Origin of the sequence: Aeribacillus pallidus (assembly GCF_050478865.1) — a bacterium.
Classification (GTDB): domain Bacteria; phylum Bacillota; class Bacilli; order Bacillales; family JACDOC01; genus JACDOC01.
Map to the genome: position 1 here is coordinate 1 of NZ_JBCNBW010000027.1, position 42,392 is coordinate 42,392.

36 protein-coding genes, 3 pseudogenes and 3 riboswitches are annotated in these 42,392 nt (G+C 39.1%); of the genes and pseudogenes, 12 read left to right on the top strand and 27 right to left on the bottom strand.

Features of this window, described 5'->3' with window-relative positions; translation table 11 throughout:
* The 3 genes and pseudogenes from ABES52_RS16890 to ABES52_RS06495 form a co-directional block, all read right to left on the bottom strand.
* Positions 1 to 201: pseudogene (locus tag ABES52_RS16890) on the bottom strand (hypothetical protein); the annotation flags it as partial.
* 54 nt (positions 202 to 255) lie between these two features.
* The gene (locus ABES52_RS06490) at positions 256 to 852 is read right to left on the bottom strand and encodes a DedA family protein (RefSeq protein ID WP_429650110.1); all 597 of its coding nucleotides are present in this window, start codon (positions 850 to 852) and stop codon (positions 256 to 258) included.
* Positions 853 to 962: 110 nt separating this feature from the next.
* Positions 963 to 1,169 carry a DUF6501 family protein gene (locus tag ABES52_RS06495; protein WP_429650112.1) on the bottom strand — a complete coding sequence of 69 codons (207 nt, stop codon included), beginning with the start codon at positions 1,167 to 1,169 and terminating at the stop codon, positions 963 to 965.
* A 330-nt stretch (positions 1,170 to 1,499) separates the two neighbouring features.
* Between ABES52_RS06495 and ABES52_RS06500 the strand changes: the two genes are divergently transcribed.
* Together ABES52_RS06500 and ABES52_RS06505 are read left to right on the top strand one after the other, a co-directional pair.
* Complete coding sequence (locus tag ABES52_RS06500) at positions 1,500 to 2,987, top strand: aldehyde dehydrogenase family protein (RefSeq protein ID WP_429650114.1); 1,488 nt, start codon at positions 1,500 to 1,502, stop codon at positions 2,985 to 2,987.
* A gap of 210 nt (positions 2,988 to 3,197) precedes the next feature.
* On the top strand, positions 3,198 to 3,533 hold the full coding sequence (locus ABES52_RS06505; protein WP_429650116.1) for a hypothetical protein: 336 nt from the start codon (positions 3,198 to 3,200) through the stop codon (positions 3,531 to 3,533).
* A 59-nt stretch (positions 3,534 to 3,592) separates the two neighbouring features.
* Here ABES52_RS06505 and ABES52_RS06510 read toward each other — a convergent pair whose 3' ends face one another.
* From ABES52_RS06510 to ABES52_RS06520, 3 genes are all read right to left on the bottom strand, one after another.
* Positions 3,593 to 4,474: a gamma-glutamylcyclotransferase family protein gene (locus ABES52_RS06510; RefSeq protein WP_429650118.1), complete on the bottom strand. Its 882-nt coding sequence runs from the start codon at positions 4,472 to 4,474 to the stop codon at positions 3,593 to 3,595.
* Positions 4,475 to 4,607: 133 nt separating this feature from the next.
* Positions 4,608 to 6,251, bottom strand: coding sequence for an AMP-binding protein (locus ABES52_RS06515; protein ID WP_429650120.1), 1,644 nt, complete (start codon positions 6,249 to 6,251; stop codon positions 4,608 to 4,610).
* Positions 6,252 to 6,403: 152 nt separating this feature from the next.
* Positions 6,404 to 7,207 carry an AAC(3) family N-acetyltransferase gene (locus tag ABES52_RS06520; protein WP_429650122.1) on the bottom strand — a complete coding sequence of 268 codons (804 nt, stop codon included), beginning with the start codon at positions 7,205 to 7,207 and terminating at the stop codon, positions 6,404 to 6,406.
* A 164-nt stretch (positions 7,208 to 7,371) separates the two neighbouring features.
* Here ABES52_RS06520 and sda point away from each other — a divergent pair, with 164 nt between their 5' ends.
* The gene (gene sda / locus ABES52_RS06525; RefSeq protein WP_429650124.1) at positions 7,372 to 7,509 is read left to right on the top strand and encodes a sporulation histidine kinase inhibitor Sda; all 138 of its coding nucleotides are present in this window, start codon (positions 7,372 to 7,374) and stop codon (positions 7,507 to 7,509) included.
* A gap of 39 nt (positions 7,510 to 7,548) precedes the next feature.
* On the opposite strand, the gene ABES52_RS06530 is transcribed toward sda, so the two are convergent.
* From ABES52_RS06530 to ABES52_RS06540, 3 genes are all read right to left on the bottom strand, one after another.
* On the bottom strand, positions 7,549 to 7,671 hold the full coding sequence (locus tag ABES52_RS06530; protein WP_429650126.1) for a hypothetical protein: 123 nt from the start codon (positions 7,669 to 7,671) through the stop codon (positions 7,549 to 7,551).
* 209 nt (positions 7,672 to 7,880) lie between these two features.
* Entirely contained in the window at positions 7,881 to 9,122 is a 1,242-nt protein-coding gene (odhB, locus tag ABES52_RS06535; protein WP_429650128.1) for a 2-oxoglutarate dehydrogenase complex dihydrolipoyllysine-residue succinyltransferase, read from the bottom strand.
* Positions 9,123 to 9,141: 19 nt separating this feature from the next.
* Positions 9,142 to 11,973: a 2-oxoglutarate dehydrogenase E1 component gene (locus ABES52_RS06540; RefSeq protein ID WP_429650130.1), complete on the bottom strand. Its 2,832-nt coding sequence runs from the start codon at positions 11,971 to 11,973 to the stop codon at positions 9,142 to 9,144.
* Positions 11,974 to 12,452: 479 nt separating this feature from the next.
* On the opposite strand from ABES52_RS06540, the gene ABES52_RS06545 reads away from it, so the two are divergent.
* Positions 12,453 to 12,905 (top strand): Hsp20/alpha crystallin family protein, encoded by a 453-nt coding sequence (locus tag ABES52_RS06545; protein WP_429650132.1) that lies wholly within the window; start codon positions 12,453 to 12,455, stop codon positions 12,903 to 12,905.
* 98 nt (positions 12,906 to 13,003) lie between these two features.
* On the opposite strand, the pseudogene ABES52_RS06550 reads toward ABES52_RS06545, so the two are convergent.
* From ABES52_RS06550 to ABES52_RS06585, 8 genes and pseudogenes are all read right to left on the bottom strand, one after another.
* Positions 13,004 to 14,424, bottom strand: a pseudogene (locus ABES52_RS06550) (S8 family peptidase).
* 463 nt (positions 14,425 to 14,887) lie between these two features.
* Positions 14,888 to 15,667: an alpha/beta fold hydrolase gene (locus ABES52_RS06555; protein WP_429650134.1), complete on the bottom strand. Its 780-nt coding sequence runs from the start codon at positions 15,665 to 15,667 to the stop codon at positions 14,888 to 14,890.
* 193 nt (positions 15,668 to 15,860) lie between these two features.
* On the bottom strand, positions 15,861 to 16,589 hold the full coding sequence (gene queE / locus ABES52_RS06560) for a 7-carboxy-7-deazaguanine synthase QueE (protein WP_429650136.1): 729 nt from the start codon (positions 16,587 to 16,589) through the stop codon (positions 15,861 to 15,863).
* A complete protein-coding gene (gene queD / locus ABES52_RS06565; RefSeq protein WP_429650138.1) occupies positions 16,582 to 17,025 on the bottom strand; it encodes a 6-carboxytetrahydropterin synthase QueD in 444 nt (147 codons plus the stop codon). The genes queE and queD overlap by 8 nt, the downstream gene beginning before the upstream one ends.
* Entirely contained in the window at positions 17,022 to 17,687 is a 666-nt protein-coding gene (queC, locus tag ABES52_RS06570; RefSeq protein WP_429650140.1) for a 7-cyano-7-deazaguanine synthase QueC, read from the bottom strand. The genes queD and queC overlap by 4 nt, the downstream gene beginning before the upstream one ends.
* Positions 17,688 to 17,779: 92 nt before the next feature.
* Positions 17,780 to 17,823: riboswitch (PreQ1 riboswitch) on the bottom strand.
* Positions 17,824 to 18,026: 203 nt separating this feature from the next.
* Positions 18,027 to 18,950 carry a homoserine kinase gene (gene thrB, locus ABES52_RS06575; RefSeq protein ID WP_429650142.1) on the bottom strand — a complete coding sequence of 308 codons (924 nt, stop codon included), beginning with the start codon at positions 18,948 to 18,950 and terminating at the stop codon, positions 18,027 to 18,029.
* Positions 18,947 to 20,008, bottom strand: a complete 1,062-nt coding sequence (gene thrC, locus ABES52_RS06580) for a threonine synthase (protein ID WP_429650144.1) — start codon at positions 20,006 to 20,008, stop codon at positions 18,947 to 18,949. Before thrC ends, thrB begins: the two co-directional genes overlap by 4 nt.
* A 5-nt stretch (positions 20,009 to 20,013) precedes the next feature.
* Positions 20,014 to 21,306 (bottom strand): homoserine dehydrogenase, encoded by a 1,293-nt coding sequence (locus ABES52_RS06585; protein WP_429650146.1) that lies wholly within the window; start codon positions 21,304 to 21,306, stop codon positions 20,014 to 20,016.
* Between the two features lie 219 nt (positions 21,307 to 21,525).
* Here ABES52_RS06585 and ABES52_RS06590 point away from each other — a divergent pair, with 219 nt between their 5' ends.
* The 3 genes from ABES52_RS06590 (at position 21,526) to ABES52_RS06600 (ending at position 25,920) form a co-directional block, all read left to right on the top strand.
* Entirely contained in the window at positions 21,526 to 21,963 is a 438-nt protein-coding gene (locus tag ABES52_RS06590; RefSeq protein WP_429650148.1) for an Hsp20/alpha crystallin family protein, read from the top strand.
* 330 nt (positions 21,964 to 22,293) lie between these two features.
* Positions 22,294 to 22,491: riboswitch (cobalamin riboswitch) on the top strand.
* 128 nt (positions 22,492 to 22,619) lie between these two features.
* On the top strand, positions 22,620 to 24,863 hold the full coding sequence (locus ABES52_RS06595; RefSeq protein ID WP_429650150.1) for a ribonucleoside-diphosphate reductase subunit alpha: 2,244 nt from the start codon (positions 22,620 to 22,622) through the stop codon (positions 24,861 to 24,863).
* A 19-nt stretch (positions 24,864 to 24,882) separates the two neighbouring features.
* Positions 24,883 to 25,920, top strand: a complete 1,038-nt coding sequence (locus ABES52_RS06600; RefSeq protein WP_429650152.1) for a ribonucleotide-diphosphate reductase subunit beta — start codon at positions 24,883 to 24,885, stop codon at positions 25,918 to 25,920.
* A gap of 53 nt (positions 25,921 to 25,973) precedes the next feature.
* Here ABES52_RS06600 and ABES52_RS06605 read toward each other — a convergent pair whose 3' ends face one another.
* The 5 genes and pseudogenes from ABES52_RS06605 to ABES52_RS06625 all read right to left on the bottom strand — a co-directional run bounded on the left by ABES52_RS06605 (position 25,974) and on the right by ABES52_RS06625 (position 33,204).
* On the bottom strand, positions 25,974 to 27,032 hold the full coding sequence (locus ABES52_RS06605) for a class I SAM-dependent methyltransferase (protein ID WP_429650154.1): 1,059 nt from the start codon (positions 27,030 to 27,032) through the stop codon (positions 25,974 to 25,976).
* 166 nt (positions 27,033 to 27,198) lie between these two features.
* The gene (locus ABES52_RS06610) at positions 27,199 to 28,230 is read right to left on the bottom strand and encodes an ABC transporter permease (protein WP_429650156.1); all 1,032 of its coding nucleotides are present in this window, start codon (positions 28,228 to 28,230) and stop codon (positions 27,199 to 27,201) included.
* A gap of 2 nt (positions 28,231 to 28,232) precedes the next feature.
* Positions 28,233 to 29,708: a sugar ABC transporter ATP-binding protein gene (locus ABES52_RS06615; protein ID WP_429650158.1), complete on the bottom strand. Its 1,476-nt coding sequence runs from the start codon at positions 29,706 to 29,708 to the stop codon at positions 28,233 to 28,235.
* A pseudogene (locus ABES52_RS06620) lies at positions 29,701 to 30,827 on the bottom strand (sugar ABC transporter substrate-binding protein). The gene ABES52_RS06615 and the pseudogene ABES52_RS06620 overlap by 8 nt, the downstream one beginning before the upstream one ends.
* Before the next feature lie 134 nt (positions 30,828 to 30,961).
* Positions 30,962 to 31,126: riboswitch (SAM riboswitch) on the bottom strand.
* A gap of 56 nt (positions 31,127 to 31,182) precedes the next feature.
* Positions 31,183 to 33,204 (bottom strand): thioredoxin domain-containing protein, encoded by a 2,022-nt coding sequence (locus ABES52_RS06625; protein WP_429650160.1) that lies wholly within the window; start codon positions 33,202 to 33,204, stop codon positions 31,183 to 31,185.
* A 152-nt stretch (positions 33,205 to 33,356) separates the two neighbouring features.
* Here ABES52_RS06625 and ABES52_RS06630 point away from each other — a divergent pair, with 152 nt between their 5' ends.
* The 4 genes from ABES52_RS06630 to ABES52_RS06645 all read left to right on the top strand — a co-directional run bounded on the left by ABES52_RS06630 (position 33,357) and on the right by ABES52_RS06645 (position 36,308).
* A complete protein-coding gene (locus tag ABES52_RS06630; RefSeq protein ID WP_429650162.1) occupies positions 33,357 to 33,830 on the top strand; it encodes a ferritin-like domain-containing protein in 474 nt (157 codons plus the stop codon).
* 109 nt (positions 33,831 to 33,939) lie between these two features.
* On the top strand, positions 33,940 to 34,440 hold the full coding sequence (locus ABES52_RS06635) for a ferritin family protein (RefSeq protein WP_429650164.1): 501 nt from the start codon (positions 33,940 to 33,942) through the stop codon (positions 34,438 to 34,440).
* Positions 34,441 to 34,723: 283 nt separating this feature from the next.
* Positions 34,724 to 35,302: a class I SAM-dependent methyltransferase gene (locus tag ABES52_RS06640; RefSeq protein WP_429650166.1), complete on the top strand. Its 579-nt coding sequence runs from the start codon at positions 34,724 to 34,726 to the stop codon at positions 35,300 to 35,302.
* Positions 35,303 to 35,447: 145 nt separating this feature from the next.
* Positions 35,448 to 36,308, top strand: a complete 861-nt coding sequence (locus ABES52_RS06645; RefSeq protein WP_429650168.1) for a metallophosphoesterase — start codon at positions 35,448 to 35,450, stop codon at positions 36,306 to 36,308.
* Positions 36,309 to 36,482: 174 nt separating this feature from the next.
* Here ABES52_RS06645 and ABES52_RS06650 read toward each other — a convergent pair whose 3' ends face one another.
* The 4 genes from ABES52_RS06650 to ku form a co-directional block, all read right to left on the bottom strand.
* Entirely contained in the window at positions 36,483 to 36,878 is a 396-nt protein-coding gene (locus tag ABES52_RS06650) for a cytochrome-c oxidase (protein WP_429650180.1), read from the bottom strand.
* Positions 36,879 to 37,056: 178 nt separating this feature from the next.
* Entirely contained in the window at positions 37,057 to 37,590 is a 534-nt protein-coding gene (locus ABES52_RS06655) for a ferritin-like domain-containing protein (RefSeq protein ID WP_429650170.1), read from the bottom strand.
* A 96-nt stretch (positions 37,591 to 37,686) separates the two neighbouring features.
* Positions 37,687 to 38,220 carry a D-glycero-alpha-D-manno-heptose-1,7-bisphosphate 7-phosphatase gene (locus ABES52_RS06660; RefSeq protein WP_429650172.1) on the bottom strand — a complete coding sequence of 178 codons (534 nt, stop codon included), beginning with the start codon at positions 38,218 to 38,220 and terminating at the stop codon, positions 37,687 to 37,689.
* Between the two features lie 113 nt (positions 38,221 to 38,333).
* Positions 38,334 to 39,167 carry a non-homologous end joining protein Ku gene (gene ku, locus ABES52_RS06665; RefSeq protein ID WP_429650174.1) on the bottom strand — a complete coding sequence of 278 codons (834 nt, stop codon included), beginning with the start codon at positions 39,165 to 39,167 and terminating at the stop codon, positions 38,334 to 38,336.
* Positions 39,168 to 39,281: 114 nt separating this feature from the next.
* Between ku and ligD the strand changes: the two genes are divergently transcribed.
* Positions 39,282 to 41,120: a DNA ligase D gene (ligD, locus tag ABES52_RS06670; protein ID WP_429650176.1), complete on the top strand. Its 1,839-nt coding sequence runs from the start codon at positions 39,282 to 39,284 to the stop codon at positions 41,118 to 41,120.
* 7 nt (positions 41,121 to 41,127) lie between these two features.
* Here ligD and dapF read toward each other — a convergent pair whose 3' ends face one another.
* The gene (gene dapF / locus ABES52_RS06675) at positions 41,128 to 42,105 is read right to left on the bottom strand and encodes a diaminopimelate epimerase (RefSeq protein WP_429650178.1); all 978 of its coding nucleotides are present in this window, start codon (positions 42,103 to 42,105) and stop codon (positions 41,128 to 41,130) included.
* Between the last annotated feature and the right edge of the window lie 287 nt (positions 42,106 to 42,392).

Consider the following 42,392-nt stretch of genomic DNA (forward strand, 5'->3'; position numbering starts at 1 on the left):
GTAGGTTAACCTACATTCCTTCCAAAGAGAGAGTATTGGAAATATTTGCACCACCACAATTGACAGAGAGCCAAAAATCATTTCTCGTTCTTGACGGAATTCCCGTAATATACGTTCTTCCGAATCCGCCAATTGTTCTAGTCGAATTTTGAGTGCCATTCTTTCATCAAACATACGTCCACATCCTCCGTTAATTCCCATCAATTAGTCTTATTATACGTGCATCTTCACAAAAATAAAAGAGCAAGTGGCGAGTTACTTTGAAACGAATGTTTTTTTCCCTTTTTGAATAGTTTTTCGTCTAATAAACAGAATCACGATAATACCAACGATACAAATCGTCCAAACCAAGTAATCGATGATTTCATTAAATGCTGTCGGAAAGACTCTTCCGACTTGAAAATAGATGTTGCTCCACAAAAATAAAGCAACCGTTGTGACCATAAAAAATTGAATAAACGAGACGTTCATGGCGCCAGCTAAATATGGCATAAGAAACCGAACCCCCGGAACAAAGTAACTCAATCCAATACCAAGACCATACCTTTTTTGTAACCATATTTTCGCACGATAGAAGTACCGCTCGGATGTTCGCTGTTGGATTCGATCAACCACCCGAGTTCCGAGTAATCGGCCGACCATATACCCAAAGATGGAGCATGATAACACCCCTGCATAAAGACTTAAAAAAGCATATACCGGTTTAAAATCATAGACCGTAGTCAACATTCCCGTAAAAGCCGCTCCAACTTCATTTGGTATTGGAAAACCGAAAAAAATGAACCAACTGATAAGAAACATGCTTAAATAACCATATTCACCGACAAGTTCCCATAAAAAAGATTCCCCCATCGGTAATGATTCCCCCATCATTTATTCTTTGTTCCTATACTTTAATAGGGAGGTGAAGATGTTGTCAAATAAAAAACTGAAAAAATTTAAAAAAGCTTGGTTTCCCAAGCTTACCGAATTTCTTCAAAATAATCTTTGTAATAGCCCCCTACTTTTCCACTATTGTCTACAATAAAATAAAATTCGTCCGTTTCATTTTTTACTTCGTACTCTTTTCCAACCGTCAGCATGTTGTTCACAATAAATTTTTTCGCATCTGTATGTACACATTTTACTTTTTTCAACGTTGGTGCCTGTTGCCATAATAAATGAATCATTTCGATCACTCCTTTTCTATCGTTGCCTATAAATAGTATATGGATTATTCATTCTCGAATCAATAAGGAGCCAGTTGTAGATGAACAATCTCGACATCATCTAACAGTATTAGTCAAAAAATATCCTAAAAACACGTGAATGTTTTTTCTTTTTGTAAAATAAGCGATTTATTTGTCATAATTTTTCGGTTTTTTATTCTTGATAGAAAATTATACAGTTGTTACCATTAGATACGGAAGCGGTTTCAACAAGATTTTCGACTTTGCACCTCATCACGATTTACTAGTTGCAAACCTTCTATTCTATTAACCTTAAAAAGGAGGATTTTGATGAGTCAATTAATGATTAATGTGAATGAAAAGGTGCAAAAATTTTTACAAGGGACGAAAAAACTGTATATTAACGGGGAGTGGGTCGAAAGTAAAACAGGAAAAACGTTTGACACTCCAAACCCGGCGACTGGGGAAACGTTAGCAACGGTTTACGAAGCTGGTCCAGAAGACATTGATCTTGCGGTAAAAGCCGCTCGTAAAGCGTTTGATGAAGGTCCTTGGTCCAAAATGAGCGCAGCTCAGCGAAGCCGCTTAATGTACAAGCTAGCTGATTTAATGGAAGAACATAAAGAAGCATTAGCTCAGCTCGAAACATTAGATAATGGTAAACCTATTCGCGAAACGTTAAACGCTGATTTACCACTTGCGATTGAACATATGCGCTATTATGCGGGATGGGCAACGAAAATTGTTGGACAAACGATTCCAGTGCATCCAACATATTTTAACTATACTCGCCACGAACCAGTCGGTGTGGTTGGACAGATTATTCCATGGAACTTCCCACTCCTAATGGCCATGTGGAAATTAGGGGCAGCATTAGCAACGGGATGTACAGTGGTGTTAAAACCAGCAGAGCAAACTCCACTATCAGCACTCTATTTAGCAGAACTAATTGAGGAAGCAGGCTTCCCTAAAGGTGTGGTCAATATTGTTCCAGGCTTTGGGGAAACGGCAGGACAACCATTAGTTGATCACCCTCTAGTGGATAAAATTGCCTTTACAGGTTCGACCGAAGTCGGAAAAATCATTATGGAGCGAGCAGCAAAAACATTGAAGAGAGTCACGCTTGAACTAGGTGGAAAATCACCAAACATTATTTTACCGGATGCCGACCTATCAAAGGCAATTCCAGGTGCCTTTAATGGTGTCATGTTTAACCAAGGGCAAGTTTGCTGTGCCGGTTCTCGTGTCTTTATCCCGAAAGACCAATTTGATAACGTTGTGGCTGATATGGTCTCCCACGCGAAATCGATGAAACAAGGAGCAGGCATTCATCCGGATACAGAAATTGGGCCACTTGTTTCAGCAGAGCAACAATCTCGTGTCTTAAACTATATCCAAAAAGGAATTGAAGAAGGAGCTGAGTTACTCGTTGGTGGTGATAAACCAAGTGACCAAGGGTACTTCGTCTCCCCTACCGTATTTGCTGACGTCCGAGATGATATGACCATTGCTCGTGAGGAGATTTTTGGTCCTGTTATTGCGGCCTTGCCTTATGAAGATCTTGACGAGCTAATCACTCGGGCAAATGATTCGCAATACGGCTTAGCAGCTGGGGTATGGACCAAAGATGTAGCAAAAGCTCATTATATTGCCAGCAAACTGCGTGCCGGTACCGTTTGGGTGAACTGTTATAATGTATTTGATGCTGCGAGCCCATTCGGTGGATATAAACAGTCAGGTATCGGAAGAGAAATGGGGTCCTATGCACTAGACAACTATACAGAAGTAAAGAGCGTTTGGGTAAGTTTAAAACATTAATTTGACATTGCTGAGAAGAACCGTTCGGACATGGTGCCGAACGGTTTTTTTGCGAAACAAATTTCTTACTTTTGCGAAACTTTTTTCACTATCGATCGTCAATTAATATAGGACCAATAGGATAGCTCGAACACCCCCTAAAAATGTCGATATTTTTCGAATTGGTGTAATAGATACCGGATACATACATCAAATGCAGTAGGTGATGGAATGAGAAAGTTCGCTCCATTCATGTATGTCCTATTCATTAGTGTACTGGTTTTTTTAACCGTACAACGCCCATCGGTTCATCAATATGAGGAGTGGCGCTACAACCGCTATTCTATCGAATGTCAAGGAAGTGTCATGTGTTCATATACGAACACAAATGAACAAAAGTTTCCTTTATTAGAAATTGGAAAAAATATAAATGAAGACTATTTAATTTTTTCTACGATTGAACAACGGTTTGAAACGATGGACGGAAAAGAAATGCTGATTAAAGCGATTGGGATTATGGGACGATTTTTTCCAATTATTGAGAAAAACGTTCCAACAAAGGGCTAACAGTCAGCTTACTTAAAAGTTAGCCCTTTGTTCATTTTTTTATGACTAAAGTTATCACTTTATATAAGCTGTTCGATCTGATCCATTGACATACCTAATGAATGTAACCTTTGTTTTAACTGTTTCATATAAGCTGCACTAACGTATCCATAAGCACCTCTCAAAATCTCTCGTGCATAATGTACCGGTGGACATGTCTCGTTCTGTTTGTTATTTACGATAAATGTTAACACATCTACATGTTGTTCCCCATTGATGGTTACATCGACAAAAGCTGGCCGATACCATCCAAGTTCGACCCCTTCTCGTTCAAATAAATACTCAACTCCTTCATATGGAACGTGATAAACAATTCCTTCTGTTATTCCCCCATCTTCGACAATATCAGCACGTCCACCGTCTTCGACAGGAAACGTATATTTCATAGAATAATTATGTAAACGTCCAGTGCCAATCACGTGTTGAAAAAAATGATCGACATTCGCTTTTTGAAATCGTTCGTGATCCATACACGACCCATAAGCAAAGTAGGAAACAAAGTCCGGTTTTTTTAATAAAAATTGATGAACTTTCCAATCACCACTTGGAATACGTTCTTTCATTATCGACTTATTTGTCGTTACATAAACACCCCCTTCAACGGGACCATCATCTGTCCAAATTTGCTCCGTTACCCTCGTATATAATGAATCGGTTCTAGCAGGATGGTAATCTTCTAACTGATCAATGAATGGTAGATCATCAATAGAAAGTTCAAATAGTTCTCCAAACACTCGATCATTCCCGTTTAACGACAATGCTGGATAACCGAATCCTGTATCATATAGGGTACCATAAACCCAAGCCTGGTCATAAAGCTTTTTCGCTTTATTTAGGTAATGATGATTCCTTTCGTGTTTACGAAGCGTTCCGTATACAAATAAATAGACGGACCTTTTCATTGCTTATTCTTCCTTTCATCATTTTGTTTACATAACATTATTATTGTTAATTTATTTTTCAAAAAATTCTTAAAGAATACTATAAAGTAAAAAGGAAGCTTTCTCAATATAAAGCTTCCTTTTAAATAATGAGTTAATTGGATTTTCTAAATAGTTGTACCGCTTTTTCTCGCAATTTATATTTTTGGATTTTCCCAGAAGCTGTCATTGGATATTGGTCGGTAAACTCAATATATCGTGGAATTTTATGTCGAGAAATTTTTCCTCGACAATATTCTTTTATTTCTTCTGGAGTTGCTTCTTCCCCTTCTTTTAATATAATCCATGCCATCACTTCTTCTCCATATACCTCATCTGGTACTCCAACTACTTGGACATCTAAAATTTTTGGATGGGTATATAAAAACTCTTCAATTTCACGTGGATAAATGTTTTCACCTCCACGGATAATCATATCTTTTAAACGACCAGTAATGCGGCAATATCCTTGCTCATCCATCACAGCTAAGTCACCTGTATGCAGCCAGCCCTCTTCGTCGATTACTTCCTTTGTTGCTTCTGGATTTTTATAATATCCTTTCATCACATGGTATCCTCTTGTGCATAATTCCCCTTGCACCCCACGTGGAACCTCTTTGTTCGTACCTGGTTCCACAATTTTCACTTCCACATTTGGTAACGCTCGACCAACGGTTTCTACTCGAATTTGAATCGGGTCGTCTGTCCGTGTTTGAGTAATGACTGGTGAGGATTCCGTTTGTCCATATGCAATCGTAATCTCGGTTGCGCCCATTTTTTCCATGACTGCTTTCATCACTTCGATTGGACAGTTAGAACCTGCCATAATGCCTGTTCGAAGTGAGGATAAATCAAACTGGTCAAAATCAGGGTGATTTAATTCGCTGATAAACATCGTTGGTACTCCATGAAGGCCGGTACATTTTTCGTCTTGTACCGTTTGCAAAACTTCTTTCGGATGAAACTCTTGTACTGGAACCATCGTTGCTCCAACTGTTACACAAGCTAACGTACCGAGCACACAACCGAAGCAGTGGAAAAATGGAACCGGTATGCATAATCGATCTTGTTCGGTTAGCTTCATACATTGGGCAATGTTATAGGCATTGTTAATAATATTCGAATGACTGAGCATGACTCCTTTTGGAAAACCGGTCGTACCAGAAGTATATTGCATATTAATGACATCATCTGGATAAAGGGTGTCCATTCGTTGGTCGAGCGCTTCATCCGCTACATCCTCTCCTAGCGCTAAAACGTCCCCCCACTGATATGTACCTGGATATTTATTGTCACCAAGGACGATGACATTTTTCAAATGAGGAAGTCGCTTTGAGTGAAGTTGACCTGGCGTTGCGGTTTTTAACTCAGGTACAATTGAATATAGCATATCAATATAGGAAGAATCACGATACTGTTCTAGAAGGATAATCGTGGTGGAATCAGACTGGGAGAGTAAATATTCTAATTCTGCCGTTTGATAGTTCGTATTGACCGTAACGAGAACGGCTCCCATTTTTCCTGTGGCAAATTGGCAAATCAGCCACTCCGGTACATTACTTGCCCAAATGGCTACATGTTCGCCTTTTTCAATTCCTAATTTCATCAATCCTTTTGCAGCTTGGCGACAAAGCAAATCAAATTCACGATAGCTCCACCTTAAGCCACGGTCACGATACACGACCGCCTCGTGATTCGGGTGAGCTTCCGCTTTTTGAGCTAACAGTTGACCGATCGTTACATTCCATTCTTTTGACAACCTGTTCTTCCCCCTTTGTCCGAAATTTTTGGAGCATCATTTCCCTAATTAAATATTATCATACTTTTCCGAATTTTTGTACATTATAAACAAGCACGCTAAAAACCTTTACATACGTGCCTGTAGACCATTCTCCAAAATAAATATTGTTATTATGTATGTTTGTTCATTAGATATTCAAAAGTAAAATCGACAAGCGGGCGTAACGGAACGAGTTTTGCTTTCGCACATCCAACTTTACCTACGGAAATAGACGCCTTTTTTTCAAATGCTTCTCCTATGGCTGGGAACTGTTCATCATCCATTTCAATAAGTTGATACGTTTTCCACACGCGATGACCATTTTCCAATATAGCTGACGTTTGTGTTTCAATCTTCCGATTCGGAAGCTTGTGCTCAGCCAAATGCATCGCCGTACAAGAATCGTACCCAACACCTAACAATAAAATATAACTATCTCGCTCATACAAACGGCCAAGTGGAGATTCGTCACCAAGCGAAAAGTCAAGTGGATGGCTTGCTAATACGGCACTCGCTTCCTTTCCCCAACCGCTAAACGAATGAATGGGATGCGCACTTCGAAGAACACTTGGATAAGTACGGAATGCTTCGGCAATCCGGCCGATTCCCCATGTCGGAGTTGTCGCTGGATCAAAAGGTGGAATCGAATTTCGTATAGTTTCCCACCAATCCCGTGGAACAGGAGGATTTTGCCAATATTGAGGATCGGAATTGTCCGCCGATTGAGCAGGCATGATAATCGTCCCCTCTTCGGTAACCACTTCCATTATCGCGTCGATGACGGCTTTTTCTCGCCCACACACCCAGCCAAGGGAACTAAGGGAAGAATGGACAATGATTGTCATACCTTTTTTTAATCCTAGTTGTTTTAAATCTTGCACTATACGTTCTTTCGTAACAATTGCTCCTTGTAGGATCCCCTTTTTTATTGTCATGTTCTACACCCTTTCTTGTAATATCTTAAATTTACTAAATTAGTTTTAAAATGTTAAGATTTCTAGATTTTTAACAAAAAATTTTGCGTAATGCCTTTCACAAAACTGCATAATTATATAAAATATATAGAAAATACAGAATATTTTACTTAGGAGGTTCTTCCATGAAAATTATGAGCAATGAGCAACTTGTCGCAGCTTACCGAGACGCACAAAAAAATGGTGAGGACCGGATGTGGATCAAGCTTTTGAAAGGTGAAATAAAAAAACGAGGATTAAATCCTTTTAAAAAACGCCGCTAAGATCATTGGAGCACATATAGTGACCACTATATGTGCTTTTTATTTATTTGAAGACATTCCCCACTTGTTCATCAAATCCTTCACATCTTCCTCTTTTAACATTCCTAGCTGTTGAAGTAATGTACTATACAACATAACTTTTTTCTGAATACGTTTACTCATGGTTCATTCTCCTTTACTTTTTATTAAAGTATTCAACTTTTACCAAAATGTTTCCTTTAGTCAACTTTTTTAACTTTATAAAAATTTTAAAAGTGTTAACTTTGACACTTATACTCTAACAACTGACTTTTTGTCCCCTGTAATAGACTATGACTTCAATAAAAACGCCTATTCCCACTAGTAGGAAATAGGCGTTTTTTTTGTTTATTTTAGCCTTCAAGCAAGAGTTGTTCAGGGTTTTCTAATAGCTCTTTTACTTTCGCCAAGAATCCAACTGCTTCTTTTCCATCGATGATTCGATGGTCATAAGATAGGGCCACATACATCATTGGACGGTTTTCGATACGTTCTTCATCAATGGCTACAGGACGTAGTTGAATTTTATGCATTCCTAAAATTCCGACTTGTGGGCCGTTTAAGATTGGAGTCGACAGTAAGGAGCCGAATACTCCACCATTTGTAATGGTAAATGTGCCACCTTGTAAATCACTTAAGGCGAGTTTGTTGTTACGAGCTTTTTGAGCAAGTTCAGCGATATCACGTTCGATTTCAGCAAAGTTCTTACGATCGCAGTCACGGACTACCGGTACTACTAATCCTTCGTCTGTAGATACGGCTACACCAATATCATAGTATTTTTCCAATACGATTTCATCGCCTTGAATTTCAGCGTTTACATACGGATACTTTTTCAATGCAGCAACAACCGCTTTTGTAAAGAAGGACATAAATCCTAAACGTACATCATATTCTTCTAATATTTTGTTTTTGTAACGTTTACGAAGTTCCATGACATTCGTCATATCAATTTCGTTGAACGTTGTTAACATGGCTGCGGTATGTTGTACATCGACGAGACGCTTCGCAATTGTTTGACGGCGACGAGACATGCGAATACGTTCAACTGGTTTATTGTCCCCAAGTTCCACCTGCGGTTTAGGCGCAGACGGTTGCTGGGTTGCTTGAGTTGGTTGAACTGCTTGGACAGGCTGATTAGCAAAATGTTCTACATCATGTTTACGAACTCGTCCAAGTGGATCTACCGTTGGAACTCGTGATAAATCAATTCCTTTTTCGCGTGCTAATTTTCTTGCTGCAGGAGAAGCGATTGGGCGCTCTTTTGCTGCCGGCTCTTCTTTCACTTCTGCTTTTGGTTCTTCCACTTGTTGAATCGGTTCCTCTTTTTCCGGTACTGAAGCTGAAGGTGTGGATGCAGTGCCTTCGCCAACAATGGCAATAACATCCCCAACTTTTACGTTATCCCCTTCTTGGAACAAGATTTCTTGTAGCACACCTGCTTCTTCGGAAATGACTTCGACATTTACTTTATCTGTTTCTAGCTCAACGACGTAGTCACCTTTTTCTACTTTGTCCCCTGGTTGCTTTAGCCATTGGGCGATAGTTCCTTCCGTAATAGATTCTGCTAACTCAGGTACTTTAATTTCAGCCACTTTGATGTCCTCCTCCTACTTATCGTGATACCGCTTCAGTGATAATTCGAGCTTGTTCTTTTTTATGAACGCTAGGATCCCCTTCTGATGGGCTAGAACGACGACGTCTTCCGATATAACGTACGTCAACATCTTCTGGGGTAAGATCTCGAAGTCGTGGTTCCACAAATGTCCAACCACCCATATTTTTCGGTTCTTCTTGGACCCAAACGAGTTCCTTCAAGTTCGAGAAACGTGCAATAATTTCTTTTATTTGCTTTTCCGGGAACGGATATAATTCTTCGACACGTACAATGTGTAACCAATCAAGAGATTTTTCTTTTTGAATACGCTCAGCTAAATCAATCGCAATTTTTCCACTACATAGCACAATTCGCTCGACTTTTTCAGGTGTTTTTCCTAAACCAGGCTGTTCGATGACTGGCTGGAACCCCCCTTCCGTCAAGTCACGGTAATGGCAACTTGCTAACGGATGGCGGAGTAAACTCTTCGGTGTCATTATCACTAATGGACGTACTTCTTCTTTTTGTAAAATTGCCGCTTGGCGACGTAATATATGGAAATATTGGCTAGCATTCGATAAATTTGCTACGGTCCAGTTATTTTCTGCAGCTAGTTGTAAGAAGCGCTCAACACGACCGCTGGAATGTTCTGGACCTTGACCTTCATAGCCATGTGGAAGTAACATCACAAGACCAGATTTTTGTCCCCACTTCGCTCGACCGGCGGCAATAAATTGATCAAACATCACTTGCGCCATATTTGCGAAATCACCGAATTGTGCTTCCCACAATACGAGCGTTTCTGGTGCAAAGACGTTATAACCATATTCATAACCGACTACGGCCATTTCGGTTAATGGGCTATTATAGACGACAAAGGAAGAATTCGCATCCGTTATATGGTGTAAAGGAACATATTCTTCCCCCGTTTTTTCGTCGTGAAGAACGAGATGTCGTTGGGCAAATGTTCCCCGTTGTGAATCTTGTCCGGTCATCCGAATTGGGGTTCCATCACGGAGGATGGATGCAAATGCTAACGCTTCTGCATGGGCCCAATCAATAGTTCCATCATTAAAGGCGGTTTCACGACGTTTTAAAATTCGTTCCAACTTTTTATAAACGTGGAACCCTTCCGGCCATTGAAGCATTTCACTATTAAGACGGCGAAGCACTTCTTCTGAAACTGTTGTATTAATCGAAGGTAATCCATTCGTCACATCTTTTGGCGGATTCATCGTAGTGTCTGGTTCCTCATCTTTAGCTGGAACTTTGTCATAGGCTTTTTGAAGCTTTTCTTGAATATCCGCATCCATTTGTTCCACTTCTTCTTTTGTAATAATTCCTTCTGCTATGAGCTGTTCGGCGTATAGGGCACGAACGGTTGGATGCTTACGGATGATATGATACATTAATGGGTTTGTCACCATTGGTTCGTCCATTTCGTTATGTCCAAATCGACGATATCCAATTAAATCAATTACAAAATCCTTTTTGAAACGGCGACGGTATTCATAAGCAAATATAGCTGCAGCGATACAAGCTTCCGGATCATCAGCATTCACATGGACAATAGGAACTTCAAAACCTTTTGCTGTATCTGACGCATAACGAGTTGTCCGAGAATCGTAGCTTTCTGTAGTAAACCCAATCATATTGTTGGCAATAATATGGATGGATCCACCTGTTTGATATCCTTTCAATCCACTTAAGTTTAATGTTTCGGAAACGACACCTTGTCCTGGGAAAGCGGCATCACCATGAATTAAAATCGCGTAAGAGCTTTCTGTATCTTGTACAGGAACTCCTTTTACCGTTCTTTCTTCTTGGGCAGCACGAGTGTAACCTGCCACAATTGGGCTAATCACCTCTAAATGACTTGGGTTGTTCGCTAATGTCACACGAACGCGCTTGGTTTGATCTGCTGAAAAACGTCGATCAGCTCCAAGGTGGTATTTAACGTCCCCTGTCCAACCGTATGTAATACCAATTGAGCCTTCAGAAGGAATTAAATCTTTGTTAGGCGCATGTTGAAATTCAGCAAAAATCATTTCGTACGGCTTACCTAATACATGTGCTAAAACGTTTAAACGTCCACGGTGAGCCATACCAATATTAACCGTTTTCGCACCATGTTCGACAGAGTAGGCAATTAATTCATCTATTAACGGAACCATTGCATCAAGGCCTTCGATCGAAAACCTTTTTTGTCCGACAAACGTCCGGTGTAGGAATTTTTCAAACCCTTCAACTTCTGTTAACCGTTTTAACAGTTTCTTTTTTTGTGCCTTTGATAAATTGGCTGTAACTTTTCCAGATTCGATCATATGGCGAAGCCAATTTTTCTCTTCGACATCGTGAACCTGGTGAAATTCGTAGGCAAGTTTTTTCGTATACACTTCTTTCAAATGCAAAATCGCATCGAGTCCATTTTGCACGTGTGGTGGCGCATCAGGACAAATATACTCTTTCGGAATTTGTTTCAAATCCTCTTCCGTTAAATCATATTCAGCTAATTCAATCCGACGTGTATCTTTGTTTTCATTTGTTAATGGATTAATGTCAGCCGCTAAATGACCATATGTACGTATATTGTCCGCAAGCTTGACGGCTGCTACAACCTTTGATAACATTGTCGGATTGGAAGGAAGTTGGAAAGAAATATCGAGTCTTCCTTTTTCTATATTTGATTCTGTGGATGGAGGACCGTATTGTTCAAACATTTTTCTTAATTCTGGTTCCACACTTTCTGGGTTTTCTAAAAATTTTTCATACATTTCCATGACGTAACCGAGGTTTGGCCCATGAAAATGTTGCCATGGAACCCCTTGAGTTGCTGTTTGCTGTCTCATTGTGAAAAACCTCCAACGATCTCGCCCTAAATAATTTTTTAAAAAAATTTTTTCATAATAGAATAATATTGAGTCAATAGTCTTTGATTGAAACGCTTACATGGACATTTTAACACTAAGAAATGCTAAGATAAAGGTAAAATTTGAAAAATGTTAATTTTTTGTGACAAAAAATTTTTCTTTACTACAGAATAAAAATAATTTTCTTTCTAATTGACTATTCTGAAATAATTACCCCTATGACCCCTTTCATCTTCCATCATACCAATTATCAATAAACATCTTACTACTGTTCAGAAAAAATTCCAACGATTTTTTTAAAAATTTTGTCACCTATTGGCTTGCGTTTCCAATTGAATGCCTTATCTTAGCTTAGTCAATTGATGCATTATAAAGTACCGTTTGTTGCTCAAACGCATATTAGTAATGTAGGCATCATTTTTAAGATAGTACCCTTTTTTGAAAGGATGACACCTATAATGTTACCATGGAATTTATTCCCTTTCCATAAAAACGACCAAAGTCCATGGAAAGGGTTCTCTCCCAATCAAATTGAGAAATATATGGCTGATTTTATGTCCAACATGATGAGGAACTTTCAAAATGAAGGAATGTCTCCTTTATCAACAACCACAGTGGACAAAGCTCCATCATCATCCCCATTTCAATATGATGTATTTGAAACGTTTGAAGAAGTGTTTGTCCGCATTCGGCTAAAGGAAGACTGTTTATCAGCTTTAAAGCTGTACCATACTTCTAACCAAGTTATTTTAGAGCATGTTCCAGAAGAAAATGATCGACATGTTATCTCCCTTCCAGCTCTTGTGAAGAAAAAAGGCGGTAATGCTTTATATAAGGAAGGAATTTTAGAACTTCGTTTTCCGAAAAGTCACGATTGGCAATTTACCGAATTAACGATCCAAGATGAGTGATGCCCAACACCCTTCTATCCTTTTTCTATATCCTGTAATCAATGGAAAGATACCTATAACGAAAAAGAGCCCCCATTAAGGAAGCTCTTTTTAATTTCTTATTGTAAGGCATTCAATGCATTTAAATGACCTGCTCCAAATACCTTTTTCTCCTGGGCTTTCACTGGATCAACGGCTTTTTTTCGAAGTAATTCAGCTAGTTTATGCGGTTCCATCTTTCCGTATTTATCGACTAATAAAGCGGCCACTGCTGAAACTTTTGGGGTTGCCATGGAAGTACCAATACTATAATAATAACCCCCATTTTCACTAGTACTTAAAGTAAATTCGTTACGATACAGTTGTTGCTCTAGATATTGATCAAATGTACCATTCGCTAAATACTCTAAATACATCCGGTAGTCACCACCGGGAGCTGCAATGTCAATAAATCCCGGACATAATTGGAATAAAGGGCTAATTCATCGTTAGGTCCTGTAGCAGATACAGTGATCACACCTGGAATCGTTCCTGGTACTTCAAATCCAGCTCCTTGAAAATAAAAACCGTCCCCACCGTATTCAGCGTTTAAAAAGTCAGTAACTTCACGTTTGTTTGTAGCATTAATTCCATCATTTCCCGCAGCTACGACGACTAACGAACCTTTTTCCGTCACGTATTGAACCGCTCGTTGATATGCCAAGAAATCGGCTACATCGTTCCCTAACTTTATTTTTTCTCCCGTTACTGGATCAACATAAAACACTTGGCCTAATATATCAAAGCCGCCTAAACTCATCGAAATGACGTCTGCACCATCGTTTGCTGCCGCTATCATCGCCTCGTAAATCCAAGCTGATTCCGCAGATCCAGTTCCAAAAACACGATACGCACGAATACCTGTATTAGGTGCAACCCCAACCATATTTCCGTTGGCGGCAATGGACCCAGCTACGTGACTCCCATGTCCATGTTTATCATCGAAGGCGTTAGGATCTCCTGTTTCTTCTGGCTCGGTTCCTCTAAATCCACCTTCAGGGACAAAGTTTTTGGAACCAGGTAGTAAGTTCACAACAAGGTCAGGATGGTCTCGGTCAATACCAGTATCGATAATTGCAACTACCACATCATGAGAACCAGTGCCTAACTCATAACTAGCTCCGTTTTGAGTAATGCGTTGAATATCCCACTGCAAATCCCATAATGGGGAATTCGTGTACGATTCGGCATCTAGTGGAATTTGTTCTACTTCCGGAACTTCCCACGATACAGCTGGGTTTGCGATGGCCACTTGTCCAAATGTACGAATTTTTTCGAATTCATCAGCTGTCGCTTTTACTTGTAGAAACCCGATTTCTTCAACTTCATAAACAATTTCAATTCCAGCATTCGTTAGTTGTTGTTTAAAGTTTTCTGGAACGTGTTCTTCATGTAATAGTATGGAATAGTAATGTTCCTGTTCGTTAACGATTTGAGCATTCACCGCGTTCGGAATCGCTAACCCACAAGCTAAAAGTAAAGACATCCATTTCTGCTTCATACCATCCCTCCTGTAAAAAATTGAAAAACATACATTTAAATAATTCTAAAAAAAAAAATGAAAATCCTTTTTTATTTTTAGGCTCTTTTAAACGATACTGTTGATATGTATTCATTACGCTTGTGGCGGACGCTTTCCGCGGGCAAGCCGCTTCCCTCGCTACGCTCAAGTATGGGTCTTGCTTGTCTTATTGTTTTCGCTGGAGTCGCCGCCGTGTGTACAACTTACTAAAAGTCAACAATGAAATATAACATAGCCTATTTTTAAAGGATTTTCAAAATTCAAAATTAAAGAGCTACTTATTACTACCATTGGTTGCAATGCATTTTCTCTCGGTAAAAGAAAGCAGAGACGCTCGACATCCTCACTTGATTATTCTTTTTCACTACACGAATATTCGTTTATTGTGAAATATTCATTTTTTGAAAAATTGAGTTAGAAAAATTCGATGATTACCTTTTGTTTACATAATATATTTATCGTAAATTCTTGTTATAAACTCCGATGTTAGTTGATTGACGACTTTTGCCCATCGTGTCGGCAATTGGTGATTAGCCCCCTTGATGTAATAAATTTCTTTCTGTGGGCAAACGTGATAATAGGATGCATGTTTGTTGATCCATGTTGCATTTTTACCATAAAGGAGCATTAATGGACAAGTAATAGAGGATAATTCACTTACACAATTAAAATGTAGTGCTTCCTTATAAAAATTTTCCCACGTCTTCCTATCAGCAGCTTCAATTTGTTGTCGTAATTGTTCTTCCAACCAACGATCTTTAAAGTGACTTTTCGCTAAAAGGGAAGTTAACGCATGCGGATGATGCCGAACCATATACATCCCTATTTGATGCTCAAGTCGAAACATTTTTGTTCGAACTATTGGATATCCTCCAGATAAGATGATTCCTTTGACAAGGTGAGGATACGTTAAAACGAATTTCTGCACGACACACCCTCCTGCCGAATAACCAAATAACACAACCTCATTTAGTTGTTCAGCTTGAATGATTGCATGTAGTTGCTCAACAAATAGGTCCAATAGTGGATAGCAATTGATGGTTTCACTGTCCCCATGTCCACTCAAGTCGATTAAATACAGCTGTGCCACCGATTGTAGCGGAAGTTGACGAAGAAACGTCTTTCTTCCCAATCCTGGAGGGTGAACAAATAAAAGAGTTGGTCCACTCGAACCTCTCTTTTCATATGCAATTTGCGCACCTCTAACTTTCACCATTTCCATAACCATACTTCCTCTCATAAGTTGTAAAAAAGCTAGGAGTTATCCATTTCTAAATAACTTCCGAATTTTGTTTATTATTTAACCAATGATAAAGGTATTTCAACTTTCTACGTAAACATTTCGAATGTTAGTTTATGTCATTTTCCATCTCTTCATTAAAAAAACGGTTCCACCATAGGCAGAACCGTCCGTTTTATACTCCTCGCTTATTCCCCCATACATACGTATGAAGCTGAGGGAGAATGCGTACTCGGGTCATGCGTTCATCGTTCATGACGCGGCTTATTAACCATTCGTATCGATTCACTAATCGATGTAACAGTAATCCATCATCATTATTATCATTTACCCATGAATTACCAGCTTGCACGTAAAAAGGAAGATGCGGATATCGTTTGTGTACCGTTACCGCATACTCATAATCTTTTTCGTCAAACACGACGATTTTTAAACTTGATTGTCCTTTCCCTTCCTCCGAAAGGCGACCAATGATCTTATCTAACGTTTTCCAATCTGTTTCCATACGGGAACTTGGGGGCTTTGGTGATAACGTTAACTCATCGATATGAAGCATCCAATCTTGCCAACGACTCCCTTGTGTTTCTAAAGCGACAACGATGTTATGTTCATGTAATAAATCAACCAACGGGCCAATCCCTTTTAAAAGAGCTGGATTTCCACCAGAGATCGTTACATGGGAGAAGTTGGATTGTCCTAATGCTTTCAGCTCATCCCAAACTTCTTCAGGCGTTAGCAAGCGAATATCATCTTTGCCAGACCCATCCCACGTAAATGCCGAATCGCACCACGCGCAAGCATAGTCGCATCCAGCTGTTCGAACAAACATCGTTTTTTGCCCAATGACCATCCCTTCACCTTGAATGGTTGGTCCGAAAATTTCGATCACTGGAATTTTATTCACGGAAGTCACCGTCTTTTGGTCGATAAATCACGTAGCTCGTTGGCGTTTCGCGTAAGAACACTTGAACGCATTTCGGTCGATTTGGTAATGTATCTAAATGTTTTTGAATAATTTCCCATATGGTTTGTGCAACAATTTCCGTTGTTGGGAAACGCTCGTGATCTTTATCGGAAAACTGATCGGTATGATCGTTTAATAGTGTGTGATCAAATCTTTTGTGAATTAATTTTTTAATATCCTGAAAGTTAATTAAAAATCCCGTTTCATCTAATTGGTCGCCTACAATCGTTACATTGACAAAATACGTATGTCCGTGGACTTGACTGCATTTGCCTGCTTTTTCATGAGGTATATAGTGGGCAGCGGCAAAATGAAAGTCTTTATTTAATTCGTAGCGATACGGATGAGAAACGGTAGGATAAATTTGTTGCATCATCCGTTCATCACCCCTTCTTTTTTCCGTAAATATTCAATAAGGCCACGCTTTCGAAGGTGACAGGCTGGACATTCTCCACAACCGTCCCCTTTCACACCGTTATAGCATGTTAACGTTTTTTCACGGACATAATCAAATGCACCTAACTCGTCAGCAAGCTCCCACGTTTCTGCTTTATTCAGCCACATTAATGGGGTATCAATAACAAATTGATAGTCCATCGCCAAATTTAACGTTACGTTGAGGGATTTAATAAATACATCTCGACAGTCAGGGTATCCACTAAAATCGGTTTCACAAACTCCTGTCACAATATGTTTGGCTCCGATTTGTTTCGCTAATACAGCGGCAAATGATAAAAATAATAAGTTTCGGCCATCGACAAACGTCGTTGGTAATTGACCTTGCTCTTGTTTGATTACAATATCATCTCTCGTTAACGCATTGGGAGCGAGCTGATTTAATAAACTCATATCTAATATATGATGTTTCACACCTAATTCTTTAGTGATTTCTTTTGCACACTCTATCTCTAATGAATGGCGTTGACCATAATTAAACGTCACCGCTTCTACTTCTTGAAATTGTTTTTGTGCCCAAAATAGACATGTTGTACTATCTTGTCCACCACTAAATACGACAATTGCTTTTTCCTGTTTCATACATCTATCTCCTTTCGTCTATCTACTGAAAGAAGAAAGGGATCCATGAACTTTGCTCTATGAAAAACTAAAAGAATAGAGGAAAATAAGCATTTTCCGTAGTTTTTTATAGAGGGAGTTCGCGAACCTCTCCTGCATGAACTACCATACAGAATTCTTCTTTTAGTTTTTTCTAAATAACTACCAAAGCATCATTATATAAAATTTCACTCAATGTGACCATGATTTTATCTTAAAAAATATGTTAAAAATATTTAAAGTAGGACGGAACTTGGAATGTAACAATCCCGATGCACATAAAAAGCAGTCAACATCAAATTTAGTTGACTGCTTTTCTAATTATACAATATTTTCTGTCCGTCCTTGTGAATAGAACTGGACTTGAACTCCTTTTGGTTCAATACCTACCTTTTCAATAACAAATGATGGATAATGATAACTCAATTTTTTTTGGATGTGCTCGCCAAATCCTTTCGGCACAATTGAAATCATGGTTGGCCCCGCTCCGCTAATGGTTGTACCGAAAGCTCCAAAATATTTAGCTTGTTTACGTATAATCCGAAAATCATGAATCAGTGAGGCACGATACGGTTCATGAAAGAGATCTTTTTCCATCCAATCCCCTGCTTTTTCGTAATCTTTTTGAAGTAAGGCTGCAAGAACAAGATTCGCGATGGAGCTTCCCTTTGTTGCCTCTTCTCTTTGAAATTGACGAGGGAGAACGGACCTCGCAAGCTCGGTTTTTAATTCATAAGGTGGAATGATCATAACGATGTCCACATCGAATTGGTCGATTCGAACCCAATCAAATTCCTTCCCATCAAAACCATTGATGATAAAGCCGCCTAAAAGAGACGCACTGATGTTGTCTGGGTGTCCTTCAAAGTGAATCCCAAAGGATATTTTCTCCTTTGTTGATAAATTTAATTGAAGCAATTGGTTTGCTAATTCCACTCCCGCTACAACAGCAGAAGCACTACTGCCCAACCCTCGTGCTAAAGGAATATCACTTTCAACCATCACTCGACATGGAGGTAACGTCCGCTCATACCGTTTGGCTACTTGTTGGGCTACTTGGAAAATGAAATGGTCTTCTCCTGTTGGCAAATGAGATAAATGATCACTTTGATGCTGAAACACCCACTCGTTATTTCGTTCCACATAAAGGGTTAAATATTTTTGTAACGCTAAACCAAACGAGTCAAATCCGGGACCTAAATTTGCCGAACTTGCCGGAATTCGGAGGGAAAATAATTGGCTCATTGGTTAACCACACCATAAATATATTTTTTAATGGCATCTTGATCATAAGGAAGAACGGTTGGCTCTACTTGCAGTTGTTCTACTGCTATTTGTGGATCTTTTAGACCATTACCAGTTAGGACCGCTACCACTGTTGTTCCTTTAGGAATACGACCGGCTTCGACTTGTTTTTTTACTCCGGCAATTGAAGCACAAGAGGCAGGTTCAGCAAATACCCCTTCTGTTTTAGCTAATAAACGAAACGCCTGCAATATTTCTTCATCCGTAACATATGACATTTTGCCTTTTGATTGTTCACAAGCCTCTAACGCACTTTTCCAGCTAGCAGGATTACCGATCCGAATCGCTGTCGCAATCGTTTCTGGATGTTCAATCACTTCGTTTTTAACTATGGCCGCAGCACCTTCCGCTTCGAATCCTAACATCTTTGGCCTACCGGTATGATGGCGTTCATCGTATTCTTTAAACCCTTTCCAATAAGCGGTAATGTTGCCCGCATTTCCAACCGGTATGGCCAACACATCAGGGGCTTTCCCTAATTGTTCACAAATTTCAAAAGCCGCAGTTTTTTGTCCTTCAATACGGTAAGGATTAACAGAATTCACGAGAGTTACATTGCTTGATTGACTAATTTCTCGTACAAGTGCTAGCGCTTGGTCAAAATTCCCTTCGATTTGAACAATGTCTGCCCCATACATAATGGCTTGAGCTAATTTTCCGTAGGCAATTTTCCCGTGAGGAATGACGATTATAGAACGAATGCCTGCCCGAGCTGCATACGCAGCAGCTGAGGCAGATGTATTTCCAGTAGACGCACAAATGACTGTACGGCTTCCTTCTTCTACTGCTTTCGCAACTGCCATGACCATTCCACGGTCTTTAAACGAACCAGTTGGATTCGCCCCCTCCACTTTTACGTATAATTTGATTCCCCATTGTTCAGACAGACGTTGTAAAAAGAGAAGCGGCGTATTTCCTTCTTGTAGGGTGAGTGCTGGTGTTTTCTCTGTTACCGGTAAATAATCGTGATACTTTTTTAATAATCCTTCCCATAACATGCTGGCTAGCTCCCTTCAACACGGTAAATGCTGATGAAATCTTTCACAACATCTAGTCGTTTCAGTTCATGCAATAAATGTTGGTATTGGTATAATGATGCATAGTGAGTGACGACAGCAACTTCAACTGTATTTTCGTTTTTCAAAGGAAGTTGTAAAATTTTTTCAAAGCTTACATTGTACTTCGCAAATAAGCTCGTCATTTCAGCAAACGTACCGACTTCATCCTTCAAGTGAAGTCTTAAAAAATATTTGGCAAACCGTTCGTCTGGATTTTTTAATTGTTTGTCAAATTGCGGGCGGAACGATTCCCGACCTGTTACCCCAAGCCGCATATGTTTAATGACGGAAACGATATCGGCTACAACGGATGTAGCTGTTGGTAAGCTACCTGCACCCGGTCCGTAAAACATCGTTTCACCTACGGCCTCACCAGTGACATACACCGCATTGTATTCATTATTTACGGACGCTAATGGGTGTCCTTGAGTGAGAAACGTAGGTTGTACACTCACTTCAACCCGATTTTGATCTCGATGTGCAAATCCGATTAGCTTCATTGTGTACCCAAATTGTTTTCCATACTCTAAGTCTTCTTTCGAAACGTTCGCAATTCCTTCTACTTCCACATCTTCTAAATCGATATTCATCGAAAATGCAAGTCGAGCTAAAATGGCCATTTTTCTGGCCGCATCTAGACCTTCTACATCTGATGTAGGATCGACTTCGGCAAATCCTAAGTCTTGCGCTTGTTTTAAAGCGACTTCATATGGCAACCCTTTTTGGTCCATTTGCGTTAAAATATAGTTTGTTGTTCCATTGACAATCCCCATCACTTTTTGAATACGATCGGAGACGAGCCCATCGATAATGGTACGAATGATTGGGATACCACCAGCAACACTTGCTTCGTAATACAAGTCGCATCCGTTTCTGTTTGCCGCGTCCTGTAACTCGGAACCATACAATGCAATTAAATCTTTATTTGCCGTAACAACATGCTTGTTATTGTTTAATGCTTGTAAAATATACTTACGAGCCTCTTCAATTCCTCCCATTACCTCTACAATCACATCAATTTCCGGATCATTAATCACTTCATCTGGATCAGTTGTTAACAAATCTTTTTCAATATCGACTAGGCGCCTTTTATTTACGTCGCGTAATAACACCTTTTGAACGTGTACCGGGCAACCGACTTGATGTTGTAACTCTTTTTGGTGATTACGGATAATTTTTACCACCCCAGAACCGACCGTCCCTAAGCCTAACAACCCAATTTTAATCACGCCATTCATGAGTGCCTCACCTCTTTTTGTATTTTCGTAGAGTACAATTGTTTTTGTATGATAGACAATATAACATGATTACTTTAGGAAAACAATACTAAAAATAATAAATTTTTATAATTTTCATGAAAGCGCCTTCATTTGTTCGCGTTTTTTATTATTAATGAATAATATTTTTGAACGTATTAAAACTAATTTCGAAGCATTTAACGAAGGAGGATAAAACGAATGGCTCTAACACCGTATGAACATCCATTTACACGTTTTCAACGAGATTTAGAGCGGTTTTTTAATTCCAGTTTTCCGCAACTGTTTTCTTGGACACCGGAACGTTTTGGCACACCAAGAATGGATGTACATGAAACCGACCTCGAAGTGATTGTTCATTGTGAAATTCCTGGTCTAGAGAGAAAAGAAGATGTAACGATTGATGTCGATCATAACGTATTATCAATCAGTGGTAAGATTGAACGGCATTATGACGTTAAAGAAGAGCAAACCCATCATCAAGAGCGGTATTTCGGTAAGTTTCATCGTTCCCTTACCCTACCTGCTGATATCGACGAATCTTCGATTAAAGCCACGTACCGCAATGGGATATTAGAGATTCGGGCAACGAAAAAAAATCCACCTCAACGTCGACGTATTGATGTGGAATTTCATTAACCCTATAGATTACACCCATGCCGGGCGCACAACAAAAAAAGACGAGTCGCTATGACTCGTCTTTTTCTAGGGCAAAAGGGGGTTTTTCATGAATCATTCTCCATCCTTGTATAGAGGGGGTAATTTTTTTGATTGAGAACGATTTTCAATTTCATTATAAGTTGTACTCCCCTCTTCGTCAACGATTTTCGTGTTACAAATTTGTTACAACAAGAAAGATGGTACAATTTTCAAAAATGGTGGACTTTTTGGTTGTTTTTTATATGACGAGTGTGGTATAATCATTTACGATATATAGTATTACCGCAAATTAATACAACAATATATTGTGTTTTCACCACGAAAACAGGTGTCCAAACTGGACTTAATAGGGAATCCGGTGAAATTCCGGAACTGTCCCCGCAACTGTAAGTGTGGACGAACAGGACACATCCACTGTTTAGACCAGCTTAATCGGCGTCTATACGGGAAGGGTCCTAAGTAGGAGGAAGCATAAGTCAGGAGACCTGCCTGTTTTTGGAGTAGTTTCAATTCTCCGGGGATTGAGAAGATGAAACGATAGGTGAAAAGGTGGCATCCTCCTTTTCCTATCGTTTGATCCGCTCAATTTTGGGAGCGGCTTTTTTATTTATTTTGACTAAATAGGAGGAAACCATATGACACAACTGACGACTCTTTTGTCTGAAGAAATCTTTTCGGAAATAAGCCCTCGTTTTCCATCAAAATACGTCGAGCATCTTATTTGTCGAAGTAATCGAGTGTTATCTCATAAACCTTGGCTTTCTGAAGATGAATGGCTCCATGAAATGATATTAGAAAGCTTAGCCCAAATCGATGTAGAAGAACCTGATTGGACATATGTTGCTGCTCACTTACATCTCCACCAATTGTATCGTCAAGCAGCCCGGAATCGTAGATATCATGTTCAACAAAAATACGGGTCTTTTTACGACTTAATCGTTACATTAGTAAATAAAGGGATCTACGCTCCGTTTTTACTCAAAAAGTATACACAAAAGGAAATTGAACAGCTTGAAAAGTTCATCGATTCTTCCAAAGATCAATTGTTTACATACATTGGTTTACGAACATTATCTGACCGGTACTTAGCACGTGGGTACGATAAAGAACTTTATGAACTACCTCAGGAACGTTGGATGATCATCGCTATGACGTTAATGCAAGATGAACCAGCTGAAATCCGAATGCACTATATCCAAGAAGCGTATTGGGCGTTAAGCCATTTATATATGACAGTCGCTACCCCTACTCTAGCAAATGCTGGGAAAACATATGGACAATTATCTAGTTGTTTTATAGATACGGTGGATGATAGTTTACAAGGAATATTTGATAGCAATACGGATATTGCTAACTTATCCAAATATGGTGGTGGAATCGGTGTCTATCTTGGAAAAATCCGAAGCCGAGGAAGTGATATAAAAGGATTTAAAGGAGCTTCCTCCGGTGTTCTTCCGTGGATGAAGCAGTTAAACAACACGGCCGTTAGCGTCGATCAGCTCGGTCAACGAAAAGGAGCCATTTGTGTCTACCTCGACGTTTGGCATAAAGACATCTTTTCCTTTTTAGATGCGAAGTTAAATAACGGGGACGAACGCTTCCGTACGCACGACTTATTTACAGGAGTATGCATCCCCGATTTATTTATGGAAAAAGTGGAAGCCCGCGAAGATTGGTATTTATTTGACCCACATGAAGTTCGAAAAGTGATGGGTTATTCATTGGAAGACTTTTACGATGAAAAAAAAGGACAAGGTTCTTTTCGTGAGAAATATTTCGAATGCGTCAACCACCCAATGCTATCAAAAGAAAAAGTACCCGCAATCGAAGTTATGAAAGGAATTTTAAAGAGTCAATTAGAAACAGGAACCCCTTTTATGTTTTACCGGGATGAGGTTAATCGAAAAAATCCGATGAAGCATCTGGGGATGATTTATTCTAGCAATTTGTGTACCGAAATTACCCAAAATCAAAGCCCAACGATTCAATCGACACAATATACCGAAGATGGAAAAATAATAATTGAAAAACGTCCTGGTGACTTTGTTGTTTGTAACTTATCGTCCATCTCGTTAGCCCGTGCGGTGATGGAAGATGTTCTCGAACGACTGATCCCGATTCAAATTCGTATGCTCGATAACGTTATTGATTTGAATCGGATTCCTGTTTTACAAGCTCAATTAACGAATAAAAAGTACCGGGCCATTGGATTAGGTACGTTTGGCTGGCATCATTTATTAGCTTTAAAAGGCATTACATGGGAGAGCGATGAAGCGGTAGCGTATGCCGATCGCTTATACGAAAAAATCGCCTTTTTAACGATTCATGCCAGCATGAAATTGGCAAAAGAAAAAGGATATGCTCCTGCATTTTGCGGTTCTGAATGGGAAACCGGAACCTATTTTGAAAAGCGTGGGTATTTGAATGCAACGAAGTCGCCGTTTCCGTGGAAACGTTTAGCAAAAGATGTACAAACATATGGGATTCGTAACAGCTATTTATTAGCCGTTGCTCCGAATTCTTCAACAGCACTAATTGCAGGAAGTACACCTAGTATCGACCCGATCTTTCAAAAACACTACTCAGAAGAAAAGAAGGATTATAAGATTCCGGTCACTGCTCCAGATTTAAATGAAAAAACTACTTGGTTTTATAAATCAGCCTATTTTATCGACCAACGTTGGAGCATCCGTCAAAATGCGGCCCGTCAACGGCATATTGATCAATCCATTTCGTTTAACTTGTATGTTCAAAATAACATAAAAGCAAAAGAATTATTGGAATTACACTTACTTGCTTGGTCATCTGGATTAAAAACCACATATTACTTACGGTCAACTTCTTCACTGTTAGAAGAATGCGATTCGTGCTCAAGTTAATCAATGGGAGGTTCAAGCTATGCATACCGTATCGAAACGAACTTTAATGGATAAAACAGCCCCAAACCGATCAACTGGAATCATCAATGGGAAATCTTCAAATGTTTTAAATTGGGACGATGTTCGTTTTCCATGGGCCTATCCTAAATATAAAAAAATGCTGTCCAACTTTTGGACGCCTTTTGAAATCAATATGGCTCAAGACATAAAACAATTTCCGAATTTAAGTGAAGCAGAACAAGATACCTTTTTAAAAATTATTGGGCTATTGGCACTTTTAGACAGCATTCAAACCGATTATGCAGGAAAAGTAGCCGATTATTTAACGGATTCTAGTTTAAATGCCCTCATGATTATGCTTGCCCAGCAGGAAGTGATTCATAACCATTCCTACTCGTACGTGTTATCAAGCTTGGTGTCCAAACAAAAACAAGATGAAGTCTTTGAATTTTGGCGAACAGAGCCCATTTTAGAACGACGAAACGATTTTGTCGTTCGGGGATACCGAGATTTTGTCGAACAACCAAACGTAGAACATTTATTAAAGTCCATTGTGTTTGATGTAATCTTAGAAGGTTTATTTTTCTATTCAGGTTTCGCCTTTTTCTATCACCTTGCTCGTAATCAAAAAATGGTAGCTACAAGCACGATGATTAATTACATTAATCGCGATGAGCATATTCACGTAGACTTGTTTGTGAAAATTTTCAAAGAAATATTGAATGAATATCCCGAATATAAGAAAAAGCTTGAACCTTTTGTCCAGCAAACATTTCTTCAAGCTGCTGAATTAGAAATCGAATGGGCAAGATACATTATCGGCCATCGCATTGATGGAATTTTTATTAATGAAGTAGAAGATTACATTAAGTTTTATGCAAATGTTCGTGCCAATCAATTGGGATATGATCGACCGTTTGAAGGATATCGGAAGAACCCTCTTCGTTGGATTAAAGCGTATGAGGAAGTTGATTTAGGGAAATCCGATTTCTTTGAACAAAAATCACGACAATACACGAAAGTCAATTATGTCGATAATGGTTTTGATGAACTATAAAGGGAAGGGTTGTCTCTAAATATTGGGACAACCCTTTTTTAAGATATGAACGGCTATCTTACGGTGGCAATCAATCCATTATGAACTTTTATATATCCGTGACGTTCAATATTCAATCCGTTTTCATAGGCATAGAGTCCCATTTGTTCGACCGTCATCAATTCACGGTACGTATGGTTCATGACATCGGCCATCACTCGATAATATATACGTGATTTCCATTGATTACGTGGCGTTGTCATAATACAATACCCTGTCGGTTTAAGAAATTTTCGGTGCCATTCGATGACTTCCGGCTTTTTCTCATCTGGAAAATGTTCGAGTAACCCGACCGATAGAACGATATCAAATTCTTTTCCAAATGGTAAATTTCGAATATCGTCTACGATATATTCAATGTGAAAATCTTTTTTATAGTATACTTTTTTACCACCTGTTGCCAAATTCCCCCCTAAAAACGGATACGATTCAGGAAAGTCTTGAAATCTTGTATCACGACAATAGGCATCGTAATCCACTAATACGACTTCAGCACCGGGATACATGGCCGCTAATTGCATCCCTTCGTATCCTTCCGCCGCACCTAAAAAAAGGATTTTAGGCTTGGTTACATCTAATCCTTCAAAAAGTGCCCGCTTTCCACGAGGGTCCCAAATACCGTCTTCGACCCGATGCACATAGTTCCATAAATGAATTTGGATGACATCTTGAAGAGCTGTTTGAATTTCTTGTAAACGAAACCTTTTTAAACTTCGAAAAAATGCTTTCTTTTTATCGTCCATTTCTCTTGGTACATCCTTCACAAACCACTCGTGAAACGCTTGATTAAAAAATTGCCAGGAAGTTTTTGGATCCATCGTTTGATGGTGCTCCTTTTCCCATGCTAAGCGATCTTTAGAATAAGTTGTCACTTCATAAGGTTTGCCGACATCTTTCCACGTAACCATACTCCAATCACGAATGTTTGAACATTTTACAAATCGATCTTTTTGTTTAGGTGACAACGTTCGTAAATCCACTCGATAGCTATTCGTTAAAAACGTATTCTCTATCGCCACTTCATCCTTTATGCATACCGACGAATGCGATTCCGTTTCCATCGTCCCCTTCATTGGAGCACCTCCTATTTTTCTGAATTTTCTAATAAAAATTGTACATCAAAAGCAGTTTCTGGTCAGTTTCTTTTCTAAAACAACTTTCGACAACTCTACCTAGTCTCATGTATGTTTGTGCATCAAAAAAATAACGCTAGAACATGATATTCTAGCGCTTACTAACTTATTTATGAAAAACTCCTTTTTTCTGCACGTACATAATCGCTAACGCTAACACTAAAATACTCCCCTTTAAGATATCCATCGCATAATACGGTACGTTCCACATTGTCAGTCCATTCAATAACACACCAATTAACACTGCCCCGAAAAACGTGCCAATGACGTTTGGTTTTCCTTGACCAAACACGGAATACCCAATAAAAGAAGCAGCGACGGCATCCATTAATAAGGAAGCTCCTGCTGACACTTGTCCAGTACCGACTCTAGCAGCTAAAACGATACCGGCAACCGAAGCAAAAAATGCACTTAACAAGTACGCATAGGTCCGGTAACGATTCACCGAAATTCCTGACAAGCGTGCCGCTTCAGGATTGCCGCCCGTTACATAGAGCAATCTGCCTGTCTTTGTGTATCGAAAAAATAAATGAAGAAATATGACCGCAGCAAGCATGAGAAGAACGGGAAACGGAATCGATAACCATTTTCCTTGACCAATAAATAAAAATGAAGGGATAAATTTACCAGGTGCCATTTCTCCATTGGTTAACATCATATTATTGTAGATGGAATACCCTTTTGTTGCTGTTAAATGGACCCCATTGATGATATACATGACCGCTAACGTCCCTAATAAATCTGGGATTCTTAAACGAATTACAACAAAACTATTGAACAGCCCGATAAGTAGCCCGACGAAGATGGGAACGACTAAGGCGACAAGAAGCTCTTGCCGATACCAAACGAGCATCGCCGCACTTGTAATCGTGCTCATGCTAACAATGGACCCAACCGATAAATCAAAGCCGCCGACAATGAGTGAGCATGTGACGCCAAGAGCTACAAACGTAACAATCGAGATCGAACGCAATATATCGGTGAAATTGCTATACGTGAAAAAGCGGTCGTTTGTAATACTAAAAAAGAAAATGATTCCAACGATAACCAAAAGTGTTCCATATTTATTAAAGAAGGTGCCCAATGAAAACCCATTTTTATAGGTTACTTGTTCTTTCGTTACGACGGGTTGTGTCACGACTAAATCCCTCCTGATACTGCCTTCGTTAATGTTGGTACATCGATTTCACTTGGCAGCAACTCATTTTTAATTACCCCATCTTGCATGATTAAAATACGATCGGCAATTGCGAAAGCTTCATCCACATCCGATGTAAAATAAAGAATGCCTTTCCCATTTTGAGCTAATTCTTCGATGATGCGAAACACTTCTTCTTTTGACCCGATATCGATTCCTTTCGTCGGCTCATCAAATACGTAAACGGATGCAGGAATGGATAACCATTTACCAATCGCGACCTTTTGTTGATTTCCTCCGCTCAAATATCGTAATGGCTCGTACAAGGAAGCAGCCCTAATTCGTAATTTTTCGATGATGGTGATCGCCTCTTTTTCTTTTAACGTAGGGATAACCCATTTCTTTTCATAAGCCAATTGTGGGATCGATAAATTTTGGATGACCGATTCATCAATCCAAATCCCTTCTTTTCTGCGTTCTTCAGGGACTAGACAGATGCCAGCACGAATGGCATCAGCTGGTGAAGAAAAGGTATACGTGTTTCCGTATAGTTGAATGGAGCCGACCGCCCGATCCGCTCCGACAATTGCCCGAGCGGTTTCGCTTTTCCCCGCTCCGATGAGCCCGACTACACAGACGACTTCCCCTTGATGGACCGAAAGTTGAACTGTTTGACTGGTCGACGGTACAAAAAGGTCATCAATAGATAGAAGTACTTCTTTTTTCTTTTCTTTCGTTTTTCTTTTATGGCCTACTACCTTCCCCACCATTTTCTCAATCATTTCCTCTATTGAAAGCTGAGAGGTAGAGGCTGTTTGAACAACAGTTCCATCTCGTAAAATGGTAACCCGATCGGCTAATCGCTTCACTTCGTTTAACCGATGGGAAATAAATATGATACCAACACCTTTTTCCTTTAAGTGTGATATCACTTCGAACAACTTCTCCGTTTCATAAGAAGATAACGGAGCGGTCGGCTCATCTAAAATTAAATAGTTTGTTCGTTGAGCCACCGCTCGAGCCAATAAAATGAGTTGTTTTTCGTATATCGTACACTCAGAAACTTGTTTCGTTACCTGAATCGATGCACCCACTTCATCTAAATGTTGGGCTGCTCGTTTGTTCCATTGAGTAGGACGAATTAGCATGGAAGCCGATGTAAGAAACGGAAGCAAGACGTTTTCTGTGACTGAAAGCGTTGGGACAAGCGCGGTATCGACTTCTTGAACGACCATCCCAACGCCATGTTGTAAAGCGTCTTCGGGTGATGTAAAGTGCACTTTTCTCCCGTCAATCCATAGTTCTCCGGCATCTTTTTCGTAATCACCAGCTAAAATTTTCATTAATGTACTTTTTCCTGCACCATTTGCCCCAATGAGCGCATGAATTTCCCCTCTTTTAACTGAAAAATTGATATTTTGTAAAATCGGAACTCCATTAAAGGACTTACAAACTTGCAGAACCTCTAGCTTACTCATTTTTAACGCGCTCCTCCAACGCTTTCATCCATGGTGAAACAGCTACTTCAGCTTGCCCCCAACCAGGGATGTATTGGTGTAAGTCATTCATCGTCACTGTTTGTTCAGGCAGTTGGTTCCTGTGCACTAAGTAAGGGGTAACGGAGAAAATATCTGGTGTTTCTTCCCCTGCTAACTTTTGATAAGCAAACCGCACTTGAATACGTCCTATTTCGGATGGGTCTGTCGCCGTAGTTGCTACCCATGGAGAATTCGGCTGCTGGATCAATTGTAAATCTTCATCGCTTAAATCGATGCCGTATACTTTAATCTCATCACGTCCAGCTTGTTGGATTGCTTTAACGGCTCCTTTGGCAAACTCATCCCATGTCGCAAATACCGCATCGATGTCTCCTTTATTTGGATACTGTTGTAAAATTGCTTCCATTTGGGCTTGCGTATCTAACGCTGTATTGGCAGATGCCGTACCGAATCGTGCAATTTCTTGAATATTCGGATATCTTTGTTTAAACGCCTCATAGATCACATTCCGTCTTTCCATTGGCGTATAGCCAGCTACCCAAATATAAACGATATTTCCTTTCCCATTTAAGTCTTGAGCTAACGTCCGTAGGGAATTCCACGCCAAACTATAATCATCTTGGTCAATAACCGTTACTCCAGGAAGATTCAAATCATTGTCAAATGCAACCACTGGAATTCCTTTTTCAAGCGCTTTTTTACACCTGCTTCCAAAGCGTCGGCACGACCATGGTCAATTAAAATGGCATCCGCTCCCTGGTTGATGGCAGTATCTAGTAGCGAAGCCATTTTCGTTAAATCGTTATCGGCATTGTAAAATTGCACCTCTCCACCAAATGCTTCCACTTGCTCTTTAATCCCTTGAATATATTGTGAAGTAAAGGTCCCGATCGACAATTGATTGACAGACGCGATTTTGATTGGACGATCAAACACTGCCGGGATTTCGCTTGACGAACTTGTTTTCGTTGTCTTCGTTTCAGAAGTCTTCTCTTCTTCTACTGGTGCACTCACTTGATCTTGTTCGTTTGTACAACCACTTACTAACCAGATAACACTAATAAAGACAAGTAGCCATTTCCATTGAATGTTTTTCATGCTTCACACTCTCTCCCTTTATTTATTTTTTATGTAGAAGTACATAGCTTTTGTTCTTTTCCCAAACCCCCCTTTCAAAATATAAAAATGCCTCTTTCCGAAAGAAAGAGGCATGAAGGACACATTCTTCAAACCTCTTATCTCCCAGGAACTTTTCATATGCTCCTGTTGGATTTAGCACCGTGCCTTCGTGTAATATACACGGCCCCTAAAAATTAGGTGCCCCGCCTCACAGCGGTATTACGGTCGGTTGCTGCGGCTTCATCGGGCCAATTCCCTCCGCCAACTCTCGATAAGAGTGTTCAGCACGCTTATGCAGTTTTTATGAAGATATTACCTTCAATGGGCGAAAGTGTCAATCATTTTTTTCATTTTTTATAAAATATTTTTTTACTTCCTCAACGGTATGAACAGGTTGTTGACAAACAAATTGTTGGCAAATTTGAACGGTCCACTGCTTTGATACGTCTTCTTGTTTTTGAAAAACAGTAAACGGAAGAAAGCTCGTCCGCAACCACTGAAAAAGTTCTTCGTCTTTTCGTTCGTCTTTGCCCGAAACAACTACTTCCTCGCCACCATGACTAAGAGCCATGGCCGTTTGAACGGTACATAAATAACCGGAAGGATAGTGGGTGACTTCGTTAGCTGCTGCTTGTAACAATTGTTTAACCGTGGTGAACATTTGCTCATCATTTGTAAGCTTATATAAACGCCATAACTGATACGATGCGATGCCATTTCCAGATGGAATCGCTCCATCGTACCATTGCTTTTCCCGGACGAGTAGTTGTTCTCCGTTTTCATCAGTAAAATAAAAGCCTCCATTCGGGTCCCAAAAGCGGTTCATCATCTCTCGATACAACTTAAGAGCTTGGTGAAGGTAGGTTGACTGACCTTCAGCTTGGAATAATTCAACATACGCCCACAATAAAAAGGCGTAATCGTCAAGATATGCTTGGTATTTGACTTCTCCATCGCGGTAACGTGCCTTTAAGCCCGATTCGGTCCACAAGTGTTGTTCAATGAATTGAAGCGCACGGTTTGCCATTTGGAGAAAAGTGGCTTCTTTTAATGCGGCACCAGCTTTGGCAAGTGCTGCAATCATGAGACCATTCCATGATGTTAAGACTTTATCATCCACATGCGGATACACACGTTGTTGTCGTCGTTCGAATAAGGTCTTTTTTCCTTGCTGTATAATTTTCTCTACTTGATCGATGGAAATGTTATGATTAGACGCTAATTTTTCTAACGAAGTGCGAATCAAGTTTAATATATTTTTTCCTTCGAAGTTCCCTTGTTCCGTCATATTAAAGACGTCACAAAACACTTCGCCCTCTTTCGGTCCCAAAAGGTCGATGACTTCTTGTTTCGACCAAATGTAGTACGTTCCTTCTTCTCCCTCGCTGTCAGCGTCAATGGCGGAATAAAAGGCTCCTTGAGTATCGGTCATTTCCCGTTGTATAAACGAAACTACCTCTTTAATGACTTGTTTATACCGTTCATTCTTCGTTATTTGATATGCTTCTGTTAAAGCAAATAACATTAACGCTTGATCGTACAGCATTTTCTCAAAATGAGGCACCAACCACTTCCCGTCAACGGAATAACGAGCAAATCCTGATCCGAGCTGATCATAAATGCCCCCATCCAACATTGCATCAAGCGTCTTTGTGACCATTTGCAGCGCTTGATTGTTTCCGGTCCAATAATAATATCTCATCAAAAACAAATGTTGATGCGCCAACGGAAATTTAGGTGGTTGACCAAATCCACCGTAAATGGCATCAAATTGGCGTAATAGTCCATTGTACGCCTCATGAACATGCGTTTCTTGTATTCCTTTTGAAGTTTGGGCTTCTGGTCGTTCTTGTAGGGCTTCTGTTAGTTGGGAAGTAATTTTATCAATGCGTTGCGGATTACTTTTGTACGCGTTTGCAATTTGCGGTAGTAAATCGAGCATTCCCGGCCTGCCGTACTTACTATGCTTTGGAAAATACGTGCCGGCATAAAACGGTTTTTTGTCAGGTGTTAAAAATACCGTCAGCGGCCAACCACCTTGCCCCGTCATCATCTGGCATACTCGCATGTAAAGCGAATCAATATCCGGTCGCTCTTCACGGTCGACTTTTATAGAAACAAAGTTTTTATTTAGCAGATTAGCGACCTCTTCGTCTTCAAACGATTCTCTTTCCATTACGTGGCACCAATGACACGTACTATATCCAATACTTAAAAAAATAGGTTTATTTTCCCTTTTTGCCCTTTCGAATGCTTCGGGTTCCCACTCATACCACTCTACAGGATTGTAAGCATGTTGTAATAAGTATGGGGATTTCGAATTGATTAGGCGATTAGGCTTACGGTTGTCGTTCATCATTTCAGCCCCTTTCTACTTGATAGGTTTATTTTAAACCATTTATATCCATTTACAAACATTCCTAATGGAACAAACGGTTATGCGTGACGTCATTTGTGTCACATTCGCCTAGATTGAATAAAATGTATCGAGGATTATCGAAAGGGTGAATGAACTTGAATTATCAAAAAGCGTTAGAACAAATTATTCATGGACTTAATCTCGATTTAGCATGGGAATATGCAGCTGGGATTCAATATGCCCAACATACCAGCAAGCTTAAAGGGACTGTTTTTTATTCAATTGCTGAAGAATTAGAAGAACATTCAAAAGACGAAATTGGTCATGCTCACGTTTTAACTGAGCTGATTCAGTATCTTGGAGGTATTCCAACCACACAAGTAGCCTCGGTATCTACACCTATGGATCATAAAGAAATGTTACGTCAAGTCTTACAGGGGAAATACGATGCCATCAGCCGCTATTTGCAACGAATCTACCAATTTGAAGCGCTTGGGATGTATGACTCAGCACAAAAAATCAGGGATATTGTTGTTACTGAACAAAAACACGCCAAAGACCTCGAAATTGCCTTAGGTATTGAGAAAACGTTGGTTCAACCTATTAAGTTGTCAATTGACTAATTTTACAGAACAGTCCCGTTCATTGGACAGCTTTAATCTAATTCATTTTTTAATAAATACTTATTTAGTTTAAAAAAATCATTTCATGTGATTAGAAAGGGTGAACGCTTTGTTCTTTTATCATCCATATAGATATGTTAACCATCCTAATTTTTACGGTGTCATTCAAAATGACCAAAATGTCTATCTTGAAAGAAATAACGGAGGAAAATGTCAACAAATTTTCAATGCTATACTCGACGCTATAAAAGGCGAAGCTGCGGCCATCGATTTTTACACTCGACTTGTGCAGTTTGCACCAAATAAAAAGCATCGAGAAGACATTCTACATGCATTAGAAGATGAAAAAATCCATTTAAAAGAATTCACGAAACTTTACACGGACCTTACAGGAAAGAAGCCAATATATCAGGTTAAAAAAAACACTTTTCAATCCTATGAGGAAGGTTTAAGAAAAGCTTATGAAGACGAGCTGGAGGCTTATGAGGATTATCGAGATAGTTATTTATTAACTCAGAATCCACCTGTACGAGATGTATTTTTAAGAGCTTTTACCGATGAAATTGAACACGCCACCCGTTTTGGATTTTTAATATTGGGGTTATATTAGTCTTTTGATTCAATTTACGTATAGATGTCTATATAATAGTCGTCATTGATGATATGACGGCTTTTCTTTGTGAATTTTTCGTTCAGCTTCTTTATCTAATAAATTCCTTGTAAAAAAAACTCCGGTTCAATTCCCACCCCTTCCCAATATATTGTCTCCAATAAAAGTACATACTAACAATCGAACTTCTTATTCCAAAGCTTTTTTACCCATGTTCGATTTAGACCTGCATGTACGTTCAGCAGTTTAGATTACAGTCAAAAATAAGGATGGTGTTTTTTCGTTGCAATTGTCACCTAGAATATATCATAACTTTGTTCGTCAGAAATGGTTTAAAAAAATATATATTGAAAACATGGTTCGTAAGCATTTTGATTTGAAAGATAAAAAAGTACTGGATTTTGGTGCCGGTACAGGAGCAAATTGTTCCTTGTCTGAGCCGGACTACTACTATGGAATAGATCCCGATGAACGACGAGTTGTTTATGCAAGGAGACTATATCCTGAATATCGGTTTGATGTATTTTCAGGTAACAAAATACCCGCTGACAATAACAGCTTTGATGTTATTTTAATTATTGCCGTTTTACACCACATACCGCCTGACATCATTCCAGCTTATGTAAAAGAATTTAAAAGAATTTTAAAGCAAGATGGAAAAATTGTAGCAATTGAGCCTTGCTTATTTGACAATTGTTTTGTTAGCAATTGGTTTATGAAGAAATATGACAAAGGAGAATATATCCAAAAAGAAGCGGATTATTTAAATTACTTTACTGCTGAAAATTTTCAATGTAAAGTTCTGAAAAAATTTAAAAAATGTTTTCTTTATAACGAATTGTATTTTACCGCTTCGCATTAGTTTACTATTTCATTTCACAAAATATGAGGAGGAACAAAGGTTGTCCTCCTTTTGATTTGCACTTCAGACTGCGCTCCAGTATTTACCTCTAATCCTTCATCCTATTTTCTTCTATAATTTTGTTATAGGAGGAGATGGAAAAAGGATGATTATACTATCTATAATTTCGATTGCTTTTATATTATTTTGGTATCGCGCCAATAAAAATACCCATCAAGTTATGTTAAATCAAATTCGTTTAAGTGATTCAGAGGGCAATGGCAGACCATCTACCGAGTTAAATGTCCTTCAAGTCTCAGATATGCACCTTGAAAGAATTTCGATTACACCTGAAGAACTATACAACAAGCTAAAAAATGAAAGGATTGACTTAATCGCTCTTACTGGCGATTATTTAGATAAAAAAAGAAGTATTCCTAAGCTTGTTCCCTATTTAAAGGTTTTCAATCAATTAAATGCTAAGTACGGAATTTACGTCGTTTTTGGAAATCACGACTACAAGCTAAAAAAGAACGATTTTACGACCCTTTTTAAAACATTTGAGAATTACGGATGTAAAGTATTGCAAAATCACAATGAAACGATTTTCGTGAAAGGAAAACAAGTCAATATTATTGGTATTGACGATCACTATTCGAATAGAAGTGACATTAAAAAATCATTTGTAGGGGTTGAAAAAGGATTCGACCTAGTATTAACTCACGACCCAAGCATCATTTTACAAATGAAAGATATACACTTTAACTATCTCCTATCCGGCCACTTCCATGGCGGGCAAATTCATTGGCCTAAGCCGTTCCATCTTGCTCATATGTCAAAGGAAATGATGGACATGAATATGATTAAAGGACTGCATTATTATCACGGAAAACCTTTTTATATCAGTGAAGGTTTAGGCCAAACATCTCTTAATATTCGGATAGGCAGCCGTCCTGAAATTACTCTTCATCAAATTCTTCTTGATATAGAACTACAAAAAGTTGAAAAGACTCTAACAGCTATCTAACTGTTAGAGTCTTTATATGTATTAATAAAATGAAGTACTGTAATAGAGGGTGTAGGTTTTAATAATTTAAAGGGGTGAGGGACAGTCCCCTTGTCCTTTAAAACTTTAACAGAACGCGGGACTGTCCCTCACTACTTTAGAGAGTAAAAAAACCAATTGCCAGATAGAGATTGGTTAAGATGTTTTAGAGATGGTGGATTGATCGTCAGCTTTGACGTGTTGAAAGATGTTCCAGGCAAATAGGATAATGCTGATGGTTGTTAATGTGGCGCCGAATGGGATTAGGATATGTAAGGCTTCGTTACCATACATGAGGAAGCCAAGTCCAAACATCATAAGAGGCAATCCGATATTATGAAGCCAAAAATGAATACGCGCTAAAACTGTGGAGCCCGCTTTTGGAAAAAGCACATAATAAATACCAGCTAGCCCCATTGTTGCCCACCCAAGTAGATTAATGTGGGTATGAACGGGACGTAATTGGAATGTTTCAGACATGGACATGTACATCCCCATCAAAATACCAATCACTAAATAAAATGTCGCAATTTTAATAAGTTTAACACCAATCACTTTCTTATCCCCCCTTTTTCCTTTTTAATAGTACGCTTTCTATATACCATTTATGATAAAAATTTACTATATTTGCATTATTTTATAGTAAAAAAGATGCAATTCTATGTGTTAGGGGACAGTCCCGCACTGCTTTAAAGCAGTGCGGGACTGTCCCCTAATCATTGTCCCCTAATCACTTTAACTCTTCTAACAACCGTTGAAGGATTTGGGCGTGGCGTTGTTCATCGAAAGCGGCCTGGGTGAAGCGGCGTTTGATTTTTAGGTCATTCGTTCGTGAGGCGATGGAGAAATAAAATGGAGCTGTTTCGGTTTCGTCGCGAATCGATTCTCTTAACCCTTGCCGATACGAATTAGGAAATTGCTGGTTAAAAATATTCAGTTTCGGATACTTTCCAGATAATTGATAAAAGCTTTTTGTAAATTGATAAAAATGACGAATTTCATCTTGACGAATACCCAATATTTCTTCTTTTGCCTTTTCAATAGGTGCTAGTTGAGCGAGTCTTGTATAATATTGGATTGCAGTATATTCATCATTAATCGCTTTCTGAATATCCCGCTTTTCCCGTTTGGAAACTTTCCCAATTTTATCATCATCTTGTTGAGCTTCTTGCTCTCGTTTCTGTTGATTCGCTAAAGAATGGGGTGGAACCATTGGCAATTGAAACGGTGGACTTTGAACGTATGGCGTATAATAATAACGCATCCTGACACACCCTTTCTTTCATTCAAATGGGCCATTTTTCCTTCTATTAATATGTATGTGAAAAAGAGCTATGCATTCCCTATAAAATGCTCCCTTTCATTCGTTTAAAATCCATTGTGCGGCTTCCAATAAGCTACCACACGTATAATCTGCCAGATGAATAGCGGAATCATCTTGACGAGTAGATATCCATACCGTTTTCGTCCCCGCTTCCCTTCCTGCTAATAAATCCACATCGCGGTCGCCCACCATGTAGCTTTGAGATAAGTCAATGTTATATTTTTGTGCTAAATCTCGAATCATTTTCCCAGAAGGCTTCCGACACGCACACCCTTCATTAGGTCGATGAATACAGCAGGCGATCTCAACAATCTTTCCTCCTTCTATTTCTATATCGTAAATAAGTTTTTCATGGATTTTATCCAACAGTTGTTTCGTCATATACCCAAGTCCAACGCCACCTTGATTCGTGACAATAAACAATTGAAAACCAGCTTCTGTTAGCATTCGCATTGCTTTTTGTACACCTGGTAATAAATACAAATCTTGTGGTGTATTCACGTACTTTACCCGTTTTGTCAACACCTCATTGATTACCCCGTCACGATCTAAAAACACCCCGCGATTCATCAACGTTTCCCCCTTTTTATAAAAGTTTTTCCAAATCACACGAAACGTTTTTACCTTGCAAATGCTCTTCTTAAATAATCCAATAAAACAGAGGTGGCGATGACTGTTCCCTATTACGTTGCTTTTTTCGCTTTCGCTGTTGTTTTTCTTCTGGTTCGTTTTGGCTTTGCTTCTGGTTTCGTTCGGTCGATTGAGGCTTGTAATGCGGCCATTAAGTCCGTTATTGGTTGTTCTTTTCTCTCGGCAGTAGGGGCAACTACTTCCATTCCTGTCTTTTTATTCTCAATGAGTTGCAACAATTGTTCTCGATATTCATCCACATATTTTGTCGGTTCAAATGGGTTCGTCAGTTGTTCGATTAATAATTTTGCCATATCTACCTCTTTCTTTGTTAGCTCCAAATTTTCTGGGACATTCGGTACATCATTTGCAGAACGAATTTCATCAGGGTAATGAATCGTCTCCATTAATAACGTTTTCTCATAAGGACGAATAACGGCTAATTTTTCTTTTGAACGAAGAATAATTTTTCCAATCCCTACCTTCCCTGAATCCTTTAAAGCTTGATGAAGTAACGTATACGCTTTTTTTCCACCTTCGTTTGGAGAAAGAAAATACGTTTTATCAAAATAGATCGGATCAATTTCGTTAATTTCGATAAACTCAACAATTTCGACCGCTTGATCTTCTAAAGCTTTTTTCAATGGTTGTAAATCTTCGTCTGTCACGATGACATACTTCCCCTTTACAACTTCATACCCTTTTACAATTTCGTCATTACCGACTTCGCGATCACAAACGGGACATGTTTTAACATATTTGATTGGACTGTGACATTCTTCGTGCAATGAACGAAACGATATATCTTTATCATCGGTCGCTGTATGAAGCTTAACCGGAATACTAACTAATCCGAATTGAATACTTCCTTTCCAAATCGTATGCATATTCTCGCCTCACTTTTTATTATTTAGTGTGAGAAATGAATCTCTCGTTCATACGAATCGTTTCATGGTAAATCGTGCACGTTATAGGTAGAAATTGAAAGCGGGGCGATGAAGTTGTTAAAACCGATGCTACCAACGTTAGTTACTGAACCACCACTTACAGATGACTGGCTATACGAAGTAAAATATGATGGGTTTCGGGGTTTACTTTTTTGGTCACACGAAAAAATAGAGCTGTTAAGTAGAAACGGAAAAGCGTTACTTCCCTTATTTCCAGAAATAGCGGAGTGGTTGGAAACATTTTCAACGAAAGCAGCACCATTTTTCCCTCTCGTCTTTGACGGAGAAATAACGATTTTAGACAATGATGTGAAAGGAAGTTTTGAGGCGATTCAGCAACGAGGACGTTTGCGCTCACCTGACCGTATCACCCATCTTGCCAATGGTCGACCTGCGCATTATTTAGTGTTTGACCTATTAAAAGTAAATGGTGAATGGATCACGAATCAAACGTTTCTTCATCGAAAGGATAAGTTAAGACAATTATTTACAGAACTTGGATGGCCGATAGACGTTTCCCGAGTCCATAACAGTCGTGTTCAATATATTCCATTTTCCCCTTCATTTTCAGCGATTTGGGATCGTGTTGATTTATTTCAAGGAGAAGGAATTGTTGCGAAAAAGAAATCTAGTTCATGGGAAGCTGGAAAAAGGTCATCGAATTGGAAAAAAATAAAGCGGAAAGTAATAGGTACATGCTTTATTACTGCATTTGACGAGACAAATGATTATTATACAGTTTCCGTATTTGCCGAAAACCATCACATTGAGACGATCGGGCAAGTGAAACATGGTTTTTCTAAACATGACGAGCAAACACTAAAAGAAGTGATTCGATTAAACGGGAATAAGCAACATAACTTATGGACGATTCATCCGAGCATTTGTATCGATATTTCCTATTTAGAGCAGTCAAAACAGCAATTACGTGAACCATCTTTTGAACGGTTTCGGCTTGATTTTCCTGTTCATCAATGTACGATAACTTCTTTTCGCTTACAACAACTTCATTTACCAGACGATGTGAATATTACTCATCCCGAAAAAGTCATTTGGCCTCTAGATGGTCGCACAAAATTAGATTACTTGCACTATTTACGTGAGATGGCACCATTTATGCTCCCTTTTTTACACAATCGTCCATTAACGGTTGTTCGTTATCCAGATGGTGTGGACGAGGAATCTTTTTTTCAAAAAAATTGTCCATCTTACGCTCCAAGTTTCATTCAAACCGTGGAACACGACGGTCAACAAATGATGGTATGTCAAGGATTAAAGGAACTCATTTGGCTTGGGAATCAAGTAGCTATCGAATTTCATACACCGTTTCACCATTTATCAAACGAATATGTGAGTGAAATTGTTCTTGATTTAGATCCACCGTCTGAACAAGCATTTCCACTTGCCATTCACGCTGCGTTATTGCTAAAGGAAAAACTAGATGAATTTGGATTAATTTCGTTTGTGAAATATTCCGGCAAAAAAGGATTACAAATTTACGTCCCTCTTCCACTTCATACGTATCGGTGGGGTGATACCGCACCATTTTTAAAAACCTTAGCGGAATGGCTTGTGTCACAACATCCCGATTGGTTTACGACGGAACGTATGAAAGAGCGGCGTGGTGACCGGTTATACGTAGACTACGTACAACATCATCGAAAAAAGACGATCATTTCTCCTTATTCCGTTAGAGGGACGCCAAAAGGTCGAGTCGCTGCTCCTTTATTTTGGGAAGAATTGAAGGAATCCTTTCAACCAGATCAATTTACAATGGACTTTGTTCGTGAAAGAGTTAAAAAAATCGGCTGTCCGTTTCAGCAATTCGATACAAGCCGAAACAAACAGCCGTTTGAACCTATTCGGCAATTTTTTACTAATGGTCTATCATAAAAATTAATTACTTTTGAAATACCATCTCCTCAACGACTTTTTGACAATGTGCTTGCAGTTGTTCATATTCTTGTTCTTCGTTCAGTTGTTCTCTTTTTACTACTTGGAATGAATTTACTTGATTAAGGTCGATTACTAATCGCTTAATATACGTAGCATTTCCGATTAAATCGATTGCTCGTTGATCCCTATGGACCACACAACGGACCTTACCGCCATTATTGTATACATCTATTGGTTGATCCCAATTGTTAATACCTTCAAGACAAGTGACTAAACTGGAAGCAGACATTGCCGTTCCACAAGCATTCGTAAAACCTACACCACGTTCAAACGTGCGAACATATATTTGTTGTACACCAAGCGGTTTTACAAAGCTGACATTGACCCCGTCTGGAAACCAATCGTTTGGTCCGTTAACGTATTCCGCTAGTTCTTTTTGTACATTCGATTGAATGATTTCTGAATCGACAATACTAATTAAATGAGGATTCGGTACAGCTACCGCCGTAAACGTCAACCGTTCGGATAATTCTGGGATTCGTTCATTTCTACAAGTCGGTTTATCAAAATTCATCGGAAGTTGAGACACATCAAATAAAATCGGGGAAATTTCAACTTGATAGGTTGGTAATTGACCAAAAATCGGTTCTGCTTTTTTCACTCGTAGATCAGCTTTCATCGTTTCGACGACAAATTCGTCTTCCCCAAATTTTTCTGCTACATAGCGAGCAACACAGCGAAGACCGTTCCCACACATCGATGCTTCCGATCCATCGGCATTGAAAATACGCATTTTTGCTAACCCAGTATGACTCGGTTGTACGAATAAAATCCCGTCTGCTCCTATGCCATTTTTCCGATCACATAACGTTTGGGCGAGCTGTTGGCGTTCCTCATCCGTCCAAGGAGCCAAATGTTCAAGCTCGTCAATTAATAGAAAATCATTTCCTGATCCATGACAATGAATGATTTCTCGTTGCATATCGTTCCTCCTACTAATTAACGTTTCATTTTTTCCTTAGAATGACACAAGAAAAGAGGAAATTCAACTGTTTTTCGTTGCAGCCGTCTATTTTTTACACCGTATGCATATTGGTTTGAAACAGGCCAACTTGGTTGAGCAATTTTTTCAACCCGAAACCAAACTATTATTTCCTTCCATTCTCCAATAATATATCAACAACTACAAGTATCGTCTATATTTTTCCATCCGTATGATAGCCCTTTTTCTTTATAAAAAAGGGCTTTGTTCTATTTCATTTTTGATTT

What these genes read in the sequence shown, in the direction of transcription:
- ABES52_RS06510 (WP_429650118.1), bottom strand. Translation starts at nt 4,474, where the DNA reads ATGAAAAGGTCCGTCTATTTATTTGTATACGGAACGCTTCGTAAACAC.
- thrB (WP_429650142.1), bottom strand. Translation starts at nt 18,950, where the DNA reads ATGAGCCAATTATTTTCCCTCCGAATTCCGGCAAGTTCGGCAAATTTA.
- ABES52_RS06540 (WP_429650130.1), bottom strand. Translation starts at nt 11,973, where the DNA reads ATGAGACAGCAAACAGCAACTCAAGGGGTTCCATGGCAACATTTTCAT.
- ABES52_RS06645 (WP_429650168.1), top strand. Translation starts at nt 35,448, where the DNA reads ATGATTATACTATCTATAATTTCGATTGCTTTTATATTATTTTGGTAT.
- ABES52_RS06625 (WP_429650160.1), bottom strand. Translation starts at nt 33,204, where the DNA reads ATGAACGACAACCGTAAGCCTAATCGCCTAATCAATTCGAAATCCCCA.
- ABES52_RS06490 (WP_429650110.1), bottom strand. Translation starts at nt 852, where the DNA reads ATGGGGGAATCTTTTTTATGGGAACTTGTCGGTGAATATGGTTATTTA.
- ABES52_RS06505 (WP_429650116.1), top strand. Translation starts at nt 3,198, where the DNA reads ATGAGAAAGTTCGCTCCATTCATGTATGTCCTATTCATTAGTGTACTG.
- ABES52_RS06630 (WP_429650162.1), top strand. Translation starts at nt 33,357, where the DNA reads ATGAACTTGAATTATCAAAAAGCGTTAGAACAAATTATTCATGGACTT.
- ABES52_RS06500 (WP_429650114.1), top strand. Translation starts at nt 1,500, where the DNA reads ATGAGTCAATTAATGATTAATGTGAATGAAAAGGTGCAAAAATTTTTA.
- queC (WP_429650140.1), bottom strand. Translation starts at nt 17,687, where the DNA reads ATGAAACAGGAAAAAGCAATTGTCGTATTTAGTGGTGGACAAGATAGT.
- ABES52_RS06595 (WP_429650150.1), top strand. Translation starts at nt 22,620, where the DNA reads ATGACACAACTGACGACTCTTTTGTCTGAAGAAATCTTTTCGGAAATA.
- ABES52_RS06495 (WP_429650112.1), bottom strand. Translation starts at nt 1,169, where the DNA reads ATGATTCATTTATTATGGCAACAGGCACCAACGTTGAAAAAAGTAAAA.
- ABES52_RS06600 (WP_429650152.1), top strand. Translation starts at nt 24,883, where the DNA reads ATGCATACCGTATCGAAACGAACTTTAATGGATAAAACAGCCCCAAAC.
- ABES52_RS06520 (WP_429650122.1), bottom strand. Translation starts at nt 7,207, where the DNA reads ATGACAATAAAAAAGGGGATCCTACAAGGAGCAATTGTTACGAAAGAA.
- ABES52_RS06555 (WP_429650134.1), bottom strand. Translation starts at nt 15,667, where the DNA reads ATGGAAATGGTGAAAGTTAGAGGTGCGCAAATTGCATATGAAAAGAGA.
- queD (WP_429650138.1), bottom strand. Translation starts at nt 17,025, where the DNA reads ATGATGCAACAAATTTATCCTACCGTTTCTCATCCGTATCGCTACGAA.
- ABES52_RS06585 (WP_429650146.1), bottom strand. Translation starts at nt 21,306, where the DNA reads ATGAATGGCGTGATTAAAATTGGGTTGTTAGGCTTAGGGACGGTCGGT.
- dapF (WP_429650178.1), bottom strand. Translation starts at nt 42,105, where the DNA reads ATGCAACGAGAAATCATTCATTGTCATGGATCAGGAAATGATTTTCTA.
- ABES52_RS06545 (WP_429650132.1), top strand. Translation starts at nt 12,453, where the DNA reads ATGTTACCATGGAATTTATTCCCTTTCCATAAAAACGACCAAAGTCCA.
- ABES52_RS06530 (WP_429650126.1), bottom strand. Translation starts at nt 7,671, where the DNA reads ATGAGTAAACGTATTCAGAAAAAAGTTATGTTGTATAGTACATTACTT.
- ABES52_RS06655 (WP_429650170.1), bottom strand. Translation starts at nt 37,590, where the DNA reads ATGCGTTATTATTATACGCCATACGTTCAAAGTCCACCGTTTCAATTG.
- ABES52_RS06605 (WP_429650154.1), bottom strand. Translation starts at nt 27,032, where the DNA reads ATGAAGGGGACGATGGAAACGGAATCGCATTCGTCGGTATGCATAAAG.
- ABES52_RS06660 (WP_429650172.1), bottom strand. Translation starts at nt 38,220, where the DNA reads ATGAATCGCGGGGTGTTTTTAGATCGTGACGGGGTAATCAATGAGGTG.
- thrC (WP_429650144.1), bottom strand. Translation starts at nt 20,008, where the DNA reads ATGTTATGGGAAGGATTATTAAAAAAGTATCACGATTATTTACCGGTA.
- ABES52_RS06590 (WP_429650148.1), top strand. Translation starts at nt 21,526, where the DNA reads ATGGCTCTAACACCGTATGAACATCCATTTACACGTTTTCAACGAGAT.
- ABES52_RS06615 (WP_429650158.1), bottom strand. Translation starts at nt 29,708, where the DNA reads ATGAGTAAGCTAGAGGTTCTGCAAGTTTGTAAGTCCTTTAATGGAGTT.
- sda (WP_429650124.1), top strand. Translation starts at nt 7,372, where the DNA reads ATGAAAATTATGAGCAATGAGCAACTTGTCGCAGCTTACCGAGACGCA.
- ku (WP_429650174.1), bottom strand. Translation starts at nt 39,167, where the DNA reads ATGCATACGATTTGGAAAGGAAGTATTCAATTCGGATTAGTTAGTATT.